42 protein-coding genes (1 of these 42 cut by a window edge) are annotated in these 48,598 nt (G+C 59.2%); 20 read left to right on the forward strand and 22 right to left on the reverse strand.

The genetic code is table 11. The features are described 5' to 3' along the window. A protein-coding gene (locus tag ATY29_RS33005; RefSeq protein WP_003566126.1) for a glycosyltransferase family 2 protein crosses the window boundary here: on the forward strand, nt 1–589 show its 3' portion. It extends 434 nt beyond the left edge of the window; 589 of the gene's 1,023 nt are visible here — the last part of the coding sequence; its start codon lies beyond the left edge, outside the window; its stop codon occupies nt 587–589. 109 nt (nt 590–698) lie between these two features. On the opposite strand, the gene ATY29_RS33010 is transcribed toward ATY29_RS33005, so the two are convergent. Next, the gene (locus tag ATY29_RS33010) at nt 699–1,451 is read right to left on the reverse strand and encodes a Crp/Fnr family transcriptional regulator (protein ID WP_003566128.1); all 753 of its coding nucleotides are present in this window, start codon (nt 1,449–1,451) and stop codon (nt 699–701) included. 450 nt (nt 1,452–1,901) lie between these two features. On the opposite strand from ATY29_RS33010, the gene ATY29_RS33015 reads away from it, so the two are divergent. After that, nucleotides 1,902–2,558 carry a sugar transferase gene (locus tag ATY29_RS33015; protein WP_097533984.1) on the forward strand — a complete coding sequence of 219 codons (657 nt, stop codon included), beginning with the start codon at nt 1,902–1,904 and terminating at the stop codon, nt 2,556–2,558. Between the two features lie 132 nt (nt 2,559–2,690). Here ATY29_RS33015 and ATY29_RS33020 read toward each other — a convergent pair whose 3' ends face one another. Both ATY29_RS33020 and ATY29_RS33025 read right to left on the reverse strand, forming a co-directional pair. Further along, on the reverse strand, nt 2,691–2,990 hold the full coding sequence (locus ATY29_RS33020) for a hypothetical protein (protein ID WP_097533985.1): 300 nt from the start codon (nt 2,988–2,990) through the stop codon (nt 2,691–2,693). A gap of 448 nt (nt 2,991–3,438) precedes the next feature. Next, nucleotides 3,439–4,548 (reverse strand): acyltransferase family protein, encoded by a 1,110-nt coding sequence (locus tag ATY29_RS33025; RefSeq protein ID WP_097534048.1) that lies wholly within the window; start codon nt 4,546–4,548, stop codon nt 3,439–3,441. A 253-nt stretch (nt 4,549–4,801) separates the two neighbouring features. Between ATY29_RS33025 and ATY29_RS33030 the strand changes: the two genes are divergently transcribed. Together ATY29_RS33030 and ATY29_RS33035 are read left to right on the forward strand one after the other, a co-directional pair. Next, complete coding sequence (locus ATY29_RS33030) at nt 4,802–7,120, forward strand: membrane-bound PQQ-dependent dehydrogenase, glucose/quinate/shikimate family (protein ID WP_097533986.1); 2,319 nt, start codon at nt 4,802–4,804, stop codon at nt 7,118–7,120. Between the two features lie 56 nt (nt 7,121–7,176). Then, nucleotides 7,177–8,973 (forward strand): adenylate/guanylate cyclase domain-containing protein, encoded by a 1,797-nt coding sequence (locus ATY29_RS33035; RefSeq protein WP_097533987.1) that lies wholly within the window; start codon nt 7,177–7,179, stop codon nt 8,971–8,973. A 128-nt stretch (nt 8,974–9,101) separates the two neighbouring features. On the opposite strand, the gene ATY29_RS33040 is transcribed toward ATY29_RS33035, so the two are convergent. Together ATY29_RS33040 and ATY29_RS33045 are read right to left on the reverse strand one after the other, a co-directional pair. After that, a complete protein-coding gene (locus ATY29_RS33040; RefSeq protein WP_097533988.1) occupies nt 9,102–10,124 on the reverse strand; it encodes a DUF808 domain-containing protein in 1,023 nt (340 codons plus the stop codon). A 370-nt stretch (nt 10,125–10,494) separates the two neighbouring features. Then, nucleotides 10,495–10,758 (reverse strand): hypothetical protein, encoded by a 264-nt coding sequence (locus ATY29_RS33045; RefSeq protein ID WP_097533989.1) that lies wholly within the window; start codon nt 10,756–10,758, stop codon nt 10,495–10,497. A 461-nt stretch (nt 10,759–11,219) separates the two neighbouring features. On the opposite strand from ATY29_RS33045, the gene ATY29_RS33050 reads away from it, so the two are divergent. Beyond that, nucleotides 11,220–12,401 (forward strand): alpha/beta hydrolase, encoded by a 1,182-nt coding sequence (locus tag ATY29_RS33050; RefSeq protein WP_097534050.1) that lies wholly within the window; start codon nt 11,220–11,222, stop codon nt 12,399–12,401. Between the two features lie 92 nt (nt 12,402–12,493). Next, a complete protein-coding gene (locus ATY29_RS33055; protein WP_003566146.1) occupies nt 12,494–12,913 on the forward strand; it encodes a potassium channel family protein in 420 nt (139 codons plus the stop codon). An 11-nt stretch (nt 12,914–12,924) separates the two neighbouring features. Here the strand turns inward: ATY29_RS33055 and cax are convergent, their stop codons facing one another. From cax to ATY29_RS33095, 8 genes are all read right to left on the reverse strand, one after another. Further along, nucleotides 12,925–14,070 (reverse strand): calcium/proton exchanger, encoded by a 1,146-nt coding sequence (gene cax / locus ATY29_RS33060; RefSeq protein ID WP_003566147.1) that lies wholly within the window; start codon nt 14,068–14,070, stop codon nt 12,925–12,927. Nucleotides 14,071–14,210: 140 nt separating this feature from the next. After that, nucleotides 14,211–14,843 (reverse strand): response regulator transcription factor, encoded by a 633-nt coding sequence (locus ATY29_RS33065; RefSeq protein WP_003566148.1) that lies wholly within the window; start codon nt 14,841–14,843, stop codon nt 14,211–14,213. A gap of 122 nt (nt 14,844–14,965) precedes the next feature. Then, complete coding sequence (locus ATY29_RS33070) at nt 14,966–15,913, reverse strand: hypothetical protein (RefSeq protein WP_097533990.1); 948 nt, start codon at nt 15,911–15,913, stop codon at nt 14,966–14,968. An 80-nt stretch (nt 15,914–15,993) separates the two neighbouring features. Further along, a complete protein-coding gene (locus tag ATY29_RS33075; RefSeq protein ID WP_025416940.1) occupies nt 15,994–16,920 on the reverse strand; it encodes an amino acid ABC transporter substrate-binding protein in 927 nt (308 codons plus the stop codon). 18 nt (nt 16,921–16,938) lie between these two features. Then, complete coding sequence (potE, locus tag ATY29_RS33080) at nt 16,939–18,297, reverse strand: putrescine-ornithine antiporter (RefSeq protein WP_097533991.1); 1,359 nt, start codon at nt 18,295–18,297, stop codon at nt 16,939–16,941. A gap of 18 nt (nt 18,298–18,315) precedes the next feature. Continuing rightward, a complete protein-coding gene (gene speC, locus ATY29_RS33085) occupies nt 18,316–20,679 on the reverse strand; it encodes an ornithine decarboxylase (RefSeq protein ID WP_097533992.1) in 2,364 nt (787 codons plus the stop codon). Then, nucleotides 20,666–22,936 carry an arginine/lysine/ornithine decarboxylase gene (locus tag ATY29_RS33090; RefSeq protein ID WP_097533993.1) on the reverse strand — a complete coding sequence of 757 codons (2,271 nt, stop codon included), beginning with the start codon at nt 22,934–22,936 and terminating at the stop codon, nt 20,666–20,668. The genes speC and ATY29_RS33090 overlap by 14 nt, the downstream gene beginning before the upstream one ends. 163 nt (nt 22,937–23,099) lie before the next feature. Beyond that, a complete protein-coding gene (locus tag ATY29_RS33095) occupies nt 23,100–24,053 on the reverse strand; it encodes a cation diffusion facilitator family transporter (protein ID WP_097533994.1) in 954 nt (317 codons plus the stop codon). A 165-nt stretch (nt 24,054–24,218) separates the two neighbouring features. Here ATY29_RS33095 and ATY29_RS33100 point away from each other — a divergent pair, with 165 nt between their 5' ends. Then, entirely contained in the window at nt 24,219–25,583 is a 1,365-nt protein-coding gene (locus ATY29_RS33100) for an amino acid permease (protein ID WP_003566158.1), read from the forward strand. A 14-nt stretch (nt 25,584–25,597) separates the two neighbouring features. On the opposite strand, the gene arcC is transcribed toward ATY29_RS33100, so the two are convergent. Genes arcC through arcA form a run of 3 tightly spaced genes read right to left on the reverse strand, consistent with a single transcriptional unit; the run spans nt 25,598 to nt 28,811 of the window. Further along, nucleotides 25,598–26,536, reverse strand: coding sequence for a carbamate kinase (arcC, locus tag ATY29_RS33105; protein WP_025416944.1), 939 nt, complete (start codon nt 26,534–26,536; stop codon nt 25,598–25,600). A gap of 1 nt (nt 26,537) precedes the next feature. Continuing rightward, nucleotides 26,538–27,542: an ornithine carbamoyltransferase gene (locus ATY29_RS33110; protein ID WP_025416945.1), complete on the reverse strand. Its 1,005-nt coding sequence runs from the start codon at nt 27,540–27,542 to the stop codon at nt 26,538–26,540. Between the two features lie 39 nt (nt 27,543–27,581). Continuing rightward, complete coding sequence (gene arcA / locus ATY29_RS33115; protein WP_025416946.1) at nt 27,582–28,811, reverse strand: arginine deiminase; 1,230 nt, start codon at nt 28,809–28,811, stop codon at nt 27,582–27,584. Nucleotides 28,812–28,968: 157 nt separating this feature from the next. Here arcA and ATY29_RS38420 point away from each other — a divergent pair, with 157 nt between their 5' ends. After that, the gene (locus ATY29_RS38420; RefSeq protein WP_164895919.1) at nt 28,969–29,184 is read left to right on the forward strand and encodes a hypothetical protein; all 216 of its coding nucleotides are present in this window, start codon (nt 28,969–28,971) and stop codon (nt 29,182–29,184) included. A 242-nt stretch (nt 29,185–29,426) separates the two neighbouring features. Beyond that, entirely contained in the window at nt 29,427–30,077 is a 651-nt protein-coding gene (locus ATY29_RS33125) for a helix-turn-helix domain-containing protein (protein ID WP_097533997.1), read from the forward strand. 33 nt (nt 30,078–30,110) lie between these two features. Here ATY29_RS33125 and ATY29_RS33130 read toward each other — a convergent pair whose 3' ends face one another. Beyond that, nucleotides 30,111–30,470: a hypothetical protein gene (locus ATY29_RS33130; RefSeq protein ID WP_025416948.1), complete on the reverse strand. Its 360-nt coding sequence runs from the start codon at nt 30,468–30,470 to the stop codon at nt 30,111–30,113. Between the two features lie 282 nt (nt 30,471–30,752). Between ATY29_RS33130 and ATY29_RS33135 the strand changes: the two genes are divergently transcribed. Next, nucleotides 30,753–31,217 carry a hypothetical protein gene (locus ATY29_RS33135; RefSeq protein WP_025416949.1) on the forward strand — a complete coding sequence of 155 codons (465 nt, stop codon included), beginning with the start codon at nt 30,753–30,755 and terminating at the stop codon, nt 31,215–31,217. 6 nt (nt 31,218–31,223) lie between these two features. Then, entirely contained in the window at nt 31,224–31,751 is a 528-nt protein-coding gene (locus tag ATY29_RS33140) for a CYTH domain-containing protein (protein WP_097533999.1), read from the forward strand. Nucleotides 31,752–31,762: 11 nt separating this feature from the next. On the opposite strand, the gene ATY29_RS33145 is transcribed toward ATY29_RS33140, so the two are convergent. The 3 genes from ATY29_RS33145 to ATY29_RS33155 are packed head-to-tail and all read right to left on the reverse strand — an operon-like array spanning nt 31,763 to nt 34,493. Then, the gene (locus ATY29_RS33145; RefSeq protein ID WP_097534002.1) at nt 31,763–32,698 is read right to left on the reverse strand and encodes a DUF2950 family protein; all 936 of its coding nucleotides are present in this window, start codon (nt 32,696–32,698) and stop codon (nt 31,763–31,765) included. Nucleotides 32,699–32,742: 44 nt separating this feature from the next. Beyond that, nucleotides 32,743–34,143, reverse strand: a complete 1,401-nt coding sequence (locus tag ATY29_RS33150; protein WP_193550386.1) for a DUF3300 domain-containing protein — start codon at nt 34,141–34,143, stop codon at nt 32,743–32,745. Between the two features lie 44 nt (nt 34,144–34,187). Next, nucleotides 34,188–34,493 carry a hypothetical protein gene (locus ATY29_RS33155; RefSeq protein ID WP_025416953.1) on the reverse strand — a complete coding sequence of 102 codons (306 nt, stop codon included), beginning with the start codon at nt 34,491–34,493 and terminating at the stop codon, nt 34,188–34,190. A gap of 121 nt (nt 34,494–34,614) precedes the next feature. Between ATY29_RS33155 and ATY29_RS33160 the strand changes: the two genes are divergently transcribed. From ATY29_RS33160 to ATY29_RS33190, 8 genes are all read left to right on the forward strand, one after another. Beyond that, on the forward strand, nt 34,615–36,438 hold the full coding sequence (locus ATY29_RS33160; RefSeq protein ID WP_097534006.1) for a hypothetical protein: 1,824 nt from the start codon (nt 34,615–34,617) through the stop codon (nt 36,436–36,438). A 142-nt stretch (nt 36,439–36,580) separates the two neighbouring features. Next, the gene (locus ATY29_RS33165) at nt 36,581–36,922 is read left to right on the forward strand and encodes a DUF3302 domain-containing protein (RefSeq protein ID WP_003566180.1); all 342 of its coding nucleotides are present in this window, start codon (nt 36,581–36,583) and stop codon (nt 36,920–36,922) included. Next, complete coding sequence (locus ATY29_RS33170) at nt 36,922–38,079, forward strand: HlyD family secretion protein (protein ID WP_003566182.1); 1,158 nt, start codon at nt 36,922–36,924, stop codon at nt 38,077–38,079. The genes ATY29_RS33165 and ATY29_RS33170 overlap by 1 nt, the downstream gene beginning before the upstream one ends. A gap of 90 nt (nt 38,080–38,169) precedes the next feature. Further along, on the forward strand, nt 38,170–39,882 hold the full coding sequence (locus ATY29_RS33175) for a SulP family inorganic anion transporter (protein WP_375164583.1): 1,713 nt from the start codon (nt 38,170–38,172) through the stop codon (nt 39,880–39,882). 12 nt (nt 39,883–39,894) lie between these two features. Continuing rightward, the gene (gene ppk2 / locus ATY29_RS33180; RefSeq protein WP_097534009.1) at nt 39,895–40,758 is read left to right on the forward strand and encodes a polyphosphate kinase 2; all 864 of its coding nucleotides are present in this window, start codon (nt 39,895–39,897) and stop codon (nt 40,756–40,758) included. A gap of 41 nt (nt 40,759–40,799) precedes the next feature. Then, nucleotides 40,800–41,954, forward strand: a complete 1,155-nt coding sequence (locus tag ATY29_RS33185; protein ID WP_097534011.1) for an AI-2E family transporter — start codon at nt 40,800–40,802, stop codon at nt 41,952–41,954. A 29-nt stretch (nt 41,955–41,983) separates the two neighbouring features. Continuing rightward, complete coding sequence (locus ATY29_RS38255) at nt 41,984–42,106, forward strand: hypothetical protein (RefSeq protein WP_280176790.1); 123 nt, start codon at nt 41,984–41,986, stop codon at nt 42,104–42,106. Nucleotides 42,107–42,281: 175 nt separating this feature from the next. After that, on the forward strand, nt 42,282–44,204 hold the full coding sequence (locus ATY29_RS33190; protein ID WP_097534013.1) for a mechanosensitive ion channel family protein: 1,923 nt from the start codon (nt 42,282–42,284) through the stop codon (nt 44,202–44,204). A gap of 425 nt (nt 44,205–44,629) precedes the next feature. Here the strand turns inward: ATY29_RS33190 and ATY29_RS33195 are convergent, their stop codons facing one another. Further along, on the reverse strand, nt 44,630–45,295 hold the full coding sequence (locus tag ATY29_RS33195) for a hypothetical protein (protein ID WP_097534015.1): 666 nt from the start codon (nt 45,293–45,295) through the stop codon (nt 44,630–44,632). A 24-nt stretch (nt 45,296–45,319) separates the two neighbouring features. Next, nucleotides 45,320–46,720, reverse strand: coding sequence for a selenium-binding protein SBP56-related protein (locus tag ATY29_RS33200; RefSeq protein WP_097534017.1), 1,401 nt, complete (start codon nt 46,718–46,720; stop codon nt 45,320–45,322). 279 nt (nt 46,721–46,999) lie between these two features. Between ATY29_RS33200 and ATY29_RS33205 the strand changes: the two genes are divergently transcribed. After that, on the forward strand, nt 47,000–48,115 hold the full coding sequence (locus ATY29_RS33205) for an IS110 family RNA-guided transposase (RefSeq protein ID WP_097534024.1): 1,116 nt from the start codon (nt 47,000–47,002) through the stop codon (nt 48,113–48,115). Nucleotides 48,116–48,598: the final 483 nt, after the last annotated feature.

A 48,598-nucleotide genomic window follows, 5' to 3' on the forward strand; every position in this document is an offset into this window, starting at 1 on the left:
CGCCTATATCGATGCCACCGGCGGTCATTCGCTGCGCTCTGTCATGATCGACATGTACAGCCGGCATCCCGTTGTCGAAAACATATGCGAACCCGGCCGCAATCCGCTTGAGGTCTGCAATCTCTTCGACCGCTCCGGCTATGTCGCGCATTTCGACGAACGCAACGGGACGATATGGATCAAGGGCGGCGTTCGCGGGCGGGTCTATTTCCGCGACCGGCTCTGGGACGGTCCCGCGCTCAACAAGATACCTCTCGTCTATATCGACGGCGAACGTCTTTTTCTCAAATCATCACACCAGGTCTGGCCGCTCTCCCTGAATTTGGGCGACATGCGCGGAGCCCTCGGCGTATCGGGCGCCCTTCTGCATTTCAAATTCCTGTCGACCTTCGTGCACAAGGTTGCCGATGCGGCGCACCGGTCCCAACATACGGAGGAGTATGCGGTCTATTCGTCGAGCAAGGATAAGGATGACTTCGTCTACGACGATACGGGCACCTACAGAAGCTGGAAGGATCTCTCCGATCACGGGCTCATCCAGGGTGAAGGCTGGAAATACTGGAGGAATGCTTCGGAGAGCGAAGTCTAGTTTATCTCATCCTGAAGCGTGCGGCGGTTGCGGGAAAACATAAAACCCACCAGTGGCGGGTTTTATTGAGGTTTTCGCTGCCGCATTCTTTCGTCGAGGCGCCCGCCCCTCAAGCGATGGACGCTTCACCCTCGGCATAAGCTTCCAGCGCCTTCCGATTAAGAATGCGAATTTTACCCTGCGTGCCGTCGACCACTTTGCTCTCGCGCAAACGCCGCAGGCACTGATTGACCTTTTCGCGCGACGCCGGCAGCGTCGCCGCCAGGTCGTGTTGGGAGATGATCAGCTCATCGCCGCTATGTTGTCCGTCCACTTTGTACAAGGCAGAAAGGCGCAGCAGCGTCCGGGCCAATCTCTGCCTCAGGCTCGATCCGGCGCTGGAAATGATCCGCAGTTCGAGTTCGGAAACACGCGCCAGCGCCTTCGACAGGATCTTCACCTGAAATTGCGGATCGTTCGCACACAAGTCCCGCAGCAAACGACCATCGAAGTAATGCAGTTCGCAGTCCGATGAGGCCCGATATTCCAAGCTGAGGGACTGCTTGCGCAGCACCTCCAATTCGCCGATCAAGCCGCCTTTTGGAATAATCTCCACGATGAACTCTCGTCCATCTGCAAGCGGCGTGCTTGCGTTCACCATCCCACGATGCACGCGGGCGAACATATCGATGAGGACACCAGCGCTGGCAATCACTTCACCGCGGCGAAATTTTCGAACACTCGTGCGGCTAAACGGGAACTCGTGATCCAAATTCGCCCCGCCGTCGTAAACAATAGCTGCAGGCCGGCAAGTAACCGCTTCGCCTTTTCGAGCGGCGTCGCCCCTAGTCCTGTCGTCTCTGATATTAATCGCCCCGTCCATACACGCAGCTCCACGCAGACTAATTGACTTATTTTTAGCTGAGGCATTCGTAATATGTTAAATTATAAAGTCAAATAATAATAAAGTAAAAATATCGTTCTGAAACTATACATAATTATGACGAATACTCACATTTATATATCATAAAATTCATATTGGATTCTGTTGAATTCACACAATTTAGCCGACAGAATGTTTTTATACAAATTTATGACAAATGTAGCCCCAGAGAAAATCCAACAGGCAAAAGAATAACATTGTTGTCGCAAATATATATTGATAACATCTCAGATAAGTAAAAGATTAGGCACAACAATTACGGTTATTCTCGAAAATTTCTTCAAAAAATAAAGAATTTATTGGCGAATGTGACCTCGGTCACAGACTTCACACTTACATTCAAACAAGCTTTGGACTGTGATTTCTGGAATTCGCTCTACGGAGACGCGGATGGCGGGAAAAAATCATGGCATCAACCCAACCGAACCTTGGCGGGATGTTGCCGGGGCGCGACAGGAAAGACGTCCATTGAATTCGTCACAATCCCATACGATCAGCAGAATTCTGAAGCGCGTACTGGACATCGTCATTGCGGCAAGTTTTTTATTGCTTTTATCGCCGTTCCTTCTTTCGGTAGCCGTCATTATCGCGCTAGGTGATTGGGGGCCAATTTTCAATTCCCAGCGTCGGATCGGTTACAAGGGCAAGGAGTTTGGCTGCCTCCAATTCCGCACGACAAGAGCCGACGCAACCGCCAACGCGTATGTCACCGTCGTCGGCGAGATCGTCAGGCGATCGAGCCTCGACGCGCTTCCGCAATTGATCAACGTGTTGCTCGGCCAAATGAGCCTCGTCGGCCCCCGCGCCATTAACAAAGAAGAACTGCCCCGTTACGGTGAACATGCCTCTGCCTATATGGCCGTCCGTCCCGGGCTGACCGGTTATTGGCGAACCGCCGGGCGCGGCGACCTCCGCTACCAGAACAGAGTTTCGGTCGACGTCGAGTATTTGTCCAAATGGACGCTCGCCTTGGATTTCGCGATCATGGCCAAAACACTCTCCGCCCTGCTTTCCCGGCACGCCTTGCTGCCCGGGCAGGACTCCTAGAGCATTTTCCTTGCGCCTTGCTGGACGCGAAATCCCGCTTCACACGTTTGCTGGAATTGCTCATAACGTTTCTGACGAAAGCAGATTGAGATATACCGCCAAGCAGCACCCTGCGGCCTCGGCTAATGGGCTCTATCCGTGGGGATGCTTGCCGGTCACAGGCGAGCGCTCGGCAATGGCGTTCCTTTTCCGGCGCTTTTGAACATGCCCCCACAATGAGAAGGCAAAAAGGCCCGCCAGATAGCATATTTCCATCAATACAAGCCGTTCCAGGCCAGAAGCAAGCGCTTCCGTCGAGGAGGAGCCTTTCAGCACACTCACGGCGCCCAAGGCCGTGACCAGCAGAAATGCAAAGAACGCAAAGGCCCAGGCACGAATGGTCGCTCCGGCGGCGATGGAGATGGCGATCACGATGAGCGTGCTCTTCAGCATTATTCTGCTCCTCTCTTCACCTCCTTCGAGCCACCGCCAGCCCTCAACGACATGACAAAACCCAAAGTCGAAAGAAGTTCGATAAAAGTATTTTATCTATTACCGTTAAAATATTGCTAATACCTCGCCAGCAAGTCGACGAAGCCGCACGGTAGAATATCCGACTATTCATCGAGCGCGAACACTCCATCACCAAAGGTCAAGCAATTCGCGGCAATCACGACCGGAATGATTGAGGTGTGGGAGGCTTATACGGGAGCCGGGAATGTAGCTGCGGTGTTCTCCCCTGAACCGAACATCCGCTCGTTAGTCCTGAAAAGCGAGTCCGGGCATAGGTTCACGGTTCGTCGGGCAGCAACTAGCCACGCCGCAACGAAACAGGGCTCGCCGCCATGGCGAACCCTGCTGATCTCTGGCGATGGAGTTGCCGGCCTCGAGATCGATCAGCCTATTTCGAGACTGCGGCGGCCAATTGCCGTTTTGCGCCGCGTTGGAGGCTGAGGTTTTCAAGCCAGGTCACTTGTTTCCTCAATTTCAACGCCGGCTTTTCGATGAATCTCCACGAGAAGGCGGCAAAGCAGGTCGCAACGATGCTGCAGACAATGCCATTCAACCACCAGTTATGCGCCCAGGGCCCGAGCGCTACAAACGCCTGTTGAATGGGATAGCCGTAAAGGAAGACGCCGTAGGAATAGTCGGCCCCACTGAGAATGCCAAGTTTTCGGGGCGAGGTCAGGCCGAGGAAGACCGTGACATATCCGATTGCCGGAATGGCAATGAAATCTCCAAAGGACGTGAACCAGTAGGCCCATAATATCATTGCCACCGAAGCAAGGAAAATTCTCACATCCCAGAGGACCTTGTCCTTGTAGAGATAGAAGGTCACCCCCACGAGAAACGCACAGATGAGCAGATTGCCCGACGCAGTCGTGGGCATCGTGGCCCAATCGCTCTCATGTTTCCAATACCTTGCGATACCGAAGCTGATGATCAAAGCCGGCGTGGCAACAAGGGCGATCACTCGCCGCCTGACCACGCCGAGCAGAAACAGGGCGGCGATCGCGGCATAGCACTCAAGCTCGAAGGGCACCGTCCAGAGCTGCCCGTTGACCATCGCGGCGTCGGGATTATCCAGGAATACACCGGGGAGATTGAAGTGGATGTGGCCCGTGACATTCAGCAAATAGGTAAAGAACTGAGGATCGGTGAAATAGTCACGCAGGTCATACTCTGTATAGATCGCTCCGAGTATAAAGGCAGCCAGCAATACCTCCACCGCAAGAGCAGGGTAGATCCGAATAAATCGGTTACCGAGAAAGGAGATCAATGTCTTCGACCGTTCAAGACTGCCAGCCACCAGGAATCCGCTCAAGACGAAGAACATCGGCAGCACTGATTTCATGACAGGACGGAAAGATGACTCCCAGAGAAACAGGTCGTCGCCGTAGGTGACGCGGGCCGTATGTATCCAAAGCACTGAAAAGGCTAACAGTAATCGCATATAATCGAATCCTGTCGGTCGCCCCTTCGCTAGATCAAGCTTTTCGCCGAGAAACATCTGTGGCCCTTTCAGAAGTATTGACTCGATTTGGGTTGGCAAGCTGTCGCCGCCGGGCGGCGGCGGCATCTTTGCCGGGCCGCGGCCGCGTGTCAGTGACCAGAGGTACATCAGCAACAAATTGAACGAGAGAGCGCCCTCTCCCGACGACCAGACAACTGACCATCAACCCAATGGCCCGTGCTTCCCCAGGCGCCATGCGGTGGTCGGAGTTGGACCAGGCGATCGGGCGGCGGATTTGGATGAGGAAACTATGAAATTTCTGGCCACCCTGTTTTTGATTGTTCTCGCCTTTATCGGATTGGGCCTGATGGGAGGCGGCGCCTTGCTGCTCGGCCTCGGCGGCTCGCCCTATTACGCCTTTGCCGGGCTTGCTTATCTGGCTGCCGCGCTTCTGCTGTGGCGCCGCCGGATGTCAGGCGCCCTCATCGTCCTGCTTGTCGCCGTTTTCACCCTTCCCTGGGCAGTTTGGGAGTCGGGTTTCAATTTCTGGGCGCTCTTTGCGCGTCTGATGTCTCCCATCGCGCTGGCGGGCTTTGCACTTCTCTTTGCGCCGTCGCTTTCGCCAACCGCCAACCGTAAGCTCTTCTATGGCGGCACTCTGCTTGCGGCCATTCTTTTCGCTGCAGGTTTCAGCCTTGCTTTCACACCGCACGGGCTGATCCACCCTTCCGCCGACATCCCCGCCTACGAGACCGCCAAGGGCGACAACTCGCCCTCCGACTGGGCATCCTACGGCCGCAGTACGGCCGGAGATCGCTACGCCCCATTCGATCAGATCAACCGCCGCAATGTTGCCAAGCTCGATCTTGCCTGGACATATCGCACCGGCAAAAGCGATGGCGCCGATCAAAACACGCCTCTGCAGATCGGCGATACGGTCTATACCTGCACGCCGACGGACGTAATCGCAGCGCTTGACGCAGATACGGGAAAACCGCGCTGGACCTTCGATCCCAAGGCGACGGCGCCGTACTGGCAGCGTTGCCGCGGCCTCGGTTATTATAAGATGCCACCGGAGGTCCAATCCGCCGACGGTCTTTGCAATGAGCGTCTGGTGCAGACGACGATCGATGCCCGCCTCCTGGAGATCGACAGCAAGACCGGCGCACCCTGCAAGGGCTTCGGAGACAATGGCACCGTTGAGCTTTCCCAGGGCATGGGTGAAGTCAAGTCAGGTTACTATTTCCAGACTTCGGCGCCGCTGATTGCCCGAAATCTGATCGTCATTGGAGGCTGGGTCATAGACAATCAGGAGGTTGGCGAACCCTCGGGCGTCATCCGCGCCTTCAATGTCATTACCGGCGAGCTCGAATGGGCATGGGATCTCGGCAATCCCGAGATCACCAAACTCCCGCCGGCGGGCCAGACCTATACTAGGGCCACGCCCAACATGTGGACGACGGCGGCATTCGACGACGAGCTCGGCCTCATCTATGCACCGCTCGGCAATACCACCCCGGATTATTACGGCGTCAATCGCCCTGATTTCGCCGATCAATACAATGCCACCTTGGTGGCGCTCGATGTCAAGACGGGACGGGAGAAATGGAAATTCCAGACCGTGCATCACGATATCTGGGACTATGACCTGCCGGCACAGCCTGTTCTGATCGACCTGCCCGACGGCAATGGCGCCACCGTACCCGCCCTCCTGCAGACCACCAAACGCGGGCAGCTTTTCCTGCTCAACCGTCAGACCGGCATACCGCTTGCCGAGGTTCAGGAGAAGCCGGTGCCGCAGCAAGGAGGCGCCCCGGAGGAGAAACTGTCTCCGACACAGCCCTATTCCGTCGGCATGCCGACCATCGGTGCGGACCGGGTGACTGAGCAGACGGCCTGGGGTCTGACGATGTTCGATCAGCTGGCATGCCGCATCGCCTTTCGGAAGATGCGCTATGACGGCGATTTCACCCCGATCGGCCCGCAATATGCGATCCAGCAGCCGGGCAACCTCGGCGGCCTCAATTGGGGAAGCGTGTCGGTCGACCTGCCCAACAAACGCGTCTTTATGAACGACATCCGCGTGCCCAGCCTCTTCGCGCTCATTCCGCGCCAGGACTACATCGATTTTGCCCTGACCACGACCGCACACGGCCCCTCCGCCCCGCAGCGGGGCACGCCCTACGGCATGGCCACCGAAATGTGGACGTCGAGGCTCCGCGTTCCCTGCACGCAGCCGCCCTTCGGGACCGTCACGGCAGTGGATCTGAACACCCGCAAAATTGCATGGCAGGTCCCGGCCGGGACCGCCGAACAACTCGGACCGTTCAAGATCAAAACCAATCTGCCGATGCCGATGGGCCTGCCGAGTTATGCCGGTACGTCGGCGACCGCCGGCGGCGTCGTCTTCTTTGCTGGCTTCCAGGACTATTACATCCGCGCTTACGACGCTGAGAACGGTGATGAGCTCTGGAAATATCCCCTACCGGTCGGCTCGAGCGCCACGCCCATGACCTACGTGTCGCCGAAAACCGGCAAGCAATATGTCGTGATCTCGGTTGGCGGAGCGCCATATTCCAGGGACGACGGCGACTACGTGTTCGCCTTTTCTCTGAAAGACGAAGATTAGCGCCGCCGCCGTCACACTGTGCTATTTTGGTCCGATGAGGAACTGAGGCTACGAGCGTGACGCGAAAACTGGCGGCGATCCTAGTCGCGGATGTGGTCGGCTACAGCCGGCTTGCCGGTGCGGACGAGGATCGTATCCTGGCGCGGCTGCGAACGCTGCGCAGCGATCTGGTTGATCCGACCATCGCTGTGCACAATGGCCGCGTCGTCAAACGCACCGGAGATGGAAGCATCATCGAATTTCGCAGCGTCGTCGACGCCGTGCGCTGCGCGATCGAGGTACAGACGGCCATGGTCGAGCGCAATATCGGCGTACCGCCTGAGCATCGCATCGAGTTCCGGGTCGGGATCCATCTGGGCGACGTGGTCGAGGAGAACGACGGCGATCTGATGGGCGACGGTGTCAACATCGCCGCGCGGTTGGAGGGAGTTGCCCAGCCCGGCGCCATCTGTCTCTCCGAAGATGCCTACCGCCAGGTAAGAGCGCGGCTTGATCTCGCCGTGACCGATCTCGGGCCAATCCAGCTCAAGAATATCGCCGAGCCGATGCGGGCCTATTCGCTTCAGGTCGGACCCATTTCGCAGCCGGCCCTGGCACGGCAACCGGGAGAGCAGCACGCGGCGAAACTGCCTTCGGCTGCGTCCGTTCCTGACAAGCCCTCCATCGCCGTACTGGCGTTCAACAACATGAGCGGCGACGCCGAACAGGAATATTTCTCCGACGGGATCAGCGAGGACATCATTACCGACCTCTCGAAGCTGTCCGAATTGCATGTGATCGCCCGCAATTCATCCTTCGTCTACAAGAATGTAACAGCCTCCGTGCCTGAGATGGCTAAGGCGCTTGGCGTCCGTTATGTCCTCGAAGGCAGCGTGCGCAAGGCCGGCAACCGCGTGCGTGTTACGGCGCAATTGATCGACGCGAGCAATGGCGGGCATATCTGGGCAAGCCGGTTCGATCGCGACCTTACCGACATTTTTGCCGTTCAGGATGAACTGACCCAGGAGATCGTCACAGCGCTCAAACTGAACCTCACGCATGGCGACCAGAATCGCTTAGCCCAGGGGCGCGCAGTCGATGTCCGCGCATATGAGCTTCTGTTGCGTGGCCGCGAACAGGCGTCGGCCCATAGCCGGACGGGAAATTCTGCCGCCCGCAGCCTGGCGGCGGACGCGATCGCCATCGATCCCGGCTATGCGGCGGCGCAGGCACTGATTTCCTTCACCCATGTGCTCGACTACATCAACGCTTGGAGCACCGATCCCGAAGCTTCGCTACGGATCGGACTGGATCTGGCGCAGCAAGCTGTGGAAATGGCCGAGCAACAGCCCAACGGCCATTTCGCCCTGGGCATGGCCTGCATGTGGAACCGCGAATTGGACCGGGCGCGGGCGGAAGTGCTGCGCGGCCTCGCGCTCTCGCCGAACTCCGCCGCACTCCTGATGCTGATGGCCCATATCCAGATATTCTCCGGCGATCCCGCAACTGCGCTTAAAACGCTCGACGCATCGATGCGGCTTGATCCGCACTATCCCGAGGTGCTGTTCCAATTTCTCGCCGACGCGCACTTTTCTCTCGGTGACTATGGGCAAGCAATCATCGCGATCGAGCAGCGGCTTCAGCAAAACGCTCAGTCGGAAACGGCCTATGCTCTGCTCGCGTCATGTTACGGCCATCTCGGCCGTAAAGAGGAGGGCCAACAGGCGTGGGAGAAGGCGCTCCAGATCAATCCCAATTTCTCCGTCGAGCGCCGCCGCCGCGTCCTTCCATTCCGCAACCCCGAGGATTTTGAGCGCCGCGTTGAAGGGCTGCGCAAGGCGGGAGTGACGGTCCCGGATGTCCGTCAATGCTAACAGCAACTGCGGCTCGGACCCCGAGAGCATGATTTCAGCGGCGCAAAGGCCGCTGTGATGCTGTAAATGGGCTGATGCGTCACCATCGAGCCGACCGATCATCGCAGCCCGTAGATTAGCCGCAACATTCATTTTTTCCCGTCCGCCAGCGCCTCTTTCCGCCGGCGACGCGGCAGGAGTGATTTGAGGTACCGCCACGCCGGCGAGATAACGTAGCCTGCAACCGGAATTGTGACCAAGCCGGCGACAATACCGACGATGCCTGCTCCTGCGGCCTCGACGGCCCAGCGCAGCACGGACGCAAGAACGGGAACGGCATGGACGGCCACCTCCCCGGCACCATGGATCAGATGCGCAAGGCCGCCTACGCCATAGGCCTCGAGCCCGTGAACGATGATGCCGCCGCCGACCCAGATCATGGCAGCCGTTCCGACAATACCGAGTGCTTTCAGAAAATAAGGCATGCCAGTGACCAGCCCTCGTCCGATCACGCGCAAGAACGGGCCCATCGGAGGCATCGCCTGCCCACGCGCCATCATCAGGCCCAGATCATCGGCCTTCACGATCAGCGCCACGCCACCATAGACCATGGCCGTTATACCCAGCCCAACAACAGCAAGGATGAAGGCCTGAGAGAATATGCTGCCTGACGGCACAGCGGCGAGCGTAATCGCCATGATTTCGGCCGACAGGATGAAATCGGTCTTGATCGCACCGGCGACCTTCTGGTCTTCGAGCGATTGCGCATCCAGGCTTGTCGCCTCGAGTGCCGATTCATGGGCATGGGCTGCATGCGGCAGCACCAGTGCGTAGACTTTTTCCACGCCCTCGTAGCAGAGAAAAAGCCCGCCGATCATCAGCAGCGGTGTGATCGCCTGCGGTGCAACAAAGCTGAGAATAAGCGCCGCGGGAAGCAGGATCAGAAGCTTGTTCTTCAGTGAACCCACCGCGATCTTGCCGATGATCGGCAATTCGCGTGCTGCCGAAAATCCGGTGACGTAGCGGGGTGTAACTGCCGCATCGTCGATGACGACGCCTGCCGCTTTCGCGCCTGCCTTGGCTGCTTGGCCGGCAATATCGTCAAGCGAGGCCGCAGCCACCTTTGCCAGGGCGGCGATATCGTCAAGAAGGGCGATCAAGCCAACGCTCATTCGAGCCTCCAGTGAAAAGACAGATAGTTACACAAAAAGGAATGGAAAACTCGACATCGAAGCGACACGTGGCATCCTCCCGGGAAGATGCCATGCACAAATCGTGACGGCAATGGCGGTTTCGACCGGCGTCGGGTTCACCCCACTCTTATCGGAGCGCACAGACGCCCGACAATCGCCTCGGAAAACAGGCTCCCCTCGCATCGACTCGGATGGACAACCGGCAAGCTGCTGATCTTTGATTGCTGGGCCTGATTACCGAGACTAGCAATTATTCCACTGAGCCGACGCCGCTCGTCCAGACGAACTCCGATCGCGAGCGTTTCACCGCAATCACGGATGCTTGCCCTTTCCATAAAAGACGGTGTCGTCACGGAACTCCCCATTTAATCCTGTGCACATAGACTTCCACTTCAGCTTCAATGTCGCTGCAGAGCTGTTTATATTCCGCGATCAGTTTGCTGTTGCTCTCCAAGTTGAAGCTGAAGCGTTCGAGTGCGGTGGTGGCAAGCTCATACGACTCAAAAAGGTCGTCGATCGCATCGTTCGAAAGGAGCCGCAACTGCTCGCGCAAAGCTGGCAGCTTGAGCATAAGTTTCTTCCGTCCCCCCTCTTTGTTGCGGATGGAGTGCATGCCGTCCTCATCTTACGCCGTTGCAACATATATCAGATACGTAATGGGATCTGCCGCAGATCGTTCCACACCGCCTCATTTTCTGGGTTCGGATGCGGTAGTCGCGGTGGAATTGCGGTGGAAAATCGTGTCGATCCCGGCCGGAAAGTACTCGCCCTCATGACGGTGGCTGCAATAGTCTCGCGGGAACCAATCAAACGGTTTGCAGAACCCTCCAGGCCGGGCCGGTCCCCATTCCGATCCGGCGGGGCTGCTGGGCGCCGGCATAGATGTTACGCGATGCTACAGGCCTTTGGAGTTTGCCGATGCTAGCTTAGCGACGGCGTCGGCGGTCAGTGAGGCTTGTCACGCCAAGATGCAGATTTGGAAACGAGGGGGTATCGGCCCGCGTGAAATTACTCGGTATACGTCCTCCAGGGGTTTATTGCAGGAACAGGTGCGGCCTCTTGCTGGCTCTGCTCATGCTGACGGGCTGTGGCCACCAGACCGGTGTCATGACGCCACTCGCGGCCACGGCGTCGACGCCTCCTACTGCAAAGGTCGACATGCTGGTCGCCACGACCCGCCAACCGTCCGGCGATCCGGCGACGCTTTTTAACGGTGAGCGAAGTGCCAAGCCGCATTTGACCGAGGTATCCATCACCATACCGACCAATCGCAAGTCGGGAACGGTTCAGTGGCCCGAGCGCCTGCCGCCCAATCCGGCAACGGACTTCGCAGTCACCCGGGTGCAGCAAGTCTCGACGATCGCTGAAGGCCGGGCGTGGTTCAGGCAGCATCCGAAAGGCGGTCACGCGCTGGTCTTCATTCATGGTTTCAACAACACCTACGAGGATTCGGTCTTCCGCCTGGCGCAAATCGTCCATGACAGCGGAATGCAGGCAACGCCGGTGCTGTTTACCTGGCCATCGCGAGCCGAGGTCGTCGCCTACCAATACGACAAGGAAAGCACGAACTATTCACGCACCGCTTTGGAGCAGGCCCTGCGCACATTGGCGGGCGACCCGAACGTCAAGGACATAACCATCCTCGCCCACTCGATGGGAACGTGGCTGGCAATGGAATCCCTCCGCCAGATGGGGATCCGCGATGGTCACGTGAACGCGAAAATTCACAATGTCATCCTCGCCTCGCCCGATATCGACATCGATGTCTTCGCCAAACAATATGTCGAACTGGGTGCGCCACGGCCGAAATTCACGATCTTCATGTCCCAGGACGACAAGGCGCTGGCCGTCTCGCGGTTCATCAGCGGGCGTGTCTCCCGCCTCGGAGCGATCGACCCGACGGCGGAACCCTATCGTACAAAGCTGGAGAAGGCGGGCATCACGGCGATCGATCTGACAAAGGTCAAGGCGAAGGATAGCCTCAACCACGGCAAGTTCGCCGAGAGCCCGGAGATCGTTCAATTGATCGGCCAGCGTCTGATGACCGGGCAGCCGCTGACGGATTCAAAAGTGACCCTTGGGCAAGGGATTACCGCCGTCGTCGGAGGCACGGTGTCCACAATTGGCACTGTTGCGGCCTCTGCGGTCGCCGCGCCGGCAGTCATCGTCGAGCAGCCGTTGAACCGGAACAGGCGACCAGCCGCAGCCGCGGATCGGCTTGACGACAACCTGAAGCCCCAGCCGCTGACACAATAGCCGAGTCTGTCGCAGCTTCGTCTTTTCGGGGAGGGCCGTATTTTACGGTAAACTACTTCCTGCCGGCCTATGGAGCGGAGGAGTTATGGGCATTGTTTCACTTCGTATTCGGCAGCAGCCTCATCGCCGCCACCGTTGCTATTCAAGCAGCATCCATGTCCGCTGGTCTCAAGGTCTTTCGGCATCTGGAAGAGACCCGTCCCGAATTTCTGTCGAAACGGCCGACTACGATCACCGTGGTATGGGTCATCTATCTGATGATTCCGATCATGATCGATGTCTGCCTTTGGGCGGTATTTTACTCGGCGATAGAGGCTCTGCCGAGCTTCGAGGACGCCATGTATTTTTCGACCGTTACATTCACCACAGTCGGTTATGGCGATATTGTCTTGGCAAAGGAATGGCGCCAGGTCGCCACTTTCGAAGCGGTCAATGGCTGGATCATATTCGGATGGGCGACCGCTCTGATGATGGCAATCATTCAGCGCCTGTACTTCCGTTCAGGCACGTGAGGGATAAACCTTCAGGACGGCAAAGCAGGCGGCAAAAGAAACAGCGTAAGCCCGAAAATCGCATAGACGGCCAACGCCATGACGCCCATATACCAGACACCGCGACCGCCATTGGACAGGAAGGTCGCCGCCATGGTGGCGATGAGCATCATGGTGACCGCGCCGGGCCAGAATTGCAGTGACATCGGTTCCGGCCCGATGAAATAGCTGACGATGACGAGGATCGGTGCGACGAAGAGCGCGATCTGTGCGGCACTTCCCAACGCGATGCCGACACTGAGATCGAGGCGGTTGGCGCGCGCTGCCGAAAACGCGGTTGTCATTTCCGCCGCTCCCCCGACCAGCGCCACGACAATGAAGCCGACGAACGCCGGCGTCATGCCGAGGCGGTCGGCCGCTCCCTGAACCGAGCCGACGAAGATTTCACTGATCAGCGCGACGAAAAGCGTGACGACGACAAGGATGACGACGCTGACGGTGATCGGCCAGGAACCGTGATTCTCCTCGGCATGGCTGACGCTTGCAAACAATTCGCGGTGCGTTTTCAGGGAAAACACCATTCCCATCGCATAGACGGCGATGAGCAGCACAGCCAGACCCAGGCTCAGTTTCTGCGAAACGACGGACGTTTGATCCACATCGCTGATGATCGACGGCACCATGATGGCGACAGTCGCCAGGAATAACAGGCAGGCCTGGAAGCGCGCATTGACGCGGTTGAATTCCTGCACATGATGCTTCAGCCCTCCGAAGAGAAATGCACCTCCCAGCATGAACAGGGTGTTTGTGACGATGGCGCCGGCAAGTGATGCCTTGACCAGCAGATACTGGCCGGCCTGCAAGGCAGCCAGCGAGATCACCAGCTCGGTCAGGTTTCCCAAAGTGGCATTCAGCAAGCCTCCGACCGCATCGCCCGTCCGCGCGGAGACCGCCTCGGTTGCGCGACTTAAAAGCATCGCCAGCGGCACGATCGCACAGACCGACATGGCAAAAAGAAGCGTATGCGCTTGAGGAGAGGTCTGCTCCAGCAGAATGACGATCGGAACGAACACGATAAGCACCAGCAGCGGCGCTTGCCGAATCTCGGTCACTGCAGCCCTGGTTATCGCAGAGATGCGCGATGGCGCGATCGCGTTCCTCTCCTCCAGGTTACGCATGGCAATCTCCGTCTCTCCTGCCCATTTGGGCAAGCATACCGACAGCACCGCCTTCGCGCATTGATCCCAGTCAAGTGCTTGGCTTCGTGCAGGAAAGAAGAGCGTGTCGGGCTCGGTATCCCAAGGCGGCGCTTTCGATTTCAGCCGGCGGACCGCAGCCAGGCATTGCCTGAAGGCCTGAGTGGGATCACCATCTTCATCAGTTGAGGGAGATTGCGAGCCTTCATCTTTGCCATGACATTTGCACGATGGACTTCGACGGTGCGGGCGCTGATGCCGAGTTCAAAAGCAATCTGCTTGTTTTGAAGCCCATCGACGATCCCGGTCAGCACCTGCTGCTCGCGCTGGGTCAATTGGTGAATACGCGCCAGCACGACATCGTCCCGCTGTTCCTCCGATATCTCCGAATGCGCTATCGCTTCCTTGATCGCGGCAATGAGGACATCTTCCTTGAAAGGTTTTTCAATGAAGTCGACGGCGCCCGCTTTCATTGCCTGAACTGCCAGTGCGATATCGCCGTCGCCGCTGATAACGATAGCCGGTATGCCGTTGTGATGCGCCTTCAGACATTCCAGCAGTTCCAGGCCATCAATCCCTTGCATCCTGAGTTCGGTGAGCAGGCAGCATTTTCCTTCCGAAAGAGGCTGATCCAGAAACGCAGTCGCCGACGTGTGTGTACGCACCGCAAAGCCGGCGCAGACGAGCAGGAAGGTCAGAGACTTTCTGAACTCCTCCTCATCGTCGACGATGTGTACGGTGATGTCGTTTTGCATGAACCCTCGCCCGTAGCGCATTCGACCAGGGGCGGCCTGAACAAATGCCCCAGCCAAACACTAGCATTGTCAGGCTGCAAGCGCCTGTAGCATCACGTAAGCTCTTGCGATGGGGGTTGACGCTACTGCCGGCTCGATATCGCGTCGGCGATCTGCCGGGCGATTTCTTCCTGGACGTCGAGAAGACTTCGGTCCTGAAAGGTTCTGTCATAAGCGCCTGTCCAGGTCACCGTTCCGTTGGCGCGATCGACCAGCCGGATTTGGACATGCAGCCTGGAACCTTCAGTTCCCAGGCTTCCCTGCAGCGAAAGCTGCGGTTGGTTTGACGCCGCGATCTGCGTTTGCGGACCGGCCGACTTGACGATGACGGACTTGTTCTTCGTCAACTGCGCGATCACCTCATCGGTTAGCCCCCGGGCAATGTCTGCATCGCCGTTCCCACGACCTGTTCCGACCAGAGGCTCCACGAGGATTTCAGCTTTCACTTGGTCTCCCTTGGAGGAGACCGGGGCGCCGGAGGGGATGGAGGAGCCGAAAAGCCCTTCGAGCGGCCGTATCAGAGAGAGGATCGCCATCAGGCCGAGAACAAGCGGCACGCCAATCGGCAGGAGAAGGTCCCGATAGGCAAATGACTGCTTCTGTTGTGCCGCCGGCGCCTCGTGCAACTGATTGCTCTTTGGTGCGGAACGGCTTCCTGGTGAGATGGCCGACTGATTTACGATGAAGTTCGGTACGTATCGGCCCTTGGGGATGGTGATCTGGATAGGATCGCCTCGCCCGACCACTAGATAATAGCGCTCCAGAGCCCGGCGAATACGCCCGGCCTCGATGCGAACGACCGGATCGTTTTGCGCATCGAAGGACGCATCCCGGCCGAAAACCGCCTGGGCAATCGCGTAGGCTTTCAGGTTTGTCTCTCGTCCCGCCAGGGTTTCATCGACGATATAGGCCAGAAACCGCCGGCTCCGGTCCGGAGCCTGAAATTCCACGCTCGATAGGATGCGATCAAGCTGCGCACGGACCCTTGCGGGTTCAGCTATCGGATCGTCTTGCCCGCCTTGCGAGCCCATCGCGCCCTCCCGTGAATACGCCGTTTGACCTCACCGGTGCTCGATGCCGACGCTTGTGGTTTGGCAGCCTGTGCTTTGTGCTATTCCGGCAATGCAGTCTGGCGGAAGAAAGTCTCGATCGGCTCGTCCGGCGGGCCAAACCAGGTCGTGAAGAACGCCCGGAATTCCGGGGCGGCATAGGTCAGGCTGAGTGCCCGATCGACGCTGAGCCTGAAGTCCTCATCGCCCCTGGCCAACTCGAGCCCCAGCGGCTGGAAAGTAAAATGTCGCTTCAGGACGATGAGGTTGCCGGAATCATCGCTGCGTGCCGCAGCGTCCATCAGCAGCGACATATCGCCGAACAGCACCGCCGAACTGCCGTCACGAACGCGGTCGACGCCCTGCTGGTAGTTGTTGACCGGCACCGTCGTTGCGGCCAGCTGAAATGTCTCGATCCTGTCGGAGAGCCACCGTTCACTGGTGGTCCCGGCAATCGCCGAAAAAGTCTTGTGCTCAAGGATGGTGCGCGCTGGAGAGCCACGCCAGATCGGCCGGCTCGACGGCTGCCCGTATTCCAGGACCTCGCGCAAGGCCAGAGGCGCACTGGCTCTCAGCAGCGCGCCCGTGCCGCTCGGAAAAATCGGCAGCGAGAACGAAACCTCCTGCCTGCGGCTGATCGTCACCGGCTCAGCCGCGCAGACGAGATCCACTACGCCGTCCTGTATGGCCCGCGGCCGGGCATCGTTGCCGAGAGGAATCCATTCTATGTTCAACTGCGAGAGTTTCAGCTCCGCCCTCACGCTGTCGGCAATCTTGTTGCAAAGCGCCACCGCATAACCGTCGGGCGCACCCTGGTCCGACTTGAACGAAAACGGCCTTGCATCAGGGTCATAACCGAGCTTCAGCGAACTGCTGCTGCGGATACGGTCCAGCGTCTGTGCGGCAGCTGGGGTAAAGGCGCCCGTCGCCAGCGCACCGATGAAGATGGAGGCGGCAATCGCTGTTAACCGCCCTTTGCTGATTGACATGGTTCTTCCTCCCCTGCGCTATTCTGCCGGCGCGCGGTTCGCGCCGCTTGTAAAGCGCGGCGCGATCAGGCCGTAAATGATGAAACCGATACCCGTGACCAGCATGCCGCCAAGCACGGCGTCCTTGCCGGAGGCGTAGATTGCGAACACGCTGTAGAGCATGCCGACAAGCGCAATGACGGCATTAAGCCGGTATTTCGCCTGCGGCACGCGCGCCGCCTTCATGATGACGAAGAGTGAGGACAGCGCGATGATGTATGGCAGCACATTGGTGACGACCGCGAGGTTGACGAGAGCGGAAAACTGTTCGCTGAGGGTCGGCGATATCGTCATCAGCGCCAGGCCCGTCTGCACGACGCCGAGGATGATCATACCCTGAACCGGCGCGCCCATCTCGTTCACCCGTGAAAACACGGTAGGGAACATCCGCTCTTCCGCAGCCGTCCGCGCGGTTTGTGCGATAGTGAACTGCCACCCGAGCAGCGAACCCAGGCAGGCAAGCACGGCAAGCGCCATGATGATCGAACCGATCGTCGGATTGAACATCGTGGCATAGGCGAGCGCGAACGGACCAGTTGATGCGGCGAGATCGGCATTCGGCACGATGCCTTGAATGACCGTCGTCGACAGGATGTAGATGACGGCGGCCCCAAGCGTGCCGAACATACAGGCGAGCGGCACATCTCGTTTCGGGTTCTCGACGGCATCCGAATTCTGCGCAGCCGACTCCATACCGAGGAAGGCCCAGAGGGTCAGGGAAATGCTCGATCCCATCCCCTGCCCGAGCGACAGTCCCTGCGGATTCCAGGCGGCGGCAAAGGTGCTGGAACTGAACCAGAGCCATCCGATGATCGACAGCAGTCCGACCGGCAGGATAACGCCCCATACCGTGACCGAGCCGATGCGCCCCGTGATGCGCGGACCGCCGAAATTGGCGGCGGTCGTCAGCCAGAGAAGAATGATCAAGGCCACGCAGGTCATGATCGGCGTCGAGGTCAGCGCCGGGAAAAAACCGGCGAGATAGCCGACGGCCGAAATGCCTATCGCAACATTGCCGATGGCGAGCGACAGAAAATACAGGAAGAACACCATGAAATAGCCGTCCTTCCCATAGGCGTCCTCGGCATAGGCGGACATGCCGCCGGGTCGCTGATTGAACAGCCCGGCTTGCGCGAATCCGTAGGCGATCGCCATCGAGCCGACGGCGGTCACGATCCAGGAGAGCAGCGAGATCGCCCCGACCTGCGCCATGTTGGCGGGCAGCATGATAATGCCCGATCCCATCATGTTGACGGCGACGATGAAGGTGAGTTGCACCAAGTTCATCTTCTTCTTGGCGGTGGTTTCGGCCGCGAGATGCATAGTATTGTCGGTCATGATGAGATCCTCCGTCCCCTACTCGCGCACGACATACGTATAGAACTTGATCCGCCCATCGATCCGTTCCTGGAACACGCCCTGCACTTCGTAATTGAAGCCGGGGAAACGATTGAAGGATTCCTCGAAGGCCAGGAAATAGTCGCGCATTGGCCGTGCTCTCTCGTCCCAGCGCTCTCCCGGCACGATCACGCCGATGCCCGGCGGATAGATCAGCGCCAGCGTCGCCGAGATGCGGCCGGCAGCCTCGGCGAGCGGCACATAGTCGACATTGTTGGCGACCAGCGCCTCATAGGCCTGTTTCGGTGCGATCGCCGGCTCCGGAAAGCTCTCGGAGCGGAAGCAGAGCCGCTGCAAGTCCTTGACGCCGGCACTACGATAGAAGGAATGCATCTCCTTGCAGACCTGCCGAACCGTGTAGCCTGCATAGCGTTCGCGGTTGGCCGCAAAGACCGTTGGCAGCACCTCCGGCAATGGCGCGTCGCGATCCCAGAGGTTCTTGAACTTCACCAGCTTGGCGACCAGCGTATTCAGCTTGCTTTCGTCTTCTGCCGGCGTCAGCAGAAAGAGCAGGCTGTTCAGATCGCATTTTTCCGCCACCACCCGCTGTTCGCGCAGGTAGTTAGCGACAACAGTCGCCGGGATGCCGAACTCACGATATTCGCCGGTCGTCCGGTCGATGCCCGGGGTGAGCAGTGTGAGCTTGTTGGGATCGACCATAGTATAGCCGGGCGCATAACCAGAATAGCCATGCCACTTCACCTCCGGATCGAACCGCCAGCATTGCTGCTCGCGCTTCAGCACATCGGTCGGGATATCCTCCCATCTGGTATCGGCCAGATCGCCCGTATGTTTCGAGCCTGCGACCGAGACCCTGTCCGGCACGAAGGGATCGAAGAACCATTGTTCTTCCGCGCTTGCGGCTTTGGACTCGTAATGATCGACGAAACCGCGCAGCTTCTTGCGCACCTCGATCCCCAGCTCGATGCAGCGATCCCAGAGCATCTCGCCGGCCTTGCCCTCATGCACCTTGGCGTTGACGTCGAGCGAGGCGAAAAGCGGATAGAAGGGAGAGGTCGAGACATTCATCAGCAGCGATTCATTGAAGCGCTTGTGTTCGACGAAGCGGCGCTGGCCCTTGATATGTTCGTCCCGCTTGTGGATCTGTGAGGCCTGCGAGAAACCGGCGCCTTGCTTGTGGACCGACTGGGTGGAAAACAGCCCCGGCATATCCGGTCGCAGGTCTTTAAGACGCATCGGGCTGTGGCCATCAAACAGCGGATGGAAGGCATTGTAGCCGATCCAGGCCTCGTCCCAGAGCACGTAGTCGCAGAGATGGCCGATTTTCTCCATGACTTGGCGGACATTGTAGATCGTGCCGTCATAGGTCGCGAGCTGGATGCAAGCGAGACGGAAAGGCCTCTCCGCCTTCGCACGGCTCTTGTCGGGGACGAGCGGATGTTCCTCTATCTTTCGCCGCAGCCAGCTTTCGTCCCAGGCCGCCCAGTCGACGGCGCCGATCATGCCGAAGGAATTGCGGGCAGTCGGCAGATAGATCGGGATGGCGCCGGCCTGCACGAGAGCGCCCTGATGCAGGGATTTGTGATTATTGCGGTCGAAGAGCACGAGATCGCCGCTACGCAGCACCGCATTGGCCACCACCTTGTTGGAGGTACTCGTGCCGTTCAGGATGAAATAGGTGCGGTCGGCTCCGAAGATGCGCGCCGCCTGCTTTTGGGCTTCGACGGCGGGACCTTCGTGAATCAGGAGATCGCCGAGATCGACGTCGGCATTGCAGAGGTCGTTGCGGAAGATGCTCTCACCGAAATATTTGAAGAAGAGCTGGCCGGCCGGCGATTTCCGATAGAACTGGCCGCCCTGATGCCCTGGGCAATCGAAGGCGATGTTGGCCTCGCCGTCATAGGCCATCATGCCGCCGAAGAAGGGCGGCAGCAGCGACTTGCCGTAATTGACCGCACTGGACACGATCTGCTTGGCATAGAAGGTCGGCGTCTGCTGGCCGAGATAGACGAAACCATCCACCTCGCCGGCCATCTCGACGACATCCATATGCGCAATCGTCAACGTATCGGCCATTGCCCAGATTGGCGTACGGAAGCCGATGTCTCTGACGGAACGAAGGAAGCTGCGCGCCGAAGGAAGCCGCCCGCCCTCGACCGAGCCGATATAGGCGCCAACGTCCGCATCTTCGGACACGTCGGCTGAGTAGGCGTCGCGCTGCTCCACCTCGAAGCCCTGGGCGGTGATCTGTGACACCAGTTCCTGAGCCTGGGAATTGTCACGGTCGATGATCGCGACGATCTTCAACATCTTGTGGAAGGGTATGGCGACCGTCGGAGACTTCACATCACGCGGGATCATTCTGCCCCTCCTCTGCAATGCAATCGACAAGATAGCGGCGTCCGCCGTCACCAGGCGCGAAGCGAAGGCCGTGAATATCGGTTTCGAAACCGGGGAACTTGCGGTCGAAATCACGGGCGTAAAGCAGGTAATCCTGGATCGACTTCGTCGACTGGGTGATCTGCTCGCCCGGCATGATCAAGGGAATTCCAGGCGGATAGGGAACGATCATCACCGCGAGGATGCGGCCCATGAGATTGTCGATCTCGACGCTTTCGATCCGGCCCTTGACCAGGCGGTCATAGGCATCGGCGGGACGCAATGCCATTTCTGGGAGGACCGTATACATCTCGCGCTGCGCCTTCGGCACGTCATCCTTGCGATAGATCGCATGGATCTGCTCGCAGAGATCCTTCAGTCCCATCCCGGCATAAGCTTCCGGATGGGCTGCGGCGAGGGCCGGCAACACCCGGTTCAATGGCGCGTTGGCGTCATAAAGATCCTTGAAATTCAGGAGCTCGGTGACGAGCGTACTCCACTTGCCGCGGGTAATGCCCATCGAGAAAAGCACGAGGAAAGAATAGAGGCCGGTCTTTTCGATCTCGATGCGACGGGAAGACAGGAACTTGGTGATGACGGCCGCCGGTATCCCATGCTCGTCCATCACCCCGCTCGCCGATAGGCCTGGCGACAGGATGGTGACCTTGATCGGGTCGACCATGACGTGATTTTCGGCCAGGCCAGTGAACCCGTGCCAGGCATCATCAGGCTTCAGCACCCAGTCGGCATGGGTGTCGCTCGGCGTCTGCTCGGCAACCGTCGGCTCCCAGACATCGAACCACCAGCTGCCTTCCGTCTGTTTTCTCACTGCATTCATCGCCCGGCGGAAGCTGATCGCCTCGTCGATCGTCTCCTGCACCAGCGCGCGCCCGGCCGGCTGCTCCATCATCGCGGCAGCGACATCGCAGGAGGCGATGATGCCATATTGCGGCGAGGTCGAGGTGTGCATCATGAAGGCTTCGTTGAAGCGGGTGATGTCGAGCCGCTTGGTCTCGGCGTGCTGGATATGGATCATCGATGCTTGGGAAAGGGCCGCCAGCAGCTTGTGCGTCGAGTGCGTGGCAAAGGTGATGGCCTTTTGCGACCGTGCGGGCTGGTTCGACGAAATCCCGTGGAAACCGTCATAGAATTCGTGGAAATTCGCATAGGCGTACCAGGCCTCGTCGAAATGCAGCACTTCGACCGCGTCGCCGAGCGATGCCTTGATGGCATCGACATTGTAGCAGAGGCCGTCATAGGTGGAGTTGGTGATGACCATCAGCCGCACCTTGCCGCTCGTCTGCCCGGCAAAGGGACTGGCCGCAATCTTGCCGGCGATCGCTTCGGGCGTGAACTGATCCTTGGAAATCGGACCGATGATGCCGAGGCCGTTGCGCGACGGCGTCAGATAAATGGGTGTGGCGCCCGTCATGATCAGCGAGTGCAGGATCGACTTGTGGCAGTTGCGGTCACAGAGCACGAGATCGCCGCGCCCAACCATGCCGTGCCAGACGATCTTGTTGGCGGTCGATGTGCCGCCGACGACGAACAGCGTCTCATCCGTACCGAAGATGCGCGCGGCATTGCGCTCCCCCTCGGCGATCGGCCCGACATGATCGAGAAGCGAACCGACGCTGCCGACCGATACGGAGATATCGGATCTCAGCGTATTCTCGCCGAAGAAGCTGTAGAAGAGTTGCCCGACCGGGCTTTTCCGGAAGGCGACGCCGCCGCCATGGCCGGGCGTGTGCCAGGAATAGGCACCCTCCAGCGTATAATCCATCAATGCCTTGAACATCGGCGGCGGCAGCCGGTCGAGGTAATTGCGGGCGGCCTGCACGACGGCGCGCGCCATGAACTCCGCCGAATCCTCGAAAAGCCGCAGGAAGGCATTGGCGCGACGCAGCACACCGGCCGGGACATCCTCGGCGGTCGTGTCGTCGCCGAAGAGGAAGATCGGCAGCCGATCGTTCTTCTGGCGCTTCGCGCTCAGGACCTCTTCCAGCACTTGCCAGCGCGAGGCCTTGTCCTCGGTGCCGTCGACGGAAACGAGCCAGCAGGATTCCGTGTTGAAGATATGCACGAGCCGGCGCGCATCCTCATAGGAGAGACCGGAAACGATGCGGAAACCTTGGTTCTCGATCGCCGCCGCCAGATCGCGCATTCCGCGCCCGGCAGCACTCTTGCCGTCAAAATCCTCGTCGATGACGGCGACCGGAAATGCCTTATGGAATTCCATGCGCCCCTCCAGAACCCGGTGTTCAGAGGCAGCCGCGCGCCGCGCAGCCGCACTCGTCTCAGGCTGGAAAACCGTACATGCCGGGCGCACAATCGTCGTTGATCGCAATCAAGATGGGCGCAGAAGCTTGGTGAAGGCGAACGTGCAGGGAGCCCGGGACTAGCTATTCTGCCCATTCCGCATCGGCGGTGAAGGCAATCGTCAGCCAGCGATTGGCGCTCTCATCGCCGATTGCGGCGCCGATCTCGTCTCGAAGCGCATCCCATTCCTCGACCGTCTTCGCAGGCAGCCCCTCGGGCACGATGAAATAGAGTTCGATCTGCATTGCCCTGCCGACGCGAGCGACATAGGCGCGGTGCGAGAGGAAACCGAGGCGATGAACCACCGCCGCGGCAACCTGGTCGACATGCTCCTGGAGATCGACCGGCGCAATCAGCAGGATCTCGGTCAGCGCCTTCCAGACCGTGCCGATCGGAAGCGGGATCATCACCAGGCAGACCAATCCCAGAACCGCCGGGTCGACATAGCTGGCGACCCAGGCTAAAGGCGTCGGCTGCACGGCAAGGCCGATGAGAAAGGCGATCAGCAAGGCAAGCGCAATGCCGCCCGACATGATCCAGGCCTTGATGTCGAGGGATATGAAATCGGATTTCAGGCCGCGATTCAGCCTGATGCCCACAGCGGCCATGGCAGCACAAACAAGCACGGTCACGGCGGAATAGGCGATCGCGACGCCGAAATGGAGTTCATGCCCGCCGTTGAGGATGCTGATGATCGCGTTGATCAGTGCATAGACCGCGACCGTCATCAGCAGGCAGCCGTTAAGCATGAGCACGATCGGCTCCAGGTGCCAGAAACCCATGGTGAAGCGGTTGCGGATTCTGCCCGACACCGCATCGCTCTGCGCCGATTTCACGATCAGGCTCGAAACCCATAGCGCAAGCCCGGTCATCGCTGCATCGGCCAGTGAATAGACCCCATCGAAGGCGATAGAGAAGGAACCCGAAAGAATGCCGAAGACGATGCCAAGGGCGGCAATCACCACGGTGGCCGCAATCGAGATGCGTAGAAACCCCTGCTCGCTCACATCGTCATCTCCCTGCGGCCGACCCGCCATTTTTATTCTAGCGTTTCCGTGCCGATCGTGAAGGGATCGAAGACGATCGACGACTACGCATTGAACCGGATTGCGACTGTTGATCGTTGGAGTGAAGATCACGCTTGGAAATGGCCGCCCGGGGAGCCATCGGCACCAGGCAGACGGCCTCTCGGAGGGGATCTGATGGCAACGTCGCCGAATGGCAAGAGCCTGGGACTGGCCGCCTGCACCGCCATCGTCGTCGGAAACATGGTCGGTTCCGGCTTTTATCTTTCGCCGGCCGCCGTTGCGCCCTACGGCAACCTTGCCATCATCGTCTGGATCATCATGGGAGCCGGTGCAATCTGCCTCGGCCTCACCTTCGCCCGGCTGGCCAGTCTCGTGCCGGCCGTCGGCGGTCCCTACGCCTATACGCGGCTGGCCTATGGCGATTTCGCCGGCTTCCTCATTGCCTGGGGCTATTGGATCTCCATCTGGACATCGCTTCCCGTCATTGCCATTGCCTTTGCCGGCGTGATGGTCGATCTCTTTCCTGCGCTCGGCAATCGCTTCACCGCGACATGTCTGACGCTCGGGGTGATCTGGGCGATCGTGCTCGTCAATCTCCGCGGTGTCCATGCGGCCGGACTGTTTGCGCAGGTTACCACCTACGCCAAGCTCATTCCCTTCGGCGCCGTTGCCATTATCGGCCTCCTATACATCGACACGTCGCATTTCTCCGAATTCAACCCCAGCGGCCAGCCGCTCCTCGGGTCGATCGCAGCGCTGGCGCCTCTGACCATGTTTGCCTATCTCGGGCTCGAATCGGCGACCGTTCCCGCAGGCGATGTCCAGGACGCGGAACGAACCATCCCCCGTTCAACCGTCCTCGGAATCTCGATCGCCGCAGCTCTTTATGTGCTCGGCACGATCGTCGTGATGGGCCTTGTGCCCCGCCAGGAACTCGTCCATTCGGTGGCGCCGTTCTCTCAGGCTGCAGGTATCATGTGGGGACGCGGCGGAGAGCTGGCGATCTCGATCGCCGTCATTCTCTCATCCATCGGCGCGCTGAATGGCTGGACGCTGCTGATGGGGCAGGTTCCGATGGCCGCCGCCCGGGACGGTCTGTTCCCTCCGCTCTTTGCACGGCTCTCGCCCCGCGGCGTTCCGGCCGTCGGCATGGTCGTCTCGGCCTCGCTTGCGACCCTCCTGGTCGTCGTCCAGGCCCTTGGCTCCGAGGGCTTTGCCGCCGTCTATCGCCTGATGGTCGGGCTGAGCACGATGACGGCGGTCGTCCCTTATGCCTTCTGCTCGCTTGCCAGAACCCTGGTAGCCGCCCGCTTGAGCAATGGACGGGGTTTCCCGCGCGTCACCGCGATCGAACTCATCGCCTTCATTTTCGCGATGTTCACCCTCTATGGTTCGGGCGCCGAGCCCGTGCTCTACGGTCTCGTCCTGCTCATGCTCGGGATCCCCGTCTATGTCTGGCAAAGACGAAACGCGGCGGCAGCGCCCGTCGACAGCGAGGAGATGGCTGCAGGGGCCGCAACGCGCCCGGCCATCTCCTGACGCAATGTCGACGCTCATGCGTGCCAGGTCAGCTCGGAGAAACGGCGGCTGATGATCGTCCCGCATTCGCCGCGCACCATCGCCGCAATATCGGCCAAGGCTCCGATTGCGGAGGCCTTTCCGGCCCCCTCGGCGAAATGGCATGCGGCATCGACCTTCGGTCCCATCGAACCGGCCGGGAAGGAAAATTGTTTCATATCTTCGGGACGGGCCTTGTGAATGGCCTTTTGAGACGGTTTGCCCCAATCCGTGCAGACGGCGCGGGCGTCGGTTGCCATAATCAGAAGATCGGCATCGAGTTCCCGCGCCAGAAGCTCCGAGCACAAATCCTTGTCGATCACGGCTTCGACGCCGATCAGCTTTCGGTCGCTGCCCGTTTCGTACATAGTCGGAATGCCGCCGCCGCCGGCGCAGATGACGATCGTTCGCTGTTCCAGCAGCCACCGCACCGGACGGATCTCGAAGATGCGCTTCGGCAACGGTGACGCGACCACACGCCGCCACTTCTCGCCGTCCTGCTTGAACACCCAGCCCTTTTCCGTGCCAAGACGGTCGGCATCGGCCTTGTCGTAAACCGGGCCGACGAATTTTGTCGGATTCTGGAAGCCGGGATCGGAGCCGTCGACCTCGACCATGGTCAGAAGCGTTGCCAGAGGCTGCTCGAACGGCAGCAGATTGCCGAGCTCCTGTTCGAGCATATAGCCGATCATGCCTTCGGTTTCCGCGCCGAGCACATCGAGTGGATAGGCCTCGTCGGGTTTGTAAGCCGCCCCTTGAAGCGCCAGCAGCCCGACCTGCGGTCCATTGCCGTGCGTTATGATCAGCTGATGGTCGGCGGCCAGCGGCGCGATTGCTTCCGCCGCGACCCGCGCGTTTTGCCTCTGGACATCCGCGGTCATGGCTTCTCCGCGCCGGAGAAGGGCATTGCCGCCAAGCGCGATAACGACACGCATCTTAGTCTCCCAAGGTCGCAACAAGCAGCGCTTTGATCGTGTGCAAGCGGTTTTCGGCCTGCTCGAAGGCGACATTGGCCTCGGACTCGAAGACGTCATCCGTCACTTCGAGGCCGTTATCCATGCCGTAGTCTTCGGCGATCTGCTTGCCGAGCACCGTCTCGCTGTCATGGAACGCCGGCAGGCAGTGCATGAACTTGGCCTGGGGATTGCCCGTTGCCTTCATCAGGGCCTTGTTGACCTGATAGGGCGTCAAAAGCTTGATGCGCTCACGCCAGACGTCCTTGGGTTCGCCCATCGAGACCCAGACATCGGTATGAACGAAGTCGACGCCGCGCACAGCCTCCTCGACATCTGCCGTGACCAGCAGCCGCGCCCCGGATCTTTGCTGCAGCTCCTTGGCGATCTGCATATATTCCTCCGACGGCCAGAGCGATTTGGGGCCGCAGATGCGCACATCCATTCCGACGAGGCAGCCGACGATCAACAGCGAATGTCCCATGTTCGAGCGCGTGTCGCCGACATAGGCATATTTGATATCGGCGATCGGCTTGTCGCTGTGTTCCCGCATGGTCATCACGTCGGCCAACATCTGGGTCGGATGGTATTCATCCGTCAGACCGTTATAGACCGGCACGCCGGCATAGCGGGCAAGGGTTTCCACGCCCTGCTGCGCGGATCCGCGATATTCGATCGCGTCGTACATGCGCCCGAGGACGCGCGCCGTATCCTTGAAGGATTCCTTGTGGCCGATCTGCGAGCCCGACGGATCGAGATAGGTCACGTTGGCGCCCTGATCCGAACAGGCGACTTCGAAGGCGCACCTGGTCCGCGTCGAGGTCTTCTCGAAGATCAGGCAGATTTCCTTGCCCTTGAGATGTTGCTGTTCGGTTCGGGCATATTTGGCGCGCTTCAGGTCGCGGGCGAGGTCCAGGAGATAGCGGAATTCGCGTGGAGTATAATCCTGCACGGTCAGAAGCGAACGATTGCGCAGATTGAAGCTCATTGTCTTGCTCCGTTGAGGCTGTTGCGTGTGTGCGAGACGTCAATATGCCGGGTCGCGCCATATGGGGCATGTCATGCAGTGCCCGCCGCCGCGGCCGCGGCCGAGTTCGGAGCCCCGAATGGTAATGACTTCGATGCCCGCCTTGCGAAGCAGCGTGTTGGTATAGGTGTTGCGGTCGTAAGCGACGACGACGCCGGGCTCGAGCGCGACGACGTTGTTGCCGTCATCCCATTGCTCGCGCTCGGCCTGGTAGGAATTGCCCCCGGTCTCGACGGTGCGCAGTTGAGGCAATCCAAGCGTTTCGGCAACGACATCGAGCATGGGCCGATTTTCGGGATGGACCTCGAATGTGCCGTCATCGTCTTTGGGATGCATGCTGTAGCAGCGGATCTGGTCGACCACCTCGGCAAACAGTGTAACGACGTCGCGATCGCAGAAGCTGAAAACCGTATCGAGGTGCATCGCCGCGCGGCTCTTCGGCATCAGACAGCCGATCACTCTCGTTGCCGCTTTGCTCCTGAACAGCGCTTGCGCCACCTGGCCGACGGCCTGATAGGTCGTGCGCTCGCCCATGCCGATCAGCACCGTGCCGTTGCCGATCGGCATGACGTCGCCGCCCTCCATCGAGGCATTGGCAAACTGCTGATCCGAATCGCCCCACCAAATCTGGAAATCGCCATCCTTGAAGGACGGGTGGAATTTGTAGATCGCACGCTGGAGCAGGGTCTCGGCCCGTCTTGCCGGCCAGAACATCGGATTGCATGTCACGCCGTTATAGATCCAGCAGGACGGATCGCGCTGGAACAGCGTGTTGGGAACCGGCGGTATGACGAATTCCGATTCCTCCAAGGCGCTGAGCATCAATGACTTGGCCTTGACCTCGGGAAGATCGGCGATCGAAATGCCGCCGATCATGTATGCCGCAAGCTGCATGGGGGGCATCTCGTCAAGCCAGGGCCGCATGGCTTCGGCGATCTGCGAGCCGAGCACATTCGGGGTGATCCGGCGATCCAGCACGAAATCGCGTGCCTGCTTGTCGGCAAGCGTCTGGCCGAGCAGATCATGAAGCTCGAGAACCTCGACGCCCCTCTCCTGCATCTTCAGGACAAAATCGAAATGATCCTTCTGTGCCTCGTGTACCCACAGCACATCGTCGAAGAGCAGGCTATGACAGTTGCCGGGTGTCAGACGCTGATGAGCCAGGGACGGTTTGCAGACCATCACGGTCCTCAGCTTTCCGACCTCCGAGTGAACACCGAAACCGCGCATGAGGTTCTCCCTGACTTCCTGTCTGGACCGTTGGGCATGTCTCGCGGGCCAACGGCATGTGCCCCGCGGGGCCAAACCGATCTGTGCCAGGTTAAGTTGCCGGGTCTGGTGGTGTCATTGATCGCGAGCAATGTTCGAGGCATCAAACGGCATGCCCATGGCTATATCAGTGACCGATTGCCCGGCCGCCAGCGTGGAACTCCTCTGCCAGCCACCGACGCCAATGGGTCGGGTGGACGTCCAGCTTATTGCCGCCTCTTGCATCGACCCAGCCACCGAATATTCTCTGACACGGAAAGACAAGGGCGTGGACGCCTTCGTTGTCGATCACGGCGAGCTCGATATCCTGCGCAAAAGGCGCGTCAATGATTGATCGCCACATCCTGGCACCTCACAGCAATGCTGAGGGCTCGGCGGCTCACCTGAAGTGAGTGGCGGCCGGGCCGGATTGAGGAATCCTAGCCTATCGGCTTGCAACGTTCCTTGATCCTGATCACTCCCGGAGACAGGAAATTCGAACTGCGAATCGACATCACGTACAATTACGTAGTGACCGTCCCCAATTTTCAGTGCCGCTCTTCCTTGTAAGAGTTCAGCTTCACGGGGGGACCAGCAATGTTGACCACGAGCCAGACTGCCGAACGCTATATGCCGGAACCGAACCGCGTAAATGCAGGTGAGACCCGACGGTTACCGCCAAGCACTGTTTTATGGGTACTCCCGGGCCAGGGCATCTACCGCGAGGGCGAGCGGGCGTCATCACTCTACCAGGTCCAATCCGGTGCGGTGAGGGTCTATCGAATAATGCGGAACGGGCACCGCCACATTCTTGCATTCCACGGAACGGGAGAATGGTTCGGCCTGCAGGATGGAGACATCCATGATGATTTCGCCGAGGCGATCTGCGACTCCCAAATTCGCTCCATTCCCAGGGCCGGCGCGCCGATGCCGGCGATAAATTTGTTGGATATCGCCTTGTCCAGCCTGGCAATTGCGAATTCGCGCCAGCTTATCGTCGCCCGCCAGGGCGCCCTCGAGCGTGTGGCGACTTTTATTCAGGAAATGTCGACCCGAAATGGCGGCGCTAATGAGTTTGAACTCATGATGTCGCGCACCGACGTCGCCGACTATCTCGGATTGACGGTCGAATCGGTAGCGCGCTCATTTACCAAGCTGCGGACCCGCCACATTGTCCAGCTATTCGGACGCGGCCAGCGATATGTCCAGATCCTCAACCGCACCAGGCTTGCCGCGCTCAGCACGTAGCGACGTGCGGTTCAGGATGCGGTGAAGACACGCTCATTCGACGTAGAAGGTCAGGTTGCCGTTACGGGCTCTCGTGACCCATTCAATATCGTTTGGCGTGAGCTTCTTCGCCTTCAGTTTGCCGACAAGCCATTTATTTGACCGAGCGGCCGCGCGAATGGCCTCGACGTCCTTTTCGCTGCCTTGCGGGGGATGACGGCCCGTCTCCGAAAAATCGGAAATTCTATAACTGACAACGGTAAAGCGCTTGTCATGATATGTTCGTACCGCCTCCGGCAGGCTTTCGCTCCAATTCATCCTGCGGTATTCGCGCCGGCTCTGCTGAGCGTCGGCCTGCACTGATACCGTGATCGTCGAGATCGCGATTGCAAGTGCCAAAGATAACTTCATCATGTTGGCTACTCCGAAAGAAGCATGGATTCTGCTTGAGGAATCTAGCCGAAGTGGCGCAATCAGGCATTGAGCGAAGTCAATGGGTGTGGCCTCGGCCGGAGAGGATGCCGGCATCAGCCTGATGGTCATGCCATTGAGGTGTCACCCGGAACCTCGACTTGCCGGCGCCCTCGAGAAGGCACGGGCAGCAGGCCAGTCGGGCCTCATGTATGATACCGTATCTTACTGCCATCCGAACCCATGACATTTTATCTCTATTGGTAAATCATGGAGGGCAAAGCGATGACCGGACCTGCTGCTTCTACCCCGTCAATGACCAGTGCAGAAGAGCTGCGCAAACGCGCGCTCGAACTGCAGCTTCTCGAGATGGAACGCCAAGAGAAGATACAGGCGCGCGAAGCCAAAAAACACGCTGAATTCGTTGAAGACTTCTTCCGCAAGCATATTGGCGACGCCGAGCGCACGGTGATCAAACGCCTCGTGTCGAAGGCGGCTGCCGACGGCAAGTTCGAGGCGATGATCTACAGTTTCCCCTCGAGCTTTTGCTCCGATAGCGGCCGCGCAATCAACAACTTCTTGCCCGGGTGGCAGAACACCTTGCAAGGAAAGGCGAAGGAACTCTACGACCTGTTCGAAGAGATCGGCAGACCGCAGGGCTATGGCCTGAAGGCATTGGTCATCAATTTTCCGGGCGGCATTCCAGGGGATATCGGGCTTTTCCTCACCTGGGAAAAACCGGTGGAGTGAACCGGCATGAAGACCGTCGAGATCGAGCGTAAGTTTCTCGTGCGCAGCGACGCTTGGCGCGCCAGCGCGACAAGCGTACATGTGCTCCGGCAGGGCTATCTTGCGCGAGGCACTGCCAGCAGTCTGCGTATTCGCCTGATCGATGATCTGACGGCACAGCTGGCGGTGAAGTTCGGCAAACGCGGCCTTACGCGCGAGGAATTCGAGTACGACATTCCCCTCGCTGAAGCCAAGGAAATGCTGCTTCATGTCCGTGGCAAGGTGCTCGAAAAGACAAGGTACCAGGTTGTCCATCGGGGCGATGTCTGGGAGATCGACGTCTTCGGCGGCGCCTATCAGGGTCTGACCATTGCCGAAATCGAAATGGCCAGCGAGAAGGAAAGTCCATCTCTGCCCTCCTGGCTCGGTCGCGAAGTGACTGGAGACAAACGTTATTCCAACCGGGCACTGGCATTCCATCGCCCGGCAATGTCGCCACCATACGGCATTTCGGGGATGCCCGAGTCTAACGCGCACCGCATGAATCAAATTTGACGCGACGCGCTTTACTCTTCAGCCAGACTCCAGTCCGCACCAGGGTTGAACTCCTTGATCGCCGCCGCCAGTTGCTCGGTCTGATCACCCAGATCGCGCTGGTAGATGACACCCATATTGCTGACCATGAAAGTCTGCACGCCAGTGACCCTGTAGGCCACGGGCCAGGCGATCAGAGCAAAACCAGCCGTCATGTTGCCATTGACGATGAAGCTCTGCTTGCCACCGACGACATTGGACCCTTGGCCCGTCAGGATGCGATAGCGATAGCCGTAATAGCCTTCTCCCCGCTTCGCATTGCCGAAGGCTGCCGTCTCGACGAGGCCGCCGGCGGGGCTCTCCTCTTCGAATGCTCCCGGCTCCCAGTACAGGCCGTCCCGCGCGCCCGCCGTGCTGACGAGTTTCTGTGCGAACTCGTAAACGCCGTCGCCGTCGCGATCTTCCCGCGCATACTCATACTGGGCAATAAAGTAGTCGGTCATCGTCTGGATGGTCGCCAGTTCGTTCCTACCGACCCTGCGGTTGATGATTTCCTGAAGGCCGATTTGCGTGTCGAAAGCCCATTTGCCGTCCCCGTTGCGGCTCAGCGGGAAAGGCAAAGGCCACAGTTGATCGCCGATCGCGACGACCTTGCGATCGCCAAGGTCTTGAAGAATGACCTGCTTGCCGGCGCCCTCCCGTATCAAGGCATAGGCGATCGTGGCCTCATTGCTCGCCTTCAGCTTGGCGGCGCTAAGGCCCAACAGATTTGCCAAACCGTCAATTTCGCCGGAGGCCAAGACCTGCTTGAATTGATCAACTGCGAGTGAGGGACTATCGAAGGCGGGTGGGGTTCCGGCTGCAAACTCCTTAAGGTTGCTCTGCTCCTGCGCGAGGGAAATCTGCGGCGCCGTCAAGGAAACCGCCGCACCCAGCATCAATGAAATCAGTCTCGATTGTCGTGTCATCGGTTCACCCCATGGTTTGGCCTTCACGAAAACATTCGCCTAAGTCAGCGGCGGCCGCCGCCGCCACGGCCGCCACCACCGCCGCGCCCGCCGCCGCGCCCGCCACCACCATGCATGGGCGGGCGAGACCGTTGCTGCGTCGCCCGAGGTGCACCGCGCTGGCCACCACCCATGCTCTGGCCGCCGCGCTGAGAGTTCACGACCTCACGACGACCCGATTGAACATTCCCGAGCGCGCTCTGCTGGCGGCTCCGGTTATCGGCCTTGGCGGCCATCTTGGGCTTGCCGGATTTCGGTTTCGCCTTCGGTGAAGAACTGGCCTGACGGTTGCCTGCGTTTGCAGGACGGGTGTCGGCGCGTGGCGCGTTTGCACGTTTGGCCGTATCGCCCACCGACGTTTTCGGATTTGACTTCAGTCCCTGCGCGGTATTCTTTCGAACGTCCGCAGCTCGGGCCCCGGCATCGCCCCTCGCCTGGTTTCGCTCCCTCTGGAGGTTGCCCGCCTGGTTTTTGAGCTGGTTGCGGTTGTCCGTCTGGAGATTGGACCGGATCGCCGACCGATCGAGCTTGTTCAGCTGGTCCTTGCCGATACTCAGCTTGCTACGATCGACATTCTTCCAGTCGACATCGTTCAAATTCATTTTTCCGTTGAAATTGCGGTTGTTGAAGCAATTGTCGCAGTCGATGTCGACGTCGCCGTTCCAACGTCCGCCCCACACGCCCCAGTCGTCCCAATTGACGATCGCCGCCCAGGCGATGCCGGTCACGGCAGCAGCGAAGAAGCCGGCCCCCGGATAGTAGTAGTTGTCGTAGGAATCCGGATAATAGGAGACTGGCGCGTAATCATAGTTCGGCTCGTACAGCATTTCCGGCGGATATTGCGGAATATAGATCTTCTCCGGGTTCGTGGGCTGGATGATGACATTGTCGCCCTCGTTGACAATGGTGACCTTATCGTCCGTCTTGATGATGTTCTTCGCGATGGCTTCGTCGCGGAGCTGCTGTATCGCGATCAGGACATCCTTCTGCTGATTGGTCAGTGCATCTCCGAGCGACTGGGTCCACTCGAGATCGTCGCTCATCATCTTGACGACCTCCGGGTAGTTCAGCAGCGAAATCACACTTCCGTCCCATTCGCTTTTCGGCTCGAGGCTGGTGTTCTTTTTCTTGGTTTCCAGGAAGCGGGCCGCCTCGACGATCTGCAGGGGAAACAGCGACGCCGCCGAGATTGCCGCGACGAGATCGTCTGGGTAAAGCGCAATACGCGCCACGAGAACCTCGAGTTCGTCGTCGGAAAGCCCGGCCGCTTCCGCGTCCGGCGCCGGCACGGGTTCGGCCTTGGTGGCCGGCACGGGCGTCTGCGCATAAGTCCACGGCACGGGCGGCAGGGAAGAGATTGCTATGGCTGAAAAGCCGGCCAGCAGCCTGAAATATCTCGCTTTCATCACGCGTTCGTCTCCTGGATTGCAAGTGGTTGCGATAACGCTGGCTATGGCATCGGATCGGTGGAACGCCTCAGTGCCACGACCTTCGAACGGCGAATTGCATCTCCTATTTCCTCGACAAGGCCCTCGACCAGGCTGCCGTATTCCTGACGTCGTACCTCCCGAATGCTGCTGGGAAGCAAGTCTACTTTGGTGAGCGCCTCGATAGCTGCTGCGAGGTCCTGGCACATGCTGTGGAAATTCTCGTCCACGTCGAGAAGCCGTTGTGCGAGCGGAAGATGCTCGGGCAGGTGGAGCTCAAGCAGCGCAAGGATGGCCATTTTTTCTGGATTGCCTGCCCCCATATCCATCCCGCTCTTTGTCTTCGTGCAAAGCAGATGAATTAATATATTGCATCCAGCTTATTTAGAGATGTAACATACAAGAAGCTACGGCCGGGGGTATAGCGGCTGGCTTCATCGGGGGGCGACGATGCAAAGCGTGAGAGCAAACGGGTCGCCAGGTGCGGCAATTCCCACCACATCGGAAACACGAGAACAGCTTGATCGCATCAGATCCAGCCAGGAGTTCCACGCCCCTGACCGTGGGCGTCGGTTTCTTGACTATATTGTCGAAGAGACCCTCGCTGAACGGGGCACCTATCTAAAGGCCTATACAATCGCCCTGGAGGTGTTCGGCCGAGACGCCTCGTTCGATGCCCAGAACGATCCCGTCGTCAGGATCGAGGCCGGCCGCATACGCCGCGCTCTGGAACGATACTATCTGGTCGCGGGGCAATTCGATAAGGTCATCATTACCATCCCTAAAGGCGGGTATGTGCCTTGCTTCAGACACAGTGACGCCTGCCCTGCGACAGACCTCGGTCCACTGGCGGAGACGGGCGATAGTCCCGACCCTGTCTTGCAAACTGCCACGCCTTCGAAACCTGCGGATTTCTCACCCCGGAACGAGAGCACTGTTCAATCCTCCCCGGCGCCCCGGACATTCTACCTGACGGCGGTTTCCCTGGGTCTGATGACGCTGATTATCGCCTTCGGCATTCCTTTTCTTTTCAGCCCTCAGACTCAATCGTCTACCTCCCCCGCGGATCGGCCAGATTTTCCCCAGGTCCTTGTGGAGCCATTCGAGGACCTTTCGGAAGCCGGCGTATCGGCAGGTATAGCCCGAGGATTGACGGACGAGGTCATTGGTCACCTGGCAAAATTCCGGGAAATTGTTGTGATTTCGAATCTGCCTGCGGCACTGCGCGGGCAGCCGCAGACGAAAGGATTGAAGGAACCACGTTTTGCCTTGCAAGGTCGCGTGCGCGTAGAGGACAGCAGGCTGCGGCTGACCGCACGGTTCGTAAACCGTGATGATGGATCGGTGATCTGGGCCAACAGCTACAACAAGGACCTTCGCATACAGGACGTCTTGCAGGTTGAGGCCGACCTGGCCCAAGAGGTGGCGACCGCACTCGCCCCGCCATATGGCGTCATTTCCCAGAGCGACACCGCGACAACAAATCCATCCAATTCCGATGAGCGGGATGACTATGCCTGTACGCAGTCTTACTACAGCTACCGGGTCGACCTCAACCCGAAGGGCCATGCCGCGGTCCGGGCCTGCCTTCAACGAGCAACGGAGCGCAACCCGCGAAATTCGACTTATTGGGCCTTGCTGTCGATGACCTACCTCGATGAACTCCGCTTTCAATTCAGCCTTAATAGAGTGCCTGCCCTTTCCACTTTGAAATCTGCTGTGGAAACCGCGCGCCGCGCGGCCGACCTCGATCCGCAGAATGCCCGCGCCTTGCAGGCGCTGATGCTTGCCAACTTCTTTAACGGTGATGTCGAGGCCGCGTTGAGAGTGGGAGCTGCTGCCTATGAGCTAAACCCCACCGATACGGAGGTGGCCGGCGAATATGGCTTCCGCCTGGCACTTTCCGGCAAATGGGATACCGGCTGCGAATTGATGTCCAGAGCCGTCAACAAAAACCCCGGCCCGAAAGGATACTACGAAGTGGGTCTGGCCATGTGCGCCTATATGCGGGAGGACTACCAGGCAGCAGAACTATGGGTAAGGATGGCCGATCTGCGATACAATCCCATCCACCACCTCGTCCTGCTTGCGATCCTTGGCGCCGAGGGCAGGCTCGATGAAGCCCGCGAGGAGCAGGATTGGCTCAAGGCGAAAGCACCGGCGTTACTGGCCAACATCCGCAGCGAGATCGCCATACGCTTGCCTCGCCCGGAGGATCAGCAACGGATCCTTGCGGGGCTGAATGCGGCCGGAGTTGCAATCACTTCACACTAGTCGGCCGAACTCGGGCGCCCTGCCTTCTTCCATAGATGTTACGTGATGCTACACGCGCTCGGCTGCTAACGGCGTTACTATCTGCCTTCACTTGAGGCCGAACGGTTCGGCCATATCAAGCCGAAAGCGGAAGGGGGGAGCCGTGTTTCTCGACTATTTTGCACTCGGGGTGTTGATTTTCACGGTCGTAACGCTCTTCTACGCCGTGATCGCCATCCACGACATTCCTCACATCATCGCGAAGAAACGCAATCACCCGCACCAGGACGCCATTCATATTGCCGGCTGGGTCAGCCTGTTCACCCTGCACGTCATATGGCCGTTCCTGTTCATCTGGGCCTCCCTCTACCGAGAGGACCGCGGTTGGGGAATCAAGCCCGACGGCAAGCTTCAGCATGAAGTGGAGGCGAACGCAGAAATTGCCCGCCTGCAAGCCCGGATCGCCGAACTGGAAGCCCAACCTCTGGAGAAGGAGAAAGCCTGATGGACCTGCTCCTAATCCTCACCTATGCCGCAATCTGCTGGACGGTCTTCAAAGTCTTCCGAATCCCGGTAAACCAATGGACGCTTTCAACCGCGGTCCTTGGCGGCATCTTCCTGATTTCCGCGCTGCTCCTCATCATGAGCTACAATCACCCCTATTCGGGCGACGGACGCATTTACTTTACTTCTGCGCCGGTCATTCCTGTTGTCGGCGGGCAGGTTGTGGAGGTCCCGGTCCAGCCCAACACACCATTGAACAAGGGCGACGTTCTCTTCCGCATCGATCCGCGCCCCTATCAGTTCGTCGTCGATCAGAAGAAAGCCGCTTTGGCGGAAGCCAAGCAGACTGTCCTTCAATTGAAATCTGCGCTCGATGCCGCGAACTCCGCGGTGAGCGGTGCCGAAGCATCCCGCGACCGTTCCCTGCAAAGCTTCGAGAAATTCCAGCAATCGAACGAGAACGCCAAATCGAGCGGCAAAGGCGCTGTCTTCTCCGAACTTGAAGTCGAAAACCGCCGAGGCATCTACCTGACCTCCGAAGCTGCGGTCGAGACCGCAAGGGCGCAGGCCATGCAAGCCAAGCTCGCTTATGACTCCGAGATCAACGGCACCAACCCGACGGTCGCACGCTTGCAGGCCGAATTGGGCAATGCGGAATACGACCTCGACCAGACGACGGTTCGCGCGCCGAGCAACGGCTATGTGACACAGGTCTTTCTGCGGCCGGGAATGATGGCAAACCCGCTGCCCTTGCGACCGGTCATGGTCTTCATCAACAGCGAAGACCGGACGTTGGCCGCCGCCTTCATCCAGAATTCGCTGCAGCGCGTCCGGGTTGGCGATGCCGCGGAGGTATCGTTCAGGGCAGTGCCCGGCAAGATTTTCAAGGCCCGGGTTCAGGGCATCATCGACGTGATGGCGCAGGGCCAGCTTCAGCCGACAGGAGCCCTGATCGATCCGCAGTCGCCCGAACGCGCCTCCCCGGGTCAAACGTTGGCCAGCATCGAGATCCTTGAAGATACCAGCAAATACCAGCTGCCGGGCGGCGTCGTCGCAGATGTCGCCGTCTACACCGAGCATTGGCATCACGTCGCCGTTCTCCGCAAGGTTCTTCTCAGGATGAGCAGCTGGATGAACTTCGTTTTCCTCGAGCATTGAGACGGATGGGCTGAGGCCCGGCTGGAATTTCGGGAGACGTCGAAGCACATCCAGGGGAGTAATACGGTGATCGGAAGTTTCGGCATACCGATGCTAAAGGGGCTGGAGGGCTTCAATCGAAACTGGCTTCGAAGCGACATCCCAGCCGGGCTGTCGATTGCCGCAGTCGGCCTGCCGAGCGCCATCGCCTATCCCGCGATCGCCGGCCTGCCTCCCGAGACGGGAATCTATGCGAGCATCGTCGCGCCGATCGCCTACGCCATTTTCGGGCCATCGCGCCTGCTGGTCGTCGGGCCGGATGCCGCAACCATGACCGTTCTCGCCGCCGCGATGGCAGCAATCATCGCAGCCGAGCCGGCCGCCGCAGGCGTGGACCGGATCGCGATAGCATCCGCCTTGGCGCTCGGCGTCGGGGTGTTCTGCCTCGCCGCCAGGTTTCTAAGGCTGGGGGTCGTCGCCAACTTTCTCTCCCGCCCAATTCTCGTCGGATTTTTTGCCGGCGTATCGCTGTCGATCCTCGTCGGCCAGATCAATCGTTTCACCGGGGTCAAGATCGAGTCCGACGGGCTCGTTCCGCCGATCCTCGAAATATTGCGCAAGAGCGCTTCTATCCACTGGCCGTCACTGATTTTTGGCCTGTCGATGTTCGCTTTATTGTGGGCGGTAAAGGCCGCACGTCTCAAGGTCCCTGGTCCTGTTCTGGTCGTTGTCGTCTCGGTGATCCTGTCTGCCGTCTTCGACTTCCAGGGACGCGGCATAGCCGTCGTCGGCGACATTCCTCGCGGCTTGCCGATGTTCTCGCTGCCTGCGCTTTACGAGATGCCGCTCGACAAGATCGTCCTTGGCTCCGCCGCCGTTTTCCTCGTCAGCTTTGGAGCGGGGATCGTCGCCGCCCGCAGTTTCGGCACGCGCGCCGGGCAGGAGGTGGACGCGAACCAGGAATTGATCGGCCTCGGGGCGGCAAATTTCGCCCCCGGCCTCTTTGGTTCGTTTCCGATCAGCGTCTCGGATTCGAGAACGGCAATCAATATGTCTGCAGGCGGCGTCTCGCAGGCGGCTGGACTTGTATCCGCGGCCACGTTGATCGCTGCCCTCGTCTTTCTGCACAGCGCCTTGCGGATATTACCGCTGCCGGCACTTGCCGCCATCCTGGCAATGGCGGCCATCGGCCTGATCGACGTCGGCGAACTGAAAAAAGTCTGGCGCATCAGCCGGATGGAATTCGTCTTCGCATTGATCACCATGTGGGGCGCAATCAGCTTCGGCGTCCTTAACGGCGTCATTGTCGCGATTGCCGCAACCCTCGTCTATCTCCTGCGCAAGACCATGTATCCGCGCGATAGCCTTCTCGGCAGGATCGAAGGGCGGGAGGGCTTCTTTGATCTCGCCCGTTTTCCGCAGGCGCGCCCGCAAGAAGGTGTCGCGATATGCGTGATCCAGGGCAACATCCTGTTCTTCAACGCCGACTACGTGCGCACACGGCTGCAGACCATCGGTAAGGAGCTTACACGCGGGACCAGAGCCCTGTTGCTGGACGCGAGCGCCATCTCCCATGTCGACAGTACCGGCGCGGCGGCTCTCGATGCCGTCGCCGAAACACTCTCGAAACAGAACATCACCTTCGCGATAGCCGATCTCAACGAGGAAAGCAGGCAACTGCTCGACCGCGCCGGCGTGATCACGGCTATCGGCTCATCCAACATTTTCAACGACAAGGACGAGGCGGTGGCAGCCCTTGGATCGGCACGCGACGCAATTTTCGACAAGGCGGAAGAAACGAATGGCCCCGTCCTCGGGCCATGAACGGAGGGAGCTATGAACAAGGGTTATGACGCAAATCTGGAAGAGGCAGTGGCCGAGGCGAAACGGAACGACAAGGACAAGAGCAAGGGCAAGAAAAAGAAGAGGTCTTGGGACTACGAGAAAGAGATCCTTCGTCTGCAGGTGGAGATCGCTCATCTGCAGGCCTGGGTGAAGAAAGCAGGCGCCCGGATCGTCATCATCTTCGAAGGCCGCGATGCCGCCGGCAAGGGTGGAATGATCAAGCGCATTACCGAAAAGGTCAGTCCACGCGTCTTTCGCGTCATCGCGCTGCCCGCCCCGACCGACCGTGAGAAGTCGCAGATCTACATGCAGCGCTACATCAATTACCTGCCGGCCGCAGGTGAAGTCGTGATCTTCGACCGCAGCTGGTACAACAGGCCGGGAGTGGACCGGGTGATGGGCTTCACCAGCGAAAAGAAGGCCGAGCGTTTTCTCGAACTGGCTCCTCGCTTTGAGGCAGCGATCGTCGAAAGCGGCATCATTCTGCTCAAATACTTCCTGACCGTCAGCGAAGAGGAGCAGGAACGGCGTTTCAAGCGTCGGATCGACGATCCGCTTCGGCAGTGGAAACTGAGCCCGATGGACGTCGAATCCTATCAACGCTGGTGGGATTATACGAAGGCCTACGATGCGATGCTGCGGATGACCGACAGCAATCACGCGCCATGGTGGATCGTTCCGTCGGATGACAAAAAACAAGCGCGCATAAACTGCATCTCCCACATTCTGCAGTCGATACCTTATGAGCGCGTCAAGTTCGAGGCGCCGGATCTCGGCAAGCGGCAGAAGCGCCCGGGCGGATATGTCGACGATCAGAGCATTCGGCATGTCGTTCCCGACGTGACCGCGCGCTGAAGGGCGGACCGATCGGCGGCAAACCAGACGGGCTGACCACTATGAACCTGGAGCAGACACGAGGCGAGCCGTTGAAGCCCGCAGACATCATGCAGACTTCGATCGAGACGCGGGTCAGCGATCTCGTGCGGCTGGGGATCATCGCACTTTTCGCCTACTGGTCCTTCCGTCTGGTCGCTCCGTTCGCACTGATCGTCATCTGGTCGGCGATCCTGGCTATAGCATTGTTTCCTTTGCACGAGATGCTTGCGCGCGCCCTAGGAAACCGTCCGGCCATTTCGGCAACGACCATCGTCGTCGCCTGTCTGGTCCTCGTCATCGCACCCTTATCGCTTGTTGCCGTCAATTTTGCCGATGCGGCACAAGATCTGATAGCAAATTTAAGGACGGACAGTTTTACCTTGCCTTCTGCTCCTGAGGGCATCCGGGAGTGGCCTGTCGTCGGTGAACGGTTCTATGCTGCCTGGAACCAGATCGCCAGCAACCTCGCCGCATCGATCACGAAGTTTCAGGCGCCTCTGCGCGAGATCGCCGGCGTCGTCGTCGGCAAACTCGCCTCGATCGGCGCTGGCCTCCTGAGCTTCATCGTCTCCGTTATTCTGTCCGGCTTCCTGATGGCAACAGGCGAACGACTGAGCTCGATCGTGAAAGCTCTCGCCAACAGAGTTGCGGGCGACAGGGGTGTTGGCTTCGCCAAGCTTGCGGCCACAACCGTGCGCAACGTCTCACGCGGTGTGATTGGCGTCGCCTTCCTGCAAACGCTGTTATGCGGGCTCTGCTTCGTCATCTTCGATCTTCCGGCAAGAGGGGCATTGACCTTTGCCGTTTTTATCCTTTGCATCATTCAGATCGGCCCCGGCCTCGTCCTGGTTCCCGCGATCATATGGGCGTGGTTTTCCTGGCCGGTTTCGACATCCCTGGCATTTACGCTCATCGCGACGCCTATCACGCTGCTGGACAATGTGCTCAAGCCCCTTCTCATGGCGCGCGGCTTGACGACGCCAATGCCAGTGATCCTCATTGGCGTCATTGGGGGCACTCTGTCATACGGCTTGCTTGGGCTCTTCCTCGGCCCAATCGTCCTCAGCGTATTTTATGAACTGCTGCGAAGCTGGGCTTGGCCTTCGCCAACGGACGACAGGCTGACAGGCAGTGTCGAAGGGGACGATGTCGGCGACCGAGCCGATGTTTGCTGAGATTTCCGCAGCTCAAGCGAGGAGAAAACATGTCGAAAGCTTCGACCCACTGGAGCGACAAAGCGCTCATCATTGTACTGCGGACGCTGTTAATCCTGGCCGTGTTTGGGGCGCTTGCCGTTCTGATCAAATTCGTTTGGGCATTCCTGTGATCATCTCAATTGCTCTCCCGCATGGCCCTGTTCTTCTCTGCTCCGTCGACAAGCGTGTGACGATAACCACCTTCGGCGAAGCGCAACATACCGTGCGCGGCGGCAGGCCCAGCACACCGCTCCGACGGACCTTGCCCAGAGTCCGATTCCAGTTTCCGTTTCGAAGGACCGCAGAATGAGATGGATCGCGGCAATATCGCTTTTTCTTGCCCTTGCGATCAATGCGCAAGCGCAGACGCCCGCCACGCCGGGGCAGCAGAAGATCGATGAGCTCATCCGATTGCTCCAGGATCCCGAGGTGCAGTCCCTGCTCGAAGCTCGAAAATCTCAGCCTGCTTCGGCACCGCCCGAGGAAATGTTGTTTGCGTGGAAAGCCGCTATGCGAGCGCGCTTCGACGCGACGCTGGCTGCCCTTCCTCGCATACCGGCAGAGGTCGGGGCGGCCGCAGCCCGAACGAGACAAGACGCGCTCTCCGCAGGATATGCGCCTGTTTTCCTGATCCTGCTGTGCCTCCTGGCCGCGGGTGTGATCGCCGAGAGGCTCTATCTCCGGGCAAGGACCGGGGCCGGAACGTTGACGACCAAGCTTCTGTCCCTGGCAGTGTTCACCTTCTCGATGGGGCTGATCTTCTTTACGCTGCGATGGCCGCCACTCACCGAGGCGACTTTGATGCTCACCCTCGCCGGCATCATCGCCTTTCGTGCAGCGGCGATCGCTATCGACTTCGCCGTCGCCCGCCCTGAAATCCGAAGACGGATCCGGCTCTTCCTGGGGGTGCTTTTCCTCGCGATCGCGAGCGCCATGCTGGGAAAACCGATCGGCATCGATCCGGCCGTGTCCCGTGCCATCTCCTGGTGTTTCTCGCTCGTCCTCGTGATCCTTGCTATCGAAGGCGTGGTGTCGGGAGTGGCGATGAGCCTCAAGGCGAGATTGGCTATAGTCCTCTCCGTTCTGATCCTCTGGCTGCTATGGTCGATCGGCCTCACCGGGCTTTTCCTGATCGGCGTCTACCTGCTCCTTCTGCCGCCGCTGCTGAAGGTCGTCGGCAACGCCGCCGAGACTGCTAGTTCGGCCGAGCCGCGAAGCGTTCGGCAGGTCCTCTTTGTGCGCGGAAGCCGCGCGATCGTGCTTCTGCTTGCGGTGGCCTCGCTTGCTGCCGTCTCGAGAACGAGCACGACGTCCCTTATCGCAGGCAATCCCGCTGCGCAGGCAATCGCATATGGTCTCCTGAAGAGCGTAATTGTCCTCCTGCTCGCCGATCTCGTCTGGCACCTTTCAAGGGCATGGATCGATCGGTTGCTGGCCTCGGCGCCTGAAGGTGTCGCGCCCTCCCCTGCCGAGAGCGCCCGGCGCGCGCGTGTGCGCACTCTGCTTCCGATCTTCCGCAACATGTTGGCCGTATTGGTCGCCGTGATGGCGGCACTGATCGTTCTTGCACAGCTCGGCGTCGAAATCGGGCCGCTCATCGCCGGCGCCGGGATCTTCGGTGTAGCGCTGGGTTTCGGGTCACAGACCCTCGTCAAGGACGTCATCAGCGGCGTCTTCTATATGCTCGACGACGCCTTCAGGGTCGGCGAATATATCCAGAGCGGCAGCTATAAGGGTACGGTCGAAGGATTCAGTCTCCGCTCCGTCCGCCTTCGTCACCATCGCGGCCCAGTCTTTACCGTGCCTTTCGGCGCACTTGGCGCGGTGGAGAATATGAGCCGCGACTGGGTGATCGACAAGTTCAGGATATCGGTCGGATTCGACACCGACATCAACAAGGCGCGCAAGATCGCCAAGGCGATCGGCGCCGAACTGCAGGCAGATCCCGAGGTCGGCCCGATGTTCATAGAACCGCTCAAGATGAAGGGGGTCGAAGAATTTGGCGATTACGGCATCGTGCTGAGTTTCGCCATGACAACGGTCCCTGGTCAGCAGACCTACATCCGCCGCAAGGCCTATTTGATGATCCGGGAGGCATTTCAGGCCAACGGCATCGCATTCGCAACGCCGAGTGTGCAGATCGGAGGCGATGACAAAACCGCAGCAGCGGCCGCAATGCTTGCCACACGGGACCGCCAGGAAAGGAGCGCCACCGGGACGGAGGGCTGAGGCCCACGGGACCAGGCGTGAAGTTTGTGGCTCCCGATCCGAAATTACGATTTTTGCGCCTAGAAACGCAAAAAGCCCGCACGAGGCGGGCTATTTGTTTGGTTGCGGGGGCTCGCAACACCCGATTCCTGCGATTAGTCGAACGCTATGTACCGAAATTGGCGGCGTAATTCCGATGCGATGAGATCCTGGGCCAACGCGATGTCGTGGCGCTGGCCGGGACTGGCGATCAGGCGGACCGGAAGACCAAGCAGAAGCGGTCATCGGCAGAACCCGCGAAAGTTGTCAGAAACTCTGTGGCGATCCAGCCGATATGATTGGGCCTGTATGCAACCATTGGCTCGCTCGCGGACCGTTGCTCAGCAATTGCGCTTACAACATCATGTGCAATGCGCTTGTCGTTACCATCGAGGGCCTCGGGCCAACTAAGCGAATCCGAGACTCGCGATCCCAATTCCCCCCACCAGGATAAGGCTCGCGGCCCACACGATATCGAGATTGAACCAGCTTTGTGAGATGAACTTGGGTCCGAGCCATCGATAGACGGCAATGGCGATAACGCCGCCACTTACAATCATGGCGGCCGCGTGGACCACGGAGACGGCGGTGGCGGTGATCAGATTACCAGTCATGAGCGTGGCAGCCGCTTGGTGTCCGACATCCGGTTCCCCGGCCAAGCACAGGCCCAGATAAATCGGCACCAGCATCAGCCCGGCGCCATGCGCGATGGCAGCCGCGAAGGACCACAACGCCAGTTGCGCCGGCGGGATACGGGCAAGAACACGCGGGTGGCGCCGGTTGATCAAGAGATAGATTCCGGCTGCGATCACGATCAACCCGGCCGCGATGCGGATCTGTCGTTCCCAGACAATCAGCGTCAGCATCGCGCCGAAGGGCAGCAGGATGCCAATCATCGCCACAAAGTGGCCCATTGCCAAAAGGCCGAGCGCCCGGAACAATTCGCTGGCACGTCTGTCCAACAGTCCGGCCGAGACGGCCAACGGCCAGCCCATGCCGGGGTTGACGCCGTGATAAATGCCGCTGGCGATGACGGCCAACCAGAGAGACCCGGCAGTCGTCCACTCGCTCATCGCTTCATTGACCCGAGCAGTCAGTTACACCGATGGATAGCAAAATGAATCCGTCGAGCAATCGCCGCCTTCCAGACGAATCTGGTGCGAGCGATACCCCTCGGGGAACTTGACATAAAAGTCCTTGTCCAGGGTGATCCCACCGTTCTCGCCGACACTGGCCTTGACCATGGCTGCCGGGATACCATCGGGATAGAACTGGTCGTCCCAGGTCGAATACAGGGAGTTGGTCCAGTAAACGCGTTTACCGTCGCGGCTGATCTCGACCATCTGCGGGCCGCCCCTGTAGTCGCGGCCGCCGGGATGCTTGGTCTTGCGCGTGATGCCGCCAATATGGACGGACCCTGCAAGCTTAGGCTTCATAGGATCGGTGACGTCATATTGGCGCATCTCACCGGTCCCCCAGCAGGATACGTAGAGGAAGCGGTCATCGAGCGATAGGTCTATGTCGGTTACCAGCGGCGGGACCGCCTCGAAGCCCTGCAAAAGCGGGGGAAGGTCATCTTTCGCAGCTGCCTCGGGCGGGATAGTCGCCGTCTTTTCGCAATGAAATTTGCCGTCCTCGCGCCACCATGTCCAGATTGATCCCTCAAGGTTTGTCGTGTCAACGACCACTCCAAGGAAACCGTATTCTTTTACCGGATCATGGGCGGGGCGGACTTCCAGTGCCATCTGGTGATTGACTCCCAGATCAATGGTCTGCACGTTCCTGCGTTCGCGCAAATCCCAGAAATGCACCCGGTGTCCGTATTTGTTCGACAGGAGATCTTCCGGGACGATGCCCTTCTCGAACTGGGGCGGAAGTGCCCACTCGCTCGATACCATGTAGTCGCGTGGCAGGTTCCACCAGAAATCATACTGCTTGTCCTGTGGCCCACGATCGATCTCATAGCGCCCGATGACATCGAACGTCTCGCAATCCATGACAAAGATGCCGGGAGGTCCGTCGGTGCCCTCAGGGCCACCGCCCCCAAGCGTCGAGACATAAATACCTTCCGGACCGCAGTGAATCGTATGAGGCCTAGAATAGCCCGTCTTGGCAAACACTTCTTCTGGCTCGATGACCTTGTGGATTTTGGCTTTGGTCGGTCCGCCCTTGGTGTCTATTACGTAGATGCGCGAAGATCGAATACCGGGAATGATCAGAAACCGGCGCTCGAGAAACGGGTGACCGTTCAGCGGCGAAAGGGCCGAAGAGCACGCGTTCCAGCCGAAGTGGTGAAACTCGTCGCCCTTGTTTGGCATTATCACGCTATGGACGACCTTGCTGTAGTCCTTTGACTTCGGGTCTACGTCAACTATTGCTAATCCATCAGGCCGAGAGAAGTCGGGACTCAACATCAAAGTGTACGCAAAATTTTCGCCTGGCGCCTGCATTGCGAGCTTGGCAGTCGCGTGGAAAGTCCGGTCTGGCCGTACAGTCATTGTCGTCCTCCCTTGGCGGGTTAAGCAGCCCGTCAGACAATCAGGGCACGCCCTGCGTTTGGACGCCCGCCGAAAACGTCGAGACGCTTTGTTGTTCGCACGCTATTTTCATCCGACTTTGAAGAATCTCACGGATTCTGGAGAACTACAATCTCGATTTGCACCGGAAGAGTGTAAGACCGTATGTCCTTCTTCGTAGCTGAGGTGGCTCGCCCTACACTGGTCTTCCGAGGGTTGCTCGGATAGCCCGAGCCGATCCTCATCACAGGAGGACGAGCCGTGGCACATTATAGAGAAGCTTTCGTCGGAATCGACGTTGCGAAGCTAAAGAATGCGATTGCTGTTGCCGAGTTCGGGAGAGACGGAGAGATCCGGTATTTCGGTGAGGTTGAAGCATCAGATGTCAGCATGCGTCGCGTTATCCAGCGGATCGCTGCTAAGTTTGATCGTGTGCATTTCTGCTATGAGGCCGGCCCCACGGGCTATGGCCTGTATAGGCTCATCAAGGCACTTGGCCATGAATGCATGGTTGTTGCTCCGTCCTTGATCCCTCGGAAGCCAGGCGACAGGGTGAAGACGAACCGTCGCGATGCGGTCGCGCTCGCCCGGCTATTGAGGGCCGGCGAGCTCACCGCGGTCTGGATTCCCGACGAGGGTCATGAAGCAATGCGAGATCTCGTTCGCGCCCGAACTGCCGCCGTCGAGACATTGCGGGTCCATCGGCAACAGATCAGTGCCTTTATGCTCAAGCACGGGCGCATCTACCCACGCAAGAGAGGGTGGACCATGCGATACTTGATCTGGCTGCAAGAGCAGCACTTTGATCATCCAGCGCATCAGATAGCGCTACAGGAAATGGTCGATGCGGCGCGCGTCTCAAGGGAGCGTGTTGATCGACTGGAGAAGGTGATTGAAGAGTTCGTCCCGAATTGGTCTCTCGCACCGATTGTTCAGGCGCTACAGGCCTTGCGTGGCGTTGATCTGGTCGTTGCGGTGACATTTGCTACAGAGATCGGCGATGTCAGTCGATTTGAGAGCCCTCGTCAGTTGATGGGCTATCTAGGCCTGGTGCCTGGAGAACGGTCGACTGGAGAGACGACTAAAAGAGGCGGGATAACGAAAGCCGGAAACAGCCGCGTCCGGTCGCAGCTTGTTGAAAGCGCCTGGACTTACCGGTTCCCCCCGCGAATTGGCTCAAAGAAGCTTTACAAGCTGGAGAAGGTTTCATCGTCGGTCCGCGAGATCGCTTGGAAGGCACAAACTCGGCTCTCAGCACGGTATCGCTTGCTGACCTCGCGCGGAAAGAAATCCACCGTTGTTTGCACCGCGATTGCGCGCGAGCTCGCTGGCTTTATGTGGGCTGTTTCGAAGGAGGCACTTCAGCCCAGACTCTAGTCACAACCCACTTCTCGCGCATTGGCGGGGGCGGGGCAACGGTAGGGGAACTTCCGTTCGCGCTTTGTGGCCGGTATGACCGACGCCCGCAGTAAGACAGGAACAGCCCCGGACGCAAAATCGGGAATGCGGTATCCAACCCGCGTATCAGAGCTTGATCACCGACGTCCATCAGTTCCGCCTCCACCAATACGCGTTCATCGTAATCGGCCGATCATTCGAGCGGAGGCTATCTATGCGCAAATCATTGACAGCGGACATCAGAGCGCGAATTTCCCCGCACCTTGGTCGATCAGGTGACGCTCGTGCCCGAGGCGTTTACCCAATGCTAGCCGTGTGCCAGGCCTTAAACGCAAGAAGGCCCTCCACGGTGGGAGGGGCTTTCTTGTTGATAATTATATAATTGGTAAATTCTGGTTGCGGGGGCAGGATTTGAACCTGCGGCCTTCAGGTTATGGTGAGCTTTAGCGAACGACGAGCTAC

The sequence above is a fragment of the Rhizobium hidalgonense genome, from assembly GCF_002914525.1.
Lineage (GTDB): Bacteria > Pseudomonadota > Alphaproteobacteria > Rhizobiales > Rhizobiaceae > Rhizobium > Rhizobium hidalgonense.

What these genes read in the sequence shown, in the direction of transcription:
- ATY29_RS33010 (WP_003566128.1), bottom strand. Translation starts at nt 1,451, where the DNA reads ATGGACGGGGCGATTAATATCAGAGACGACAGGACTAGGGGCGACGCC.
- ATY29_RS33015 (WP_097533984.1), top strand. Translation starts at nt 1,902, where the DNA reads ATGGCGGGAAAAAATCATGGCATCAACCCAACCGAACCTTGGCGGGAT.
- ATY29_RS33020 (WP_097533985.1), bottom strand. Translation starts at nt 2,990, where the DNA reads ATGCTGAAGAGCACGCTCATCGTGATCGCCATCTCCATCGCCGCCGGA.
- ATY29_RS33025 (WP_097534048.1), bottom strand. Translation starts at nt 4,548, where the DNA reads ATGTTTCTCGGCGAAAAGCTTGATCTAGCGAAGGGGCGACCGACAGGA.
- ATY29_RS33030 (WP_097533986.1), top strand. Translation starts at nt 4,802, where the DNA reads ATGAAATTTCTGGCCACCCTGTTTTTGATTGTTCTCGCCTTTATCGGA.
- ATY29_RS33040 (WP_097533988.1), bottom strand. Translation starts at nt 10,124, where the DNA reads ATGAGCGTTGGCTTGATCGCCCTTCTTGACGATATCGCCGCCCTGGCA.
- ATY29_RS33045 (WP_097533989.1), bottom strand. Translation starts at nt 10,758, where the DNA reads ATGCACTCCATCCGCAACAAAGAGGGGGGACGGAAGAAACTTATGCTC.
- ATY29_RS33050 (WP_097534050.1), top strand. Translation starts at nt 11,220, where the DNA reads ATGCTGACGGGCTGTGGCCACCAGACCGGTGTCATGACGCCACTCGCG.
- cax (WP_003566147.1), bottom strand. Translation starts at nt 14,070, where the DNA reads ATGCGTAACCTGGAGGAGAGGAACGCGATCGCGCCATCGCGCATCTCT.
- ATY29_RS33065 (WP_003566148.1), bottom strand. Translation starts at nt 14,843, where the DNA reads ATGCAAAACGACATCACCGTACACATCGTCGACGATGAGGAGGAGTTC.
- ATY29_RS33070 (WP_097533990.1), bottom strand. Translation starts at nt 15,913, where the DNA reads ATGGGCTCGCAAGGCGGGCAAGACGATCCGATAGCTGAACCCGCAAGG.
- ATY29_RS33075 (WP_025416940.1), bottom strand. Translation starts at nt 16,920, where the DNA reads ATGTCAATCAGCAAAGGGCGGTTAACAGCGATTGCCGCCTCCATCTTC.
- potE (WP_097533991.1), bottom strand. Translation starts at nt 18,297, where the DNA reads ATGACCGACAATACTATGCATCTCGCGGCCGAAACCACCGCCAAGAAG.
- speC (WP_097533992.1), bottom strand. Translation starts at nt 20,679, where the DNA reads ATGATCCCGCGTGATGTGAAGTCTCCGACGGTCGCCATACCCTTCCAC.
- ATY29_RS33090 (WP_097533993.1), bottom strand. Translation starts at nt 22,936, where the DNA reads ATGGAATTCCATAAGGCATTTCCGGTCGCCGTCATCGACGAGGATTTT.
- ATY29_RS33095 (WP_097533994.1), bottom strand. Translation starts at nt 24,053, where the DNA reads ATGGCGGGTCGGCCGCAGGGAGATGACGATGTGAGCGAGCAGGGGTTT.
- ATY29_RS33100 (WP_003566158.1), top strand. Translation starts at nt 24,219, where the DNA reads ATGGCAACGTCGCCGAATGGCAAGAGCCTGGGACTGGCCGCCTGCACC.
- arcC (WP_025416944.1), bottom strand. Translation starts at nt 26,536, where the DNA reads ATGCGTGTCGTTATCGCGCTTGGCGGCAATGCCCTTCTCCGGCGCGGA.
- ATY29_RS33110 (WP_025416945.1), bottom strand. Translation starts at nt 27,542, where the DNA reads ATGAGCTTCAATCTGCGCAATCGTTCGCTTCTGACCGTGCAGGATTAT.
- arcA (WP_025416946.1), bottom strand. Translation starts at nt 28,811, where the DNA reads ATGCGCGGTTTCGGTGTTCACTCGGAGGTCGGAAAGCTGAGGACCGTG.
- ATY29_RS38420 (WP_164895919.1), top strand. Translation starts at nt 28,969, where the DNA reads ATGGCTATATCAGTGACCGATTGCCCGGCCGCCAGCGTGGAACTCCTC.
- ATY29_RS33125 (WP_097533997.1), top strand. Translation starts at nt 29,427, where the DNA reads ATGTTGACCACGAGCCAGACTGCCGAACGCTATATGCCGGAACCGAAC.
- ATY29_RS33130 (WP_025416948.1), bottom strand. Translation starts at nt 30,470, where the DNA reads ATGATGAAGTTATCTTTGGCACTTGCAATCGCGATCTCGACGATCACG.
- ATY29_RS33135 (WP_025416949.1), top strand. Translation starts at nt 30,753, where the DNA reads ATGACCGGACCTGCTGCTTCTACCCCGTCAATGACCAGTGCAGAAGAG.
- ATY29_RS33140 (WP_097533999.1), top strand. Translation starts at nt 31,224, where the DNA reads ATGAAGACCGTCGAGATCGAGCGTAAGTTTCTCGTGCGCAGCGACGCT.
- ATY29_RS33145 (WP_097534002.1), bottom strand. Translation starts at nt 32,698, where the DNA reads ATGACACGACAATCGAGACTGATTTCATTGATGCTGGGTGCGGCGGTT.
- ATY29_RS33150 (WP_193550386.1), bottom strand. Translation starts at nt 34,143, where the DNA reads ATGAAAGCGAGATATTTCAGGCTGCTGGCCGGCTTTTCAGCCATAGCA.
- ATY29_RS33155 (WP_025416953.1), bottom strand. Translation starts at nt 34,493, where the DNA reads ATGGATATGGGGGCAGGCAATCCAGAAAAAATGGCCATCCTTGCGCTG.
- ATY29_RS33160 (WP_097534006.1), top strand. Translation starts at nt 34,615, where the DNA reads ATGCAAAGCGTGAGAGCAAACGGGTCGCCAGGTGCGGCAATTCCCACC.
- ATY29_RS33170 (WP_003566182.1), top strand. Translation starts at nt 36,922, where the DNA reads ATGGACCTGCTCCTAATCCTCACCTATGCCGCAATCTGCTGGACGGTC.
- ATY29_RS33175 (WP_375164583.1), top strand. Translation starts at nt 38,170, where the DNA reads ATGCTAAAGGGGCTGGAGGGCTTCAATCGAAACTGGCTTCGAAGCGAC.
- ppk2 (WP_097534009.1), top strand. Translation starts at nt 39,895, where the DNA reads ATGAACAAGGGTTATGACGCAAATCTGGAAGAGGCAGTGGCCGAGGCG.
- ATY29_RS33185 (WP_097534011.1), top strand. Translation starts at nt 40,800, where the DNA reads ATGAACCTGGAGCAGACACGAGGCGAGCCGTTGAAGCCCGCAGACATC.
- ATY29_RS38255 (WP_280176790.1), top strand. Translation starts at nt 41,984, where the DNA reads ATGTCGAAAGCTTCGACCCACTGGAGCGACAAAGCGCTCATCATTGTA.
- ATY29_RS33190 (WP_097534013.1), top strand. Translation starts at nt 42,282, where the DNA reads ATGAGATGGATCGCGGCAATATCGCTTTTTCTTGCCCTTGCGATCAAT.
- ATY29_RS33195 (WP_097534015.1), bottom strand. Translation starts at nt 45,295, where the DNA reads ATGAGCGAGTGGACGACTGCCGGGTCTCTCTGGTTGGCCGTCATCGCC.
- ATY29_RS33200 (WP_097534017.1), bottom strand. Translation starts at nt 46,720, where the DNA reads ATGACTGTACGGCCAGACCGGACTTTCCACGCGACTGCCAAGCTCGCA.